Source organism: Panacibacter microcysteis, from assembly GCF_015831355.1.
Lineage (GTDB): Bacteria > Bacteroidota > Bacteroidia > Chitinophagales > Chitinophagaceae > Panacibacter > Panacibacter microcysteis.
The window spans coordinates 807,399-865,069 of sequence record NZ_JADWYR010000001.1 but is presented as its reverse complement, the minus strand read 5'-3'; the positions used below and the strand labels follow the sequence as shown (position 1 = coordinate 865,069).

Below are 57,671 nucleotides of genomic sequence, written 5' to 3'. Positions count from 1 at the left end.
AGCTACGCCTTTGCCGCCTTTAAAGCCGGCCCATATAGGAAATATGTGACCTATAACGGCAGCAAGACCCAAACCGATCATCAGGTTTGTTCTGTCCCACTCGTTATTAATATTTGCATAGTAAGGAAGTAAAAAACAAAGCAGGGCGGCAATAACGCCTTTGGTCATATCCACGATCATAACAATGGTTCCCCATCTGGGCCCAAGTACACGAAAAGTATTGGTAGCACCGGCATTACCACTGCCGTAATCGCGGATGTCTATTCCGAAGAATCTTTTGCTTACCCAAACAGATGTTGGGATTGAACCAATCAGATAAGCCAATATGATGAGTAAAATTTCATTCATTGGTTAAAGTCGGAAGAACAAATATAAGGGACTATTTTTTAAATAATAATCGCTTAACGCCTTCAATATTTGAAAATTAACTAAAAAACACTAAACACACCCAATTATTCTTGTGTGTGGTGCATATATATTTGATTTGTAGGTTATTAGCAGCTTGTTTAACGTCTTCTTCGTCTTCTTTCAACAAACCGCTAAGCAGGAGTTGCCCGTTCGTATTCAAACGTTCTGCCAGTACAGAAATGTATGTTAGAATAACATTTTTATTGATGTTGGCGAGGATGATATCAAACTTTTCTTCCCCCGCAGGATTGTCATTTAATAGTAAGGTTATGTTGCTGCAGTTGTTCCGCATCACGTTCTCCTGCGCGTTTTCGATACTCCATTCATCGTTGTCTATTGCAAGTACGGAACCTGCACCCAGTTGCGCTGCAAGTATTGCAAGAATGCCCGTACCGGTACCAAAATCAAAAACAGATTTGCCGGCAAAATCAATTGCACGCATTTGCTGCATCATCAGAAACGTGGTAGCATGATGACCGGTGCCAAAACTCATCTTTGGCGTTATTACAATTTCACGCTCAACACCGGCTGCAGGGGCATGAAAATCTGCCCTGATGGCCACAAAATCGTCCACAATTACCGGTTCAAAATTTTTCTCCCATTCCTCGTTCCAGTTTGTGTGTGCAACAGTATTTGTTATACAGGTTACGTTATTTGCCTGCATAAGCTCTTCAAGTGCTGCGGCGTCGAAGACTTGTTCGTCGGTGTATGCTTTCAGCGTCTGGTCTGCTTCTTCAAAGCCTTCAAAGCCAATTTCAGCAAGCTGTGCAATTAATATGGAAGACTGCTCTTCTGATATATTACTGATGGTAACCTGTATGTAATTGTTTGGCATAAAATATTTTGTACCTGTATGGGTATTTAGCGCAGCTAAATACGGTAATTGTTATTTGGTGGTCAACTGTAGTTTTTTATGGCATCGCCTGTTGCGTCGCACACTTCAACGGAAGAATATTTATCATCTGCCCCGGCAATGCCAGCATGTGCAGGTACGCAGCATCGTTGTCGACCAATGTTCAGAAAGTACAAGTGAGTGACACAACCAAAGCTCAATACTTGTACTGCAGCTAAGTTCCTGTAAAATAAAAAGTCTGCGGAACATCGTTCCACAGACTTTCATCTATATAAATATATTAACCGTTTTGCTCGCTGCCTTCTGCCTGTGGGCCTCTTTGCGGCTGCTGTTCAGGTTTTTGCATCAAAACTTTACGGCTCAGCTTAAATTTGCCGGTTTTGTGGTCTATACCAATGAGTTTTACTTTAACCACATCGCCTTCTTTCAAAATACCTTCCAGGCTGTCAAGGCGTTTCCATGAAACCTCGCTGATGTGTAAAAGCCCTTCTTTTTTCGGCAGGAATTCTACGAAAGCTCCATAAGGCTGGATGGTCTTCACTTTTGCTTCGTATGTTTCGCCTACAGAAGGCACGGCTGTAATACCTTTGATCCAGCTAACTGCACGGTCGAGCCCCTCTTTGGCCGGAGAAAAAATGCTCACTTCTCCGTAATTGCCCACTTCTTCGATATTGATTGTGGTACCGGTTTCTTTCTGTATTTCCTGTATAACCTTGCCTTGTGGCCCGATCACTGCACCAATAAATTCTTTGTCGATAAACAGTTTTTCCATGCGTGGGGCATGTGGTTTTACATCTGGTCTTGGTGCTTCAATACACTCATACATTGCATCAAGAATATGTAAACGACCTTTACGTGCCTGTTCAAGCGCTTCACGCATTACTTCCATGCTAAGGCCATCTACTTTAATATCCATCTGTACGCCGCAGATACCATCCCGGGTACCGGTAACCTTAAAGTCCATATCACCCAGGTGATCTTCATCGCCAAGAATATCAGTCAGAATGGCGTACTTACCATCGCCACGTGTTATTAAACCCATTGCCACACCACTTACGTGTTTGGGAACAGGAACCCCTGCATCCATCAACGCCAGTGAGCCGGCACATACGGTAGCCATAGAAGACGAACCGTTCGATTCAAGAATATCACTTACCACACGTACTGTATAAGGGTATTCATTACCCGGCATCATTTGTTTCAACGAGCGTTGCGCAAGGTTGCCATGGCCCACTTCGCGGCGGCTCTGGCCACGCATCATTTTTACTTCGCCCGTACTGAACGGAGGAAAGTTATAGTGTAAGTAAAATTTGGAATCAGTAGATTTTGCAGCGCTTTCAATCAATAATTCATCCAGTGGCGTACCAAATGTAACGGTACTCAAAGACTGCGTTTCGCCACGTGTAAACAAAGATGAGCCGTGTGGTGTTGGCAGCGGATCAACTTCCATTGCCAAAGGACGCACCTGGTCGAGCTGGCGGCCATCCAAACGAATGCGGTCGTCTAAAATCATATTCCGCACCACTTCCCACATAAGATCAGCGTAATACTTTTTTGCCAGTTTTTTGTCGGCGTCGGTAATTTCTTCACCAAGGCTTTCGATTAATTCTTCACGCAGTTTGCTGTACGCATCACTGCGGTCATGTTTTGCAGTACCACCGCGGGAAATCTGGTAGATCTTTTCCTGTGCAAAAGCAGCCACCTTATTTTTGATCTCTTCGTTTTCTTCAGGTTTTTTATACTCCCGTTTTGTGGTAACGCCTTTTTTCTCCCTAAGTTCCTGTTGTGCTTTTATCTGCAGGCGGATGGCGTTGTGCGCTATTTCAAGTGCTTTTACGAGGTCTTCTTCGCTGCATTCTTTTGCTTCACCTTCTACCATCATCAGGTTTTTCTCGGTAGCAGCAATGATAAACTCGAGATCAGCTTTTGCCAGTTCTGAGCGGGTAGGGTTTACAATGAATGTACCATTGATGCGGGCAATACGTACTTCAGAAATGATCTCTTTGATAGGTATATCGCTCACTGCGAGCGCTGCCGAAGCCGCAAGGCATGCAAGAGAATCCGGCATTACCTCTTCTTCGCTTGATACAAGGCTTACCAGAACCTGCACATCGCAGAAATAATCTTCGGGGAAAAGCGGGCGCAATGCGCGGTCTATTAATCGGCTGGTTAAAATTTCATAATCATTTAAACGGGCCTCACGTTTAAAAAATGAACCCGGAATACGTCCGGCCGCGGCAAATTTTTCCTGGTAATCTACGCTTAACGGAAAAAAGTCCTGGCCTTCTTTTGGGTCTTTATTGGCACAAACGGTTGCCAGCAAAACGCAGTTTCCCTGGCGTACTGTTACAGCGCCATCGGCCTGGCGGGCAAGTTTGCCCGTTTCAATAATTACTTCAGCGCCATTGGGAAGCTTAAAGCTGGCCTGTATAGGTTGAGTTAACATAATAGTGTAGAATTTTAAAATAAATAATTACATGTGTGCGGGGAGCAGGCATAGCAATCTGGCACAGCATGAAGGAATAAATGAAATAGTGTGGCGAAAAACAGGAACTAACAGAAAAAACGAATCCCAACCGTTGTAGAAATCAGTTGGGAATCGTTCTTTGCATATATAGAAATTATTTTCTAAGACCTAGTTTTTCGATCAATGCGCGGTAACCCTGAAGGTTGTGTTTTTGCATGTAGCTCAGCAAACGTTTACGCTGGCCAACCATTTTCATTAGTCCACGGTGAGTAGAATAATCTTTTTTGTTTTGTTGCAGGTGACCTGAAATGCTGGCAATACGCTCAGTCAGTAATGCTATCTGACCTTCGATTGAACCTGTTTTTTCAGCTGATCCGCCGTAGTTTGCGAAAATTCCCGCTTTTTTTTCTGTTGTTAAGTAAGACATCTCAATAATTTTTAAAAGGCATCCAATTAGTACATCTTTTTTAAGTGGCGGCAAAAGTATGTAAATATTTTGGAATTGCAGAAACTTAGCGCAATTTTTTTAGCCCGGCAAAGGTACATGAATGATGCTTTTGTTGCGTCGCACACTTCAGCAGGGAAATACGCTTTTGGGCAACAGCGGGTACCGGGCGGCCCGGAAAACATTTTATTGTAAGCTATATTCTACAGAGCGTGTACATTTATTCCAGACCAAATTGTCTTCATATGAAAAGCTTTTTCCGTTTTGTATTTTTTACCGGCGGGGTATCCTTGCTGGCAGCGTGTTCTGGCATGCAAAAAAACGACAATAACCCTCCATCGCACGCAGGAGCAGTGGTGCAATCCTGGCTTACAGGCAACGGGCATTTACTGGAAAAACAAAAGGATATTTTTTTAAGTACAGAAAGCAAAAGCGATGTTGCAGTAATAGACATTGACTCATCTAAAAAATTCCAGGTTATAGACGGGTTTGGTTATACACTTACGGGCGGCAGCGCCGTGCTTATAAACAAACTACCGGCTGCAGAAAAAAAAGCATTGCTGAGAGAGCTTTTTTCACCGGCAGAAGAAAACGGTATCAAAATAAGTTACCTGCGGCTGTCAATAGGTGCTTCAGACCTTGATGCTGAAGTTTTTTCTTACGATGACCTTCCCGCAGGCAAAACAGACGTGCAGTTAGAATATTTCAATCTTGAACATGAGAAGAAGGATCTTATTCCGTTGATAAAGGAAATAGTTACCATAAACCCTTCCATGCAATTTATCGCCACGCCATGGTCAGCACCGGTATGGATGAAGGATAACAATAACTCAAAAGGTGGCAGTCTGAAGCCCGCATATTATAGTGTTTACGCAAATTATTTTGTCAAATACATACAGGCCATGCAGGCAGAAGGTATTAATATAAATGCCATAACACCGCAAAACGAACCACTACATCCCGGCAATAACCCAAGCATGTATATGCCCGCAACAGATCAGGCAAAGTTTATCAGCAATAATCTGGGGCCTGCTTTTAAGAGGGCAGGTATCCGTACAAAAATCGTTGTGTACGATCATAACTGCAATAAACCGGAATACCCTCTTACTATCTTTGATGATACCACTGCCAGTTCTTATGTGGATGGTGCAGCCTTTCATTTATATGAAGGAGATATTAGCGCCTTATCACAGGTACATGACAAATACCCGCAAAAGAACCTTTATTTTACCGAACAGTACACTGCATCAGACGGGCAGTTTGACGGCGATCTTAAGTGGCACGTAAAAAATGTAATAATTGGTTCCATGCGCAATTGGAGCCGTACTGCACTTGAGTGGAACCTGGCAAACGATCCCAACTTCGAACCGCATACACCCGGTGGCTGTAATACCTGCAAAGGAGCACTTACGATTGGAGACAGCATCATCCGAAATGTTGCTTATTATATTGTAGCACACGCATCGGCCTTTGTGCCGCCAGGCTCTGTACGCATCGGGAGTAATTCATCCGCTGATTTGCAACATGTCGCCTTTTTAACACCCAACGGCAGCAAAGTGCTTATTGCACAAAATGAAACAGATGCGCCACTTACTTTTAATATTCGTTTCAACAATAAGTCAGCAAGCGCTACATTGAATGCAGGAGAAGTGAAGACATTTGTGTGGTAGTGCCTCTCGATTGCCATGTATTGACTTCATTTTTGCCTTTACATGCCGGCCCAAATAATTTCCTTATTTTACGTGATCACCTTTAATCGTCCACACGCATGGCAAACAAGCAATATAACTCCAGGAGATCGTTTATAAAGAATACTGCCGGGGCATTCGCTGCCTTTTATATCGTGCCAAGACATGTTTTGGGAAGAGGATTTATTCCTCCCAGCGATCAGCTTACCAAAGCAGTCATCGGTGTTGGCGGTATGGGCCGCGGCCATTTTGGCTATGCCGGTACGAGAGTAGTGGCTATTTGTGATGTGGATAGCAAGCATCTAGCTGAAGCTGCAGCCATGCTTGATAAAGGCGTAAAAACTTTCTCAGACCACCGGGAGGTAGTAAAACTGCCTGAAGTAGATATTGTGCATATTGCCACACCCCCGCACTGGCACGGCATAATTGCTGCAGACGCGGCACGCGCCGGTAAAGACATATGGTGCGAAAAACCCATGACCAGGACCATTGGTGAAGGGAAAAGACTTATTGAAGTGGTGCAGCAGCATCAGCGCATTTTTCGCTTGAACACATGGTTCAGGTTTGAGGATAATTTCTACGGTATGAAAACAAAAGCGACAGCTATCAAAAAGCTGGTGCAAAGCGGTTTGTTGGGCTGGCCGTTGAAAGTTACCGTTAATAAAACAACCGGCTTCGACTGGAAATTTTACTGGGTAGGCAAAACCAACCTGGAAACTTTGCCTGTACCGCCCGAGCTGGATTATGAACGCTGGCTTGGTCCTGCGCCGTTAAAGCCTTACAACCCTCACAGGGTACACCAGACATTCAGGGGTTACTGGGATTACGATGGCGGTGGCTTGGGAGATATGGGCCAACATTATATAGACCCTATACAGTACATTCTCGGTAAAGATGATACCAGCCCGGTAAGCGTGGCGGTAGATGCGCCGGTTCAGGATAAAGATGCAGTAGGTATTTTCAACAGGATTGAATATACCTATGCAGATGGTTGCAGGATTATACTCGACGGCGAAAATAAAGATGTGAACGCCGCTTACATAGAAGGGCCAAAAGGAAAATTATATCCTGAGTTCAGATCAGATATTCCTGATCTTGAAAAGAAACTCGCATCTTTCCCCGAACCGGAACCGCAGGTTACAGATTTTGTAGAAGCAGTAAAGCAGCGCAAAAAGTTTACCCTGAACGAGATGAACGGCCACCGGTCATGCACCATTGTAAATATGGGCAAAATAGCCATGCAGCTAAACAGGGCGTTGAAATTCGATCCGGAAAAACAGCTATTCATTGATGATGCCGAAGCCAACACTTATATAGAACAACCTATGCGTGGCGACTGGATGATCTAGTTTTTATTATTGTTGTAGTAAGCGCAAACGGTATTCATTACGCAAACCTCGCATTTGGGGTTTGTTGGCCTGCAAATTTCCCTGCCAAGAAAAGACATGGCCATGCCGGCGTCCCATAATTTTTGCGGTAGTATTTCCATCATTTGCTTTTCAATCTTTTTAGGGTCGGTGCCGCTGGCAATACTTAAGCGTGGGGCCACACGCACCACATGCAGGTCAACAATTATTCCTTCAGCCTCAGCGCCTGATTCGCGCTTGATAACGTTGGCAGATTTTCGCCCGATGCCGGGCATTTCGGTTAGTTCATCCAGCGTTAGCGGTATGTTTTTATCCTGTTTAATTTTCCTGGAGAGTTCACTCAGCCACTTCGATTTGTTACCAAAATTCCTTACATCATTTATCTGTTCGGCAATTGCCTCCGGTGTAGCCTGGGATAATGCCTGCATGTTGGGGAAAGCAGCAAAAAATTTGGGCGCTATTTGGTTGATGTGTTTATCCGAATCCTGCGCAGAAAGTACCACCATTACAAGCAACTGGTAAGTATTACCATATTCCAGCGGGTGTTTTTTTCCCTTGTATTTTTTGATCAGGGGCTTTACAGCTTCGGGCCAGTTAACGTTTGCCATAGCAATGTATTTATGCCATAAATCTAACAGAAAAATAAACGTGCTTTGGAAGAAAGTGAGGAGAGAATAATGAGCCCGGCTGCATTGCTGCTATTGCGCATCGTTGCGTCGCACTCTTGTACTGTTGAAGCTTTATTGAGCCTGTGCGAAGATCAACATCAATATCGATCTTAATATTTGGGAAGCAGCATAAACTGATCGCTGCAGCCGCCATAAAAGAGGAACCCTGAACCGAGCGTGGCAACAGGCGATGCCATATGTTCAACTGCCGGCTACCAGATAACTATTCTTTCATATAAGAGCGCAATACTTTGAAAGAAAGGCCGCCATTCTCACCATTTGCCAGCCTGTACTGCACTACACGCTTACCGCCGGTTGGTGTATCTGTGTCACCTGGTTTATATACGGGAAATGTTTGCAAAAGTGTGCCCACCATTACGGTAAAATCGTCGTACCCTTTATAGCCTTCACTTATTTTCGCATCGCTGTAAATATCTGCAAAGCGCACAGGTTGCAGCTCTGTATTACCTTTCGAAGCAACACAAATAATATTGCCCATATTGCCGTTTGCGCCACCGTAAACACAAAGCATAAGATCAGGGTAGCCGTCGGCATTAATATCTTCTACCAGCATTTTGCGCAGGCGACCTTTCACAGGAAATGAAAAGTCCCGCATGTCTTTAAAACCTTTGGGAGAAATGTTTACCTGGTTTTCTGCGTCGTCTTTATTGCTGCAGGTAACACGAAAGCCAAGATTGCTGATCATGGAACTGGAATCAAATTTTTTCGACTGTGCCATAGAAGGCTGGCTGGCCACTATAAATACCAGCAGTATAAAACAGGAAGAAATAATTGTACGCATGAGAGCAAATTAAATGGATTTTTTTCAAACTTGGTTCTTCCTGTGTTGGGTTATAAACAACGCTACGGCTCATTTGTTATGTAGCCATATCTTTGCAATCCTTTTAAAAAGCAAGTATGAGTCAACATTTATCTGAACAGGAAATCATCCGCAGGGATAAATTGAAAGAATTGGCAGCGGCCGGTATAGATGCATACCCGGCCCCATTGTATCCTGTTTCGCATTATTCGAAAGATATAAAAGAAGCGTTTTCAGAAGATACAAAAGATGAATATACAAATGTGTGCCTCGCAGGCCGTATCATGAGTATAAATGATAAAGGAAAGGTATTTTTTATAAAGATCCAGGATAGCAAAGGCCTTATACAATTATATGTTAAGCGTGACGAGATCTGCCCGGGCGAAGACAAGACTTATTTTGATAATCTTGTAAAGCGTGGGCTTGATCTTGGTGATATTATAGGCGCCACAGGCTATGTATTTATTACCAAAACAGGCGAGACCAGTTTGCATACCCAAACCATCACGTTGCTCGCCAAGTCACTGAAGCCTTTGCCCGTTGTAAAACGCGATGAATCAGGCCATGTATACGATGCTGTAACTGATCCTGAATTTAGGTACAGGCAACGTTATGCAGACCTTATCATTAACCCAGACGTAAGGGAAACTTTTTTAAAGCGTACCAGGCTCATTAATACCATACGTGCATTTCTAAACGAAAGGGGCGCACTCGAAGTTGACACCCCGGTATTGCAGGCTATACCTGGTGGTGCTGCGGCCAGGCCATTTGTTACACATCATAACGCTTTAGACATTCCGTTTTATTTACGCATCGCAAATGAGTTATACCTAAAACGCCTGATCGTTGGCGGGTTCGACTGGGTTTATGAATTCAGCCGCAACTTCCGCAACGAGGGTATGGACAGAACGCATAACCCGGAGTTTACAGTACTGGAATGGTACACTGCCTATAAAGACTATTACTGGATGATGGAAATTACAGAGCAGTTGTTTGAAAAGTTAGCGCTTGCATTACATGGTACAACAGAAGTGCAGGTAGGAGATAAGATTATCAACTTTAAAGCACCATACCAGCGTGTATCCATTTACGATGCCATCAAAGAGCATACCGGCATCGATGTAAGCGGAATGGATGAAGACGGGTTGCGTGGCGTTTGTAAACAGCTACACCTGCAGCACGATGCCAGTATGGGAAAAGGCAAACTGATAGACGAGCTTTTCGGTGAAAAAGCAGAAGGTAATTACATTCAGCCAACCTTTATCATCGATTACCCTGTAGAGATGAGCCCGCTTACTAAAAAACATCGCAGCAAGGAAGGACTTGTAGAACGTTTTGAATTAATGATCAATGGAAAAGAACTTGCCAATGCATACAGCGAGTTAAACGATCCCGTAGATCAGCGCGCCAGGTTTGAAGAGCAGGTTCGTTTAATGGAGCGCGGAGACGATGAAGCCATGTTTATTGATTATGATTTTCTGCGTGCGCTCGAATACGGTATGCCACCTACGAGCGGAATTGGCATAGGTATAGACAGGCTTTGCATGTTACTTACCAACCAACCTTCTATACAGGATGTGTTGTTCTTCCCGCAAATGCGGCCCGAAAGAACAGAAGAGTAAAATATTTGTATAAAGAAAACGGCCGCACAAGCGGCCGTTTTCTTTATCTTATGTTGCTACACTTCTTCAGCCACGTCCAGTTTGTGCTTTTTAGCAAACTCATCGCGGTGTTCCTGTAAACTGGTCAATAATGTGGCTACACGTTCAATAGTAGCATCTGCCTGCTCATGAATGTCGGGCAATTCTTTATCCAGCAAGCTTATACCAACATTAATGTTTTCTGCTTCTATCTGTGCCACTTTTTTCAGCAAAGATTCCTGGCTGTTTTTTACATCCTCCAGTTCGCGAAGCATTTTCTCAATAGCTTCCAATTGTTGTCTTTTCTCCATAGGTTTAATTTTGCATTAGTAAGGCAAACACCGTACTCAAATAAGCTATAAGAGGCAGCCTTTTGTCTTTTTTAACAACTGTGTAATCATCCCCTGATAAACGCCATTTTTTTGGTACAAACACCTGTTTTTTATGGCATCGCCTGTTGCGTCGCAATCCTTTCAGCTGCAGAACAGGTAGCATCAACAGTCGCACCTGCGCAAAAATTACCACACATCATCATAAACCAGGGAAGTATTTGAATTAACTTGTTTAATTATGGAACATGTTGCACACTTACAAAAAGATAAAAAACTCGCCTTGCTCATATCGGCGCCCTATCATCAGCTAAAGCTTCGTAAAAACATTGCCCTGCACCTTATGGCAGGTATTATGAGTCAACAATTAAATACAAAGGTGGCAGATGTAATATATCGGCGCTTTCTCGACATATATAAGGGCAAAGAGCCTACAGCAAAACAGGTAATGAATACACCGGCAGAAACGCTGAGGGCAGTAGGATTATCCAACGCTAAAGTTTCTTATGTGCACAACGTTGCAAGATTTTGCATTGAGCATAAAATAACCGATAAGAAGCTGGCGGCAATGACCAATGAAGAGATCATTGCATCACTTACACAAATAAAAGGAGTTGGTAGGTGGACGGTTGAAATGCTATTGATGTTTACACTTGGCCGGGAAGATGTTTACGCAGTTGATGACCTGGGTTTACAAAATGCAATGGTAAAGTTGTACAAACTAAGAACTGTCGATAAAAAAGCCCTGCGTGAAAAGATATTGAAGATATCGGCCAAGTGGAGCCCTTACAGAACATATGCATGCCTTTACCTGTGGAAGTGGAAAGACAAAAAACCTGTTACATAAAAATAAACACAACATGTTACTTACAACAACAAACAACATTGAAGGCAGACCTGTACAACAATACGTTGGTATTGTAACTGCAGAAACAATTATTGGCGCCAATATTTTCAAAGATCTTTTTGCAGGCATAAGAGATATCGTTGGTGGCCGTAGCGGTACTTACGAAAGGGTAATCGAAGAAGCGAGGGCAAGCGCATTGAAAGAACTGGAGCAGAAAGCCATGCAAATGGGCGCCAACGCTGTTATTGGCATAGACCTCGATTTTGAAACAGTGGGCAGCAATGGCAGTATGTTAATGGTTATAGCCACCGGTACCGCGGTCAAAATTTAGTGCTGAAAGGGTTCATCTAAAGCCGGCAAAAATTGCCGGCTTTTTTTTGTAAAGGCTGCTCATATAAATTGATTGGCTGTACAATTTATTGTAGTGAAAATTCTACACTGTAACCTGCGGTGGGTCACTGGTCTGCTCATTTGTTTAATGGATGAACGAAATGAGTTTAACGAAACTCGTAATATAGAAGAAATTAAGGTTTTATGCAGTTTTATATAGTTCGCTTCTGTATACTTTTGTCGCTATAAACATCACGGTAGCGTTATCAAAACTTCAATACATGAAAAAACCGGATTTGCCTTCTGACGAAAACGCAAGATTGCAGGCAATCAAAGAGTATTCAATACTGGATACTATTCCCGAAAAGGATTTTGATGACATTACAGCACTTGCAGCTTACATCTGCAATACATCGGTCTCAACGATCACTTTCATCGATGCAGACAGGCAGTGGTTTAAATCTCACTATGGCCTGGAGAATAATCAGACAGTTCGTGACATTTCATTTTGTGCCCATGCAATTAACTATCCCACTGAGATTTTTGAAATAGAAGATTCGAGACAAGACGAAAGATTTGCAGACAACCCACTTGTAACAGGTGACCCCCATGTAATTTTTTATGCCGGGGTTCCGCTGGTAAATCGTGAAGGCCATGCACTGGGTACTATCTGTATCATAGATCATAAGCCAAAAAAACTTTCAGATGAACAGCGAAAAGTTTTGCGTGTTCTTTCAAACCAGGTGATGCGGCTGTTGGAATTGCGGAAGAAAAATATAGAGTTGGATGAACGCAAGATCGTGCTGCAGCAAACGTTGAATTTTTTTGCACAAACAAGCGAAGTAGCCAAAGTGGGTGGATGGGAAGTTGATTTTGAAAAAAACAAGCTCGATTGGACGTATGTAACAAAAGAAATTCATGAAGTATCATTTGATTTCGTTCCCGATCTGCGCTCTGCAATCGAATTTTACGAAGCCGGTGAAAGCAGGGAAAAAATTAAGGAAGTTGTAGACAATGCAATCGAATTCGGGAAACCTTTTGATGAAGTATTAAAAATTATAACAGCCAGAGGCAATGAACGCTGGGTACGAACAAGAGGCAAAGTTGAGTTCGTTAATAACAAACCGTTTAGAATGTATGGCGTTTTCCAGGACATACACAGCGAAAAAGTAAAAGAAATTCAACTGGCCCGAAGCGAAGAAAGGTTCAGGAAAACTTTCGACCATGCAACCAACGGTATGGCACTGCTTGCTCCGGACGGCAAATGGCTCAAAGTAAATAAAAGCTTTTGCGAAATGCTTGGTTACTCCGTGAACGAGATGCTGCAGATGAGCATGTCTGACATAACCCACCCGGACGACCTTGAAACTGATTTGCGTTATTTAAGGGAGTTGTCTGAAAACAATAAAGATCATTACCAGTTTGAAAAACGGTATGTTCATAAGAACGGGCACATCGTATGGGCTATCATGTCACGGTCTGTTGTAAAAGACCAGTATAATCATCCCCTGCATTTTATTACACAGGTAACTGATATTACCGCAAGGAAGGAAGCAGAACAAATTATTGCCGAAGAAAGAACATTGCTGGCAGCAATCATCGATAATATTCCTGTAAACATTTTTATCAAAGATCGTCAATCAAGGAAGATATTGGTAAACAGGCAGGAGATGCGTTATATGGGCGTACAGAATGAAATGGATGTAATTGGCAAAACCGATTATGAACTATATCCGGCAGAATCTGCCGCTGTTTCAATCGCGGAAGATAAAGCTGTATTCGAAACCGGGGAAGCAATGCTTGACAAAGAAACCTTTAGCAGGAAGTATGATGGTACTGAACATTGCTTTCTTACATCTAAAATTCCGCTCAAAAACAGCGATGGTGAAATAACAGGCTTGTTGGGTATAAGCTATGATATTACTGAGCGCAAGAACAACGAGAAAAAGCTGAAAGATCTTTTAGACGTTACCAGCGAACAGAACATCAGGCTTACAAATTTTGCACATATTGTCTCGCACAACCTGCGGTCTCATGCAACCAATTTTTCCATGCTGCTTTCTTTTCTTGAGACAGAGAAAGATCAGACCGCAAGAAATGAATTATTTGGCCTGCTGAAAAAAGCATCTGATAATCTTACCGAAACAGTGGCGCATCTGAATGAAGTGGTTGCTGTAAATACAAATATTAACCAGGAGATACAGCGGATCAATCTTTACGAGGCTATACAAAAAGTACAAAGCAACGTGCAGGCACAGCTGATACGCGAAGAAGTACATTGTTTAAACGAGGTTGACAGAAATCTTGCTGTTTTTGCAGTGCCTGCATACCTGGATAGTATATTGCTAAATTTTCTAACCAATGCTATCAAATACCGGGACAACAATAAAGAATCTTATGTAAAACTTTCCGCAAAGAGAGAAAATGATTATATTATATTAACGATTGAAGACAATGGTATTGGTATAGATATGAAACGCAACGGCGAAAAGCTTTTTGGTATGTATAAGACATTCCATGGCAACAAAGATGCACGGGGGGTGGGTTTGTTTATTACCAAAAACCAGGTAGAGGCGATGGGTGGAAAAATTGAAGCTGGAAGTGCCCTGGGTGAAGGCACAACCTTTAAAATACACTTTCATGAAAAAAATTGATGTAGCCTGCATTATTGATGATGATCCCATTTTTGTTTTTGCCACAAAGAAACTCATGCAGCTCACAGAATTTTGTAACAGCTTTATGGTTTTCCATAACGGGGAAGAGGCAATTAACCACCTGAGGCCAATATTAATGTCAGGGGAGGCCATACCGGATATCATCCTGCTCGACCTGAATATGCCTGTTATGGATGGCTGGCAGTTCCTGGATGCTTTCATTGAAATACCGTCTTCTAAAACGATAACGATCTATATTGTTTCATCTTCCAAGAACCCGTCAGATTTTGAACGTGCAAAACAGTATGGGCAGGTTAATAATTACATTATAAAACCTGTTACACCTGAGATGCTGCATTCAATTATTGAATCTTATTAACTTTACTATTACGCTGGCTCAATACATTTGCTGTATCAGTCTTGTCAATGCAGATAATTATAGCGCGATGCAAATAAAAGATAGTTTACTTAGCTTTTTAACCTGCCTGTTTCTGGCATCATGTACAACGCAGCCGCATTCAAATGAAGATGTTGCAACCGCAGATATGAAAGACACGCTTGTTAAAACAGCCGGTAAAGATTCCATGCTGTTGCTTACAGACAGACCACCGAATCTTGAAACGCCACTAAAATATTTCCTGCTTGATTATACGCCCAACAATGTTTTTTTTGTACGCTGGCACCTTGCCGGTCTGCCTGCAACAATAGATAAGGATACTTTCCGTCTGCGTATAGGCGGTAACGTTATGCAGCAACTTGCTTTATCAGTTGAAGACCTTAAAACGAAATTTACACCTTATACAATCAACGCTTTATGCCAGTGTGCCGGTAATTCACGGAGTTTTTTCGATCCCCGTGTGCCCGGTGGCCAGTGGAAAAACGGTGCGATGGGTAATGCAAAATGGACAGGTGTAAAATTGAGCGACATTCTTGCGATGGCAAAAGTAAAATCAGGCGCAAAAGAAATTTCCTTCAATGGCCTTGACAGGCCGCCGATGGATTCTACGCCTGATTTTGTAAAATCTCTTCCGTTTGATCTTGCAAATAATGGTGAAGTAATGGTAGCCTATGAAATGAATGGCGAAGCATTGCCTTTGCTGAACGGTTACCCGCTTAAACTGGTGGTGCCCGGCTGGTACGCAACGTACTGGGTTGGTATGTTAAGCGATATTAATGTACTAACCGATACATTCAATGGATTTTGGATGAAGAAAGCATACCTTATACCAAAAGATCGTGCGAATGGAAATGAAAGCCCCGATTCACTGGCGAAAAATATGCAGCCTATCAACAAAATGGACGTACGTTCCATTTTTGTAAGCCCGGAACCCAACGATGTTATTGCTGCCAGCAAAACAACCGACATCAGGGGTGTGGCTTTTGATGGCGGAGATGGTATTCAAAAGGTAGAAATTTCAACAGATGGTGGCAAAACGTGGAATGTAGCCACGCTGGAAAAAAATCTTGGCAAATATGCATGGAGGCACTGGCGTTATGCCTTTACGCCATTGCAGAAAGGCAACTACACGTTAAAGGTTAAAGCTACCAACATTAATGGTGAAACGCAGCCGGAGCACCAGTGGAACCGCAGCGGTTATATGCGCAACGAAATTGAAACCTTAATCATTCAAGTACAGTAGCCATGCAAAAAACCAGCTTTGTTTTTTTTGTATTAGCATCAGTAATATGGTTTGCCTGTAAAGGTAACAGTCAGCATGAAGCTGAAAAGCCTGCTGCTGCAGTTACAGATCTTAATGCATTTCAAACCGTCATGCCGCAGGCACCGGGTTATAATAGTTTCCAGGCTAATTGCATGAGTTGCCATTCTGGCCGTTATGTACAAATGCAGCCAGCTTTACCTGAAAAAACATGGGCAGCTATAGTAACCAAAATGCAAAAGACTTTTGGCGCACCCATAAGCGATTCTGCTGCCAAAGAAATTGTGCAATACCTGGTGGCTGTAAAAGGAAAGTAAGGTTGTGCAATGCTGCATAAAGAACCGGACGTACAAGTGAGTGACACAACTTCAGCCAAATACTTAGGCGAAAGCCTGCTTCAAAATAAAATAAAAGACCAAAAATTCTACTAATGAATGTTATTTTTGCTGCATGGCAAGAATACAAACTGAAAAAGACGTATCCCGCAAGGAAGTAATTCTAAAAGCATCTGCAAAACTCTTTCGCGAAAAAGGTTACAAGGCAGCCAGCATGCGAGACCTCGCCGTAAAAGTTGGTGTTGAAGCTGCCAGCCTCTACAACCACATTCGCTCTAAAGCCGAACTGCTGCACGACATTTGTTTTAATGTTGCCAACATTTTTTTCGATCACATTTCTACCGTAGAAGCATCGAACGAACCGGCAATACAAAAACTCGAAGCGCTTATTCGCTTTCACATAAAGCAGATGATCGAAAACTTCGAAGAAGTGTATGTAAACGACCGCGAATGGCGTTATCTTTCTGAGCCATATTTCTCCAATTACCAGAACCAGCGCCGCAGTTACCGCAAACGTTTTGCTTCAATTATTCAACAGGGTATAGAGCAGGGGCAGATCAATAAGATTGACGCCTCAACTGCTGTACTTATTATTTTGCATGCAATCGGTGGCATAGAATCCTGGCACCGCAGTACACACAAAATAAGTGGTGAAGAGCTGGAAGAAAATATGGTTACCATACTTATAGATGGTTTAAAGAAGTAATTTTTTTGTACCGGGCTGCAGCAAAAGCATTAAGCTTCCGTTGCGTCGCACTCTTGTACTATATATCTACGGGCAGCACCCCGGGCAAAGTCATTGCTCATCAAACAGCAACAGTACTTTATTTTTCCTGTCATTCCCTAAATAATACAAACTGCAATAACATATGTCTGTTCATTTTGAGAAGGTACGTGTAAAGAAAATAAACCGGGAAACAGAAGATTGTGTATCTATTACATTTGATATACCCCAGCCACTGGCTGAAAAATTCGCATACAAACATGGCCAGCATATAGCCATGCGTACTTTTATAAACGGAGAGGAAGTTAGACGCTCTTATTCATTGTGCAGTTCACCACTGGATAATGAATGGAAGGTTGCCGTAAAGAAAGTTGATAATGGTATATTTTCTTCTTTTGCCAACGGAACTTTACAGCCTGGCGATGAGCTGGAACTGATGCCACCCATGGGTCATTTTTTTACAGAGCTGGATGCTGCACATAAAAAATCTTATATCTTTTTTGCCGCAGGCAGCGGCATAACGCCGGTGCTTTCGATTGTAAGAAGCGTATTATTGCTGGAGCCACACAGTAATGTAACACTTGTATATGGCAACAGGAACAGGTCTTCCATTATTTTTAAAGAAGAACTGGAGGCCTTAAAAAACAGGTACATCAACAGGTTTAGGATGATACATAACCTAAGCCGGGAAAAAACAGATGCAGAAATCAATTACGGACGTATAGATGCAGCAAAATGTGCCATGCTTTTTAGCAAACTGCTTAATATTAAAGCAGATGAGTTTTTTATCTGTGGCCCGGAAGAAATGATATTTAGTGTGAGGGATTACCTTCGGGAGCAGGGTGTAGACCAAAAGAAAATACATTTCGAATTGTTTACAACTGCTGGCAGTAACAAGCCTAAAAAAGTTCAGCATTCCAATACAGATAATAGTGCTAAAAGCCATGTAACAGTAAAACTGGATGGTATTGCATTTAACTTTGATATTCCTTTTAACAGCGATGATACAGTATTGGACGCAGCTGCAAAACAAGGTGCAGACCTTCCGTACAGTTGCAAAGGCGGCGTTTGCTGTACATGTAAAGCAAGGTTGCTTGAAGGGGAGGTAACGATGGATGTACATTGGGGGCTGGAGCCGGAAGAAGTGGAAGAAGGGTATATTCTTACCTGCCAGGCACACCCGGTATCAGAGAAAGTTGTTATAGACTTTGATATTAAATAAGCCAGTTTGCCAATAGGCTATTAGTTGGTTGAAGGTTGCAGGAGTTCAAAGCAATCTCTGATTACCTCGAACGTTATTTTTTCTGCCGTTTCTTTTGGCTCTCCGTCAATGTGCAGTGGCGCGTGTTTTATGTTGTTGATAGTTATTTTGTTTGTTTGAAAGTAAAGTATGTTTTTCTTGCTCATATCTTCCACCAATTGCTGCATTTTATTATTGCCCCTTAATTGCTTTAAAATGGCGAATGGCAATTTAGCCTTGTTCATTTTCTGTACAATAACCACATCGAGCATGCCATCGTTTAAACTGGCTTTTGGAGCAATGGTTACATTGTTGCCAAACTGGTTGGCGTTGGCAACGCTGATAAAAAACGCTTCTGTAAAAAATGAAAAGCCATCTACTGCCACCTCAAACTGGTAAGGGTGTGCTTTAAAAAAATTGATAATGCTTTGTTGTGTATAGGTAATTAAACCCCGGCTGCTTTTAGTGGCAAAGTCGTGGGCCACTTTAGCGTCGAAGCCAACACCGCTGAGCATACAGGAGAACTGGTCGTTTACCATGAAAGCATCTACGACCGACGCGTTCCCTTCCAGTATGATATTGATAGCACGGGTAATATTTTTTGGAATACCTGCAGCTAAGGCAAAACCATTTCCACTGCCAAAAGGTATAATACCAAACTTAACCTTTTCCTGGTGTAAGGATTGAACTACCTGGTTCACCGAGCCATCGCCGCCAATGATAACAATATCAGTAACTTTTTCGTCGTGAATTTTTGTTCTTAGAAAATCGTAGTTGCCCGAAGCCACAGTTGGCAGGATCTCAAACTGTATCGCCTGTTGTTTGCAGGTTTCTTCAATTTGTTTGAGGGCATTATCTTTTTTGGCACCGCCAGAAATAGGGTTAGAGAGAAAGACTATGTTTCTTTTCATAAAAGTATACAAAATGGCGGCCTTCGTTTAGAAAGACGCAAATGTAAAGCTATTCGGGTTCATCATGATCATAAGACAGAATATATGTTCTAACAATGGTTGCCAAATAATACCTTTTCTTTATTTCTTGCTTCCACCATAATTTTTCAAGGGCCGGTTATCACTGCTGAAAAAAGTTATACAGTACAAGTGAGTGACACAACAGGCGATGCCATACTAACCAAATGCCGGCAACTCAATAAAAAAAAGCTGCCCGAAGGGGCAGCCTTTGATTTCAGAGGTCAGGTTTTTTATAATTTTTCATCATGTTGTGAAACGTCGAGGCCAATTTCTTCTTCCTGGTCAGTTACGCGAAGTGGGTGAATGATATCTACCACTTTGAACAGAATTAAACCCATTACAAAAGCGAACACTACCACAATAACGCAGCCGAGCAACTGGTGAAAGAAAAATTCTGTACCACCATACAGCAACCCGTCGTTGCCTGCAGCATTGATGCTTTTATTTGCAAAGACGCCCGTAAGAATCATTCCAACAATACCACCAATGCCATGACAGGGGAACACATCCAGCGTATCATCGATTGTGGTTTTGCCTTTCCAGTAAACTGCGATATTGGAACAAATAGCACCAATAAAGCCAATAAAAATACTTTGTGGTAATCCGACAAAACCGGCCGCCGGCGTAATAGCAACGAGGCCTACAACAGCACCTATGCAAAAGCCCAGTGCAGAAGGTTTTCTGCCTTTAAGTGCGTCAAAGAATATCCAGGCAAGTCCTGCTGCTGCAGATGCGGTATTTGTATTGGCAAAGGCTGTAACTGCAAGGCTATTGGCAGCGAGTGCAGAACCAGCGTTAAAGCCGAACCAGCCAAACCAAAGCAGGCCTGTTCCTAATAACACATAAGGTATTCTTGCAGGTTTAACCTCTTCTTTCAGCATATGCGCTTTTCTTCTTTTCAATACCAGCGCTCCGGCAAGTGCGGCACAACCGGCGGAGATGTGCACCACTGTTCCGCCTGCAAAATCCAGTACCCCCATTTTGAACAAAATCCCGTCGGGATGCCATGTCCAGTGTGCCAGAGGGGAATAAATAAACAGGCTAAACAGTATCATAAAAAGAACATACGAGGTAAATCTTATTCTTTCTGCCGTAGCACCAACCACAAGTGCTGGTGTGATAATGGCAAACTTCATTTGAAACAGGGCAAATAAAAGGATGGGGATGCTTGGGGCAAGGCTCCAGGCTTCGTGACCATTAAGCCCTTTCATCATAAAAAATTCAGAGGGACTTCCGATAAAGCCACCGATAGAGGACCCGAATGCAAGGCTAAAACCTATTACAACCCATAATACACTGATGAGACCTGTTGCAATAAAGCTTTGCAACATCGTAGAGATCACATTTTTCTTGCTTACCATGCCGCCATAGAAGAAAGACAAACCTGGCGTCATTAATAAAACCAGCGCTGATGAAATGAGCATCCATGATATGTCTGCCATGTTATACACTTTAGACCCATCAAAATCCGCAGTAAGCGGTATGAATATTCCTGCAATAGAAATTACAGTCAGAAGAATAAACGGGACCGGACTTGTACTTTTCATAAAAGGTGTGATTTAATTACGAAAAAAGGTGGTCTTGAGTAGTCATAGGAATGCAACAGGCGGGTTAGAATGTAAATACAGCTGCAAGTATTCCTGTAGCAGTTGTTTTAGAGCTTCCACCGTCTCCTTTTTCAAATATTTCTTTGGAAGCGTTATCGATCCTTATTTCGGGAATGATAAGAAGATTGCCGATTTTAAAATTGGCAGACAGGGTACTTTGGAAAATATCGGCGCCTGTTTTTAAGGCATATTTTTCATCGCCAAAGTATTCAGTGCGTAAGCATAGGCCAAATTTATCTGTAGGCATGAAATTGAAATAAAGTGCGGAGCCCCACCAGCTTTGTGTTTCATCTGCTTCCTCATTTTTTACAGATTGTATAGTGCCATCATACCCAATGCTGAATTTGTCGCTCAATGTTCCAATCAGTGTTAACCCCAACTGGTTAAGGTTGGATGCAGACGGTAAGCTTGCTTTCGCACCAAAATAGCCCTGGTAGTTAAGATAAGCAGAGAATTTGTCTCCTACATGGCTAAACTGCCCGAGCAATGTTTTTGTGGGGGCGGACGAAGGTGCGGTTACATCTGTAGGGTTTGCGATACCGATCATTAACCCGTTACCCTTGCCCAGCGTGAAATCAGCTTTGATACCTGTATGTGTAAATGGTCCGTAAGAAAACATATAAGACATGCTGTAATTTTTGTTCAATGCGGGATCTACCAGTTCGTACCCAATATGCGTAGACCATTTACCAATTGTGAACTTCACAGCCTCTGAGGGAGCATAAGATACAAACGCCTGTTTCACGGGTACCAGGTAATCAGGGTCAGCATAAGAAAATTCTTTTGCTCTCGGTCCGAAACCGAGATCGGCAACAACACTTACTTTTCCCGTGCTGTATTCGGCTTTTAAAGAAGCCATGCCCAACTGGAAAGAGTTTTGCGAATTAGTAAAGCTGGTACCACCGGTGTTGAAACTTTCTTTAGGATCGCTAAAATTGTAGCGGTAATAAGCATCCACATAACCAGAAATTTTTAAAGGCGGCTCGGCAGTACTTGTAGAATCCTGTGAAAAAAGGGGTACAGCAGTTGACATCAAAAAAGCAATGGAGAGAGTTTTCCTTAGCATGTAACTTGATTTAAACGTTAAACAAAATAGAGCCATAAGAATTTTCATATGGTTAAATGCTTACACATCTATCTCAAGCAATCGTCAGGTGGTTTGGTGTCAGTTTCGGTCTTTGATAATTTCCAACCAATTGGCAAATTATGTTGAAAATCTATAATGTTAATTTTTATTATTCAAATATATCTAAAAGAACTGATTTTTATTCGAGAAGTATATATAAATTATTTTATAATGTGTACATTTCTGCGCCTTTGTCGGATTATATCATTAATTATTAAGGCATAAGGTTATTACTTTTAATATTAGTATATATTATATATAAGAAAAGGTATGCTTTGCATACCTTTTCTTAGAAAAATTAAAAAATATTTTAGCCTTCTACAGTTTTTTCTGTTATAGTGCCGTTTGTATTTACGAGCAGTGTGCCTTGCAAATATTTCTCATTATGCTGGCTCGCATCAAGGCCTGCTTCTTCTTCTTCCTCACTTACCCGGAGTGGTAAAATGAAGTTGATAAATTTAAATATCAGGTAAGAAACAACAAAGCTGTAAGAAACCGCAATAAGCATTGCTTTTAATTGCGTAAAAAAGAAAGCGGGATTTCCATAGAATAATCCGTCATTGCCCGCAGGGTTTACGCTTTTAGTAGCAAACAATCCTGTCATTAACATACCTACAATGCCGCCAATACCGTGGCATGGGAACACATCCAATGTATCATCAAGCTTGGATTTAGATTTAACGTACACAGCAACGTTTGAAATGATGGCTGCAACCACACCAATAAAGATGCTTTGCGGAATTGCTACAAAACCAGCAGCGGGAGTAATAGCAACCAGGCCTACAACTGCCCCAATACAAAAACCCAACACAGAAGGTTTTTTACCTTTCATTACATCAAAAAACATCCAGGATAAACCTGCAGCAGCGGCAGCGGTATTAGTAGTGGCAAAAGCCGAAACCGAAAGGGCATTTGCCGCAACGGCAGATCCTGCATTAAAACCAAACCAGCCAAACCAAAGAAGACCTGTTCCTATAAGTACGTAAGGTATATTGGCAGGTGGTATCTCTTCCTGTGCCATGTGAACCTTTCTGCGTTTTAAAACCATTGCACCGGCAAGTGCTGCGCAGCCGGCAGAAATATGCACAACTGTTCCGCCTGCAAAGTCAAGAGCGCCCATCTTTGCCAGAAAACCTTCCGGGTGCCATGACCAATGCGCTAACGGCGCGTATACAAGAATACAAAACAAAACACTGAATAACACGTAAGCTGTAAAGCGTATTCTTTCTGCAACTGCACCAACTACCAGTCCCGGTGTAATGATTGCGAACATTAACTGGAACAATGCAAAAAGAGTTAGCGGGATTGTTGGCGCAAAAGTCCATGGGGCGCCCGATGCAATTCCTTTAAAGAAAAAGTGATCAGCTGGGTTGCCAATGAAGCCGCCTATGTCTGAACCAAAGCATAAACTGTAACCTACCACTACCCATATAACACTCACGATACCAGCGGCAATCAGGCTTTTGATCATAGTCGAGAGCACATTTTTTCTGTGCACCATGCCTCCGTAAAAGAATGCAAGACCGGGAGTCATTAAGAACACAAGCGCGGTGGCTACTATTAGCCAGGCCGTATCTGCTGCACTATAGGTGCCTTTGTCGTCATAAGCTGAAAACGAGGGAACAAAAATGCTTCCGATTGCCACTACAACAAGTACGAGGAATGGCGCAATTTGTTTAAAGCTGATTTTTTTCATTTAGAGGGAATTTCAAATTAAGAAAATTATAATATAACAAATAGTGGTATAAAAATACATTTTTATTCAATAGATGGCGAAAATCACTCAAATATTTTTATATAATATGGTATTTGTGTGGATAAATTCTAAAGACAATTAGATTAGAGAGGGGAAAGGGAAACAAAACAACATATATCTAAATTAATAATATATTATTAAAATTAATGTAAAACCATTGGTTATGGTTTTCCGTATATAAGGCAGCATTAACGTACTTCAAAATAGCGGGGTTTTTTAAGATGAATAAAGGGCTGCTTTTTAGTGGCCCTTTCTTTAGTTTTGCCTATATGAAAGTTGCCGTAACAAAATTTTTACCGGGAATAATGTGGGTATTTGTAATATTTATTTTGCTTATAATGCCCGGGTCTGATATTCCTGCCAATGAATGGTTCGAGATACTATTTTTTGATAAATGGATTCATACAGGTCTTTTTGCAATATTGGTTTTTTTATGGGCACTGCCGCTGAACACGCAGGTGAACAGAAATGTGTTTTTGACCGTGATTATTATTTTGTCAGTTTTATATGGTGTTGCCATGGAGTACGTACAAAAACACATCGCTCCCACAAGAAGTTTTGATATTACTGATATGATTGCAGATACGGCTGGTGCATTAACGGGTGCGGTGGTTACAACGATTTTTTATAAGAGGGATAAAAAATAAATAGGCCCCTGTGGAAACAGGGGCCGCAACCAAAACTAACTGCTTATGAGAAAATTGACTAAGTTTCTATTGTTACATTTTACAAACCGGATGCCAGAAATAAAATCTATTTGTTAAGTATCTCCTAATCGCCCCGTTTTTATTTCCTGTCCCGTGTTATTTATAGATGCAAATTTCAGTCAAAGTTTAATAAGAAAATGTTAAGTAAAAGTCGAATTCTTGTTAATCGTTTTTACTTCAAAAACCAAGCATATAACCAAGGATTACCGTTGCTGCACCGGTATTGCTTTGCCCATTGGCTTCATCTTTCTGAATTGGTCTAAAGCCATAATTCCCACCTGCTGTCAAAAAAAACTTGCTATCATTTTTCAGTTTCAGGCTTACACCCAAACCTCCCTGCACGCCAACATTAAACCTGTTGATATCGTTGATCACATTTGTGGTTGCGGCAAAATCTGCAGGTGCCGGCAATGCCGGCTGTGTAAGTTGTTCATCAAAATACACATTGCTTTTGCCTGATGAGAGATTTTTTGCACTCAGCAGGTATCCAACATATGGCCCGCCGTTTACAAACAGTCCGAATTGATTGTTTAAAGCGTATTCCAGTTTAATAAGTACAGGTAACTCCAGGTAATTGAGGTGTACTTCATTACTGAACACCGCATAAAAATATTTAGGCACATCAGTACCAGGTGGGAAGAATGATGTATAAGGTTTGCTCGAAATAGCCTGTAAACCACTTTTTTTGCCGCCCTGAGATGCATAATTCAATTCCGTTTGCAGGTAGAAAAAGTTGGATAGCTTATACGCCGCAACAACGCCAAAATACGGACCCTGTATAGAAGACCAGCCCCTGCTAACCGGGTTAGAAGACGATGATTTTAAATTTGGTATGCTTACACCTCCTTTAACACCCACCCATACAGATTGTGCGCACGCAACAGAACAAAAGAAAAGACATGCAAGCAAACCAGTTAAAAAGTGTTTCATTAACTGTTCAGTTTTGTTACTAAAGTTAATCAAACACCCTGTTGAATGTAGAAAGATATTTATGTAGCCGGCGGTACAACCTGTGGCATCACCTGTTGCCACGCTCGGTTCAACGTTCCACTTTTATGGCATCTGTCCCGGTTCGGGCAGGTTTACAAAAGCGTGTTTCTAGGATTTGAGTTGAAAGTGGAAAATTGTACCGGCCATGTAAAAAATGCCACACAAAAAAGCCGGAATTTTCCGGCGTTGTTTACGTAGAAATAATGAGCTTAATTAAAGAAGCCTTTTACTGTATCCATAATTCCGCCGTCTTTTCCATTGTTGAATTTTGATAAGACGTCCTGTATATTTAAACCACCGGCCGAACCACCGGAAACTTTTTGTAAAATATCCTGCAGGTCAAAACTATTATCATTCGGGTCATTTGTTTTATGTACAAATTTGCCCAGTATGTTGGGAATAAGATTGTTGGCAATGTTGGCAGCCTGCGCACTGTCAAGACCAAACTTTTCCATCAGGTTTTGTACAAAGCCACCCTTCATGTTTTCAGCAAGAGGCGATGAGCCGGCATTGTTTCCATTGGTAAACATTCCAACTACATCATTAATATTACCACCGGCTATTGCTCCTTTTAAAGTATCGAGAATAGAAGAGGAGGCCAGCCCTACCGCTTCATCATTTCTTTCATTTGGAATGGCGGGGTTATTAATAATACTGTCACCGGCGTTTTCTTTTACAAGATTGATTAAATTTTCCAGCATAGCAATTCATTTTTGTGGTTAGGTAATTATAACTGGTAAGATACTTATAGCAGCGGACATTATAACAAATATTGATCATCTGCAGCGCCAGGTTGTTACCAGCCGCATTTTTAACGCTTAGCCTGCGCACAGGTCTTCGCGTTTGCCCAATAATGCTTAACAGTTGAAGAGTGCGACGCAACAGGCGATGCCATCATAAACAACAGCCTGGTAACAAAAAGATTTATTGCAGTTTTGCGAGTGCGGCATCCAGCTTTTCGAAAACAGGTTCTATTTCTTCCAGGCGGCATGTGCCCACACTTAACCTGTACCATGGAGAATTGTTTTCTGCACCGAAGGCGTAGAAGGGCACCACAGCAAGTTTTGCCTCATTCAAAATATAATCTGTTACATCATGCTGTGTTTGTAATACATGGGTGCCATGCTTTTTGCCGGTGAGGTCAATTTTTATGGTTAGGTATATGGCTGCCTGTGGTGCAATTGCATCTACAGCATATCCTTTTTCCCTCAGGGTTATAAAGCCTTCGTAGATTTTTATAAGGCGCTCTTCCAGGGCGGCCCTGAACTGCGTAAGATAAGCGTCTACGGCTGTAGTTTGTAAAAGGTAAGCGGCTACCGCTTTTTGCTCTGCCATTGGCGCCCACGCACCTACGTGGCTTAGCAATGCTTTCATTTTGGCAATAACATGCGACGGCCCCAGTGCCCAGCCCACACGTACGCCTGTAGCTGCAAAAACCTTTGAAATGCCATCGATAAAAATGGTATAAGGTTTTATGGCAGGCCTTAATTCGAGCGGGTTGTAGTGTACCGTTTTACCATAAGTAAGCATACAATACATCTGGTCAAACATAAGGTAAAGCTTTTTCTCCCCCGGCCCGCGACTGGCGTTTTCTGCTATAATAAGGTCACAGATTTTTTCGAGTTCTTCTTTTTGAAGTGTTGTGCCTGTTGGGTTTTGCGGTGTGCATAAACAGATCAGCGCAGCACCTTTTATGTGTTTTGCAATATCTTCTGCACGGGGCATGAAGTTGTTTTCTGGCGTAGCATCTATCAGGCAATGCTCTGCACCATTCATACTGGTGTAGTGGTTATTATTCCAGGATGGAACGGCATAAATAACCTTATCGCCCGGGTCTGCCACTGTTTTAAACAGCGTGTAAATAAGTGGTCTGCCACCGGAAGCAATGAGTATTTCATTAAGCTCAAAATCCTGGTGCTGATACCTGTTGATGAATTGCTTTACGGCATTCCTTAATTCAAATACGCCATCTGCAGGCGGGTAATTGGTATAATGACTTCTGTAAGCATCCACTATAAGGTTTTCCAGTTCCTGCGGAATAGGAAAGACGTTTGGATCAAAATCTCCGATAGTAAAGTTGTAAATCTTTTCGCCCTGTCTTTTTCTTTCGTTGATCGCATTTCCAAGTTTCACAATTTCAGAACCTATAAGGGTTTCGGCTAGCCGGCTTAATTTAGTCATAGCGTCGAAGGAATTATTGCCGTGCAAAAGTACGGTAGCATGTGTTTAAATGAAAGATAAAATGATAATATCAGTAAAATGGTGTAATGCTGTTTGCCCCTGGTGTGAAAAATCACATACGCATATGTGATTTTTCACGTTTATGGATGTTTGTATACCACTTTATTTTGCATAATACCATTATCTATTATTTATTAACCCCTCAAATGTTATTTTATGGCAACCTGGCAAGAAGTAAAAAACAAGGTACAGGCATTCAGAAGTTATGTGCAAGGTTTAACACCTAATGCAAAATCTGCTGCTAAGTATTCTTTCATGATCAGTAAAGACGACATTAAAGAACTGATCGACCAGGCAGGCGGTGTAACACAACTGGATGGTTTACGTGCCTACATTGGTGCCGACACCATTGAAGGCCAGATGGTACCCACCGTTTATTTTGTAGCCGTTCAAAAAGCGGGTACTGACCAGTACAACGATTATGATCTGACGATGACGGTGCCGACAGGCAGCACACCGTTGATTGGCAAAACAAGACCATGCCCTACGATGTGCAGTAGTGCGAACTTTCTTAATTCTTAGCATTATGGCAGACATGTTCTGCCATAATTTTTTCAATGTGCAATAAATGAACATGGCTGATTGGTTTCTAAATTATTCTGATACATATATGCCGCTGTTAGCATTGCTGGCATCACTTTTTTTTATATCCTTCATGGACAAAAAAGAGTACCTGCTGGTAGCCTATTTATCTGTCTGTTTTGTTGTGTTCCTTGTTACCAACCTGCTTGCAGATAAGGGTATAAACAACATGTATTTTTATCATTTCTTTTCCCTTTTCGAGATTGCTTTGCTCGGGTATTATTTTATCAGATGCTTACTGAAGAAGTCAATTGTTTTGTATTGGCTTATACTCGGTGGGTACACGATTTTCTGGTACATCAATATTGTAATCTTTGAACCGCTGGCTGTTTTCAACAGCAATTCATCAGTAGTAGCCAATCTTATAATATTGCTGTTGTCCATGTACAGTCTTTTCGAGATATCAAAAAGCGAAGATGTATTATACTTTCAGCGCCTGCCAAATTTCTGGATTAGCAGTGCATTTCTTGTATCTTGTGCCTTAAGTATTTTTGGCTTTGTTGCCTATAAATACCTGCAGGTAAACAATTACCGTGATGATGCAAACAGAATATGGCTTGTTCCGTTATCTTCAAGTATTATTCGTTTTGTTTTTATTACAATAGGCCTTTTATGTTACAAACGCCGCCGTTCTATATCATCAACCTGATCATTGCTGGCTGCGCCATCATTCTGTTTTTCCTGTTTTTTTTCTACCTCTTCTTTATACAATCGCAGCGTAGAAAAATCCTGCACCAAAAGCAAATGCTCGATCTTAAAGTACAGTTTGAACAAACGATTTTACAATCGCAAATAGAAATACAGGAGCAAACGTTTCGCAACATCAGCCAGGAAATACACGACAATATTGGCCAGGTATTGAGCCTTGCAAAGCTCAATCTCAATACCATTCCACACGATAATGCAACAGACAAGATTTTGCTCACAGAAGAGCTGTTGGGAAAAGCCATTAACGACCTGCGCGATCTTAGTAAAAGCCTGCACCCGGAGAAAATATCAGACATTGGCCTGGTAAATGCAACGCGCCACGAACTATTCATCCTGCAACGTGTGTCAAAGCTCAAAACCGAACTGATAGCAGATGAGTCTGAGATCAACGTAGAACCTAACAAGTCTGTCATTGTTTTTCGTATGATACAGGAAATGCTGCACAATGCATTGAAGCATGCAAAGGCTTCTAAAATTGTAGTTACCATGCGCCAGCATACAGGGCAAACATTTATTGAAATAAAAGATGATGGTATTGGATTCGATGTTGCAACTTTGCAGGGAACCAAAACCGGCATCGGGCTGAAAAGTATGGAGCAACGATGTAAGCTTATGCATGCAACGCTCGATATACAATCAGCAACCGGTAAAGGAACTGCTATACAACTGCATATTAATAACAGTTAATCCTCATTATGAAAAAAGTTGCACTTGTTGATGACCATGCCCTCCTCAGAAGCGGTCTTGCCAGTGTTATCAACAGTTTTGGTGAATACCAGGTAATTTTTGAAGCAGACAATGGCAAGCAATTTATAGAAAGCATTAAAACCAAAGGCAAACCCGAAGTTGTGCTGCTCGATATAAATATGCCCGAAATGGATGGTTTTGCTACCGCCAACTGGTTAAAAAATAACGCACCTGATATTCGTGTGCTGGTACTTTCTATGCTTGATAATGACACCGCCATCATCAAAATGCTGCAGAGTGGTGCAAAAGGCTATATTTTAAAAGACAGCAAGCCAGATATTTTACGCAATGCATTAAGAGATGTTACAGAGAAAGGTTTTTTCTTCAATGACCTGGTAAGTAACAAGCTTATGCATATGATGAGCAAAGGCCCCAACGACAGCAATGAAATGATCTTCCTGAGCGATAAAGAACTTGAGTTTTTAAAGTGGTGCTGCACCGAAAAGTCGTACAAAGAAATTGCAGATGTAATGAATATTACCACCAGGGCAGTAGAATCTTTGCGAAGCAACCTGTTTGATAAACTCGGAACATTATCGAGAGTGGGGTTGGTAATGTATGCAATACGCAACGGCATAATTACGCTGTAATTTTTTTTGAGCCGGCAGTACATCTTTATTCACCGCCTGTTGTGTCACTCACTTGTACTGTATAACTATATGCAGCAAGGGCCACCTTGCTGCCGTTGTACAACCATCCGGCAGCTAAAGTGTTGAATTGCTATCAGCGTTCTTTCAAAACATGCAGGCTACGCTTCGGTCTTCGCGTTTGTTCAATATTGAGCTGAACGTTGAAGCGTGCCACGCAACAAAAGTTCAATGCTTATTCAACAGCCGGGTACATAAATCTTTTACATATTTCTCCTGTATTGACCACCCACTTCATACAGTGCATTGGTAACCTGGCCAAGACTGCAATACTTTACTGTTTCCATCAGTTCTTCAAACATATTTCCGTTATTAACGGCCACTTCTTTCAACCTTTTCAGCGCATCTGCACTTTTGTCTTCATTGCGTTTCCAGAATGCCTGCAAATTTTGTATCTGCTGTTCTTTTTCTTCTCTTGTACTGCGTATTACCTCAGAAGGAATAATGGTAGGAGAGCCTTTTTTGTTGAGGAAAGTATTTACACCTACCAGCGGTAGTTCTCCTGTATGTTTCATGTGTTCATAGTGCAGGCTTTCTTCCTGTATTTTATTACGCTGGTACATACGCTCCATGGCACCCAGTACACCACCACGTTCGGTAATGCGGTCAAATTCTTTCATTACGGCTTCTTCAACAAGGTCTGTAAGTTCTTCTATAAGGAAAGCGCCCTGGTTAGGGTTTTCATTTTTTGCTGTACCCAGCTCGCGGTTTATGATTAATTGTATTGCCATTGCACGGCGTACACTTTCTTCTGTTGGTGTTGTAATGGCCTCGTCGTAAGCATTTGTGTGCAGGGAATTGCAGTTGTCATAAATAGCATACAGGGCCTGTAAAGTAGTGCGTATATCGTTAAAATCTATTTCCTGTGCATGCAAGCTTCTGCCGCTTGTTTGAATGTGGTATTTCAACATCTGGCTACGCTTATTAGCCTTGTATTTGTACTTCATTGCTTTTGCCCATATACGCCTTGCTACACGCCCTATAACACTGTATTCGGGGTCCATGCCATTGCTGAAAAAGAAAGACAGGTTTGGCGCAAAATCATCAATATGCATTCCGCGGCTGAGGTAATACTCTACGTAGGTAAATCCGTTTGCCAGCGTAAAGGCGAGCTGCGTTACAGGATTGGCACCGGCTTCTGCAATGTGGTAACCACTGATACTAACACTGTAAAAATTGCGCACATTTTTTTCGATGAAGTATTGTTGCACATCGCCCATTAGTTTAAGGGCAAATTCGGTAGAGAATATGCAGGTATTTTGCGCCTGGTCTTCTTTTAAAATGTCTGCCTGTACGGTGCCGCGTACCTGTGCAAGTGCATTTGCTTTAATAGTATTGTAAACATCCTGCGGTAAAACTTCATCGCCACTAAGGCCAAGCAGTTTTAAGCCAAGGCCGTTATTGCCTTCGGGCAATCTTTCCGGCGAGGATGGGTTGTAATAAACCGGCCTGGGCAAATGCCTGTATTTCTTTTCAAATGCCTCATCAACCATAGACCATTTATCATTTGCTTCTATCCATTTCTCGCACTGCTGGTCAATGGCCGCATTCATAAAGAATGCCAGCAACATAGGCGCCGGCCCGTTAATGGTCATGCTTACAGAAGTCCTGGGGTCGCAAAGATCGAAACCACTGTATAGTTTTTTTGCATCGTCAACATTTGCAATACTTACACCACTGTTACCAACTTTGCCATAAATATCGGGGCGGTATGCGGGGTCTTCGCCATATAACGTAACGCTGTCGAACGCCGTAGATAAACGTTTTGCAGGCTGCCCCTGCGATACGTAATGAAAACGTTTATTGGTTCGCTCCGGGCCGCCTTCTCCGGCAAACATACGGGTGGGGTCTTCGCCTTCGCGCTTCAGCGGAAACACACCGGCTGTGTAAGGAAATTCTCCGGGAATATTTTCCTGTAGCTGCCATGTAAGTATGTCGCCCCAGTCTTTATATTTTGGTAATATCACTTTCCGGATTTTCAGTCCGCTTAATGATGTGCCGGTCAGCGGCTGTTGAATTATTTTATCACGAACCTTGTATTCAAAATTGTCTTTGCTGTATATTTCCTGCAGGCTGCTCCAGTTGTCTACCAGTTTTTTATTTTCCGGTAATAACTTTACAGCATAGCTGTTATACAACTCGTCTAATGCGGATCTGGCGGCAGCCATATTAGCCTCATCTGCGGCAGTAATGGTACCGTCTATTTTGTACAATGCAGAAGCAATTGCTGATTGCTCTTTTACAGAGTCGTTGTAGCTTTTTACCGCAGCGGTTATTTCACTCAGGTAGCGCACCCTTGCAGGCGGAATAATCAATGATTTACTTACCGTGTCTTTGTGTGTAAAATGCGTAACGTCTCCGAAGGTTGTTTTGGTTTTGGCCGCAACTGCATGAATAATTTTTTCAAATAGTTCGTTAATGCCGGCATCATTAAATTGCGATGCAATGGTTCCTATTACCGGTAAAGCTTCGTCTTTCGCGCTCCATAAACCATGATTGCGTTTGTATTGTTTTCTAACGTCTGCCAACGCATCCAATGCACCTGCTTTATCAAATTTATTAATGGCAATCACATCAGCATAATCCAGCATGTTAATCTTTTCCAACTGAGATGCAGCGCCATATTCAGGGGTCATTACATATAGGCTTACATCACAGTAATCCAGTATCGATGCATCGCTTTGGCCAACACCAGCACTCTCAAGTATAATAAAATCAAATCCGGCCTCTTTGCATACATCAATAGCTTCCTGTACATGCCCGCTCAATGCGCGGTCGCTTTCCCTTGTAGCAAGGCTGCGCATATATGCACGTGGGTGATGGATAGCGTTCATTCTTATCCTGTCTCCCAATAATGCACCGCCCGTTTTTTTCTTTGATGGATCAACCGAAATTACCGCAATTGTTTTATCCGGAAACGTATGGAGAAACCGGCGCACAATTTCATCGGTCACGCTGCTTTTTCCTGCACCACCGGTACCGGTAATGCCCAAAACAGGCGTTATGTGTGTAACAATAATGGAATCGTTTGCCTTGTTGTTTTCAGCGTTCGATATCTTTCGTGCAATCTTTCTTACATCTTTCCATTCTCCTAAATTCATGGCAGTGTTAAAATTGTTGGGATTGCCGTTTACCTCAAAATCACAGGAAGAAAGTAGGTGTTCTATCATTCCCTCCAAACCCATTTGCCTGCCATCATCCGGAGAATAGATTTTGGTGATTCCATATTTATGCAACTCCTGTATTTCATTTGGTAAAATTGTACCGCCGCCACCACCAAATATTTTTATATGCCCGCAACCATTTTCATCCAGCAGGTCTTTCATATACTTAAAAAATTCCACATGCCCGCCCTGGTAGCTGGTAATGGCTATGCCTTGCGCATCTTCTTCTATAGCACATTCCACAATTTCCGCAACAGACCTGTTATGCCCGAGGTGAATGATCTCGGCGCCTTTGCTTTGCATAATGCGGCGCATAATATTAATGGCAGCATCATGCCCGTCAAACAAAGAAGCGGCTGTAACAATCCTGATTTTATGCTGAGGTGTATAAGACATAGCTGCAATATTTAAAGCGCCAAAACTACGTAATTACTTACGCTATTAACAGGCGTTAGTATTGTTTTTTAAAAGAAGGTATGGGCCAGGCTGCAGAATAAGCATTAAACTTTCGTTGCGTCGCACTCTTGTGCGTTTAGTTCTTTACTGAACAACACGAAGATTGAAGCGAATTGGCTGAATAAATGAGTGTGCTGAACAGAACGCGCAAGTGAGTGATACAATTTTTTTCTGCTGACATAAGGCTGTCATATGCCTGTGGTTGCTTTGTATAAAATAACCACTATGCAGGTAAAAACATTTCCACCAATGAAAGTAATGTTCTTCACCACAAAAACCACGCTGGAAGAACTGGAACAGTATGTTTATCAGGTTGCCGAAAAGTTATATGCAGATATATGCAGGCTGCAACTTATACCAGCCGGGCCACAGTTCTGGACGTATATTGGAATGGATGGCAACCCGGCTACAACGTTTACACTCGAAATTGCGGTGCCTGTAAGTAAAAAACCACGGCTGCAACCTGTATTTCAGTTTAAAGAAGTGCCTGCTTTTACATGCGCCACTGCTGTGCATTATGGCTCGTGGGATGAATTGGGTAAAACCTATGCAGCTATAATGCCTTCATTATTGCAGCAACAACAGCTAACCGGCTTTACAAGAGAAATTTATTTGAATATAGATTTTGATAATCCCGCAAATAATATTACAGAAATCCAAATAGGCATTAATTAAAACAAAAAAAATGAAAAAGATGTTGATGTGTACTTCACTGATGCTATTAAATCTTTGTGTAAAATCACAAACACCACAGGTAAAAATGAACGCAGGAATAGTAACGGCCAAACTTGCTGAAACAAAAAAATTTTACCAGTCGGTACTTGGTTTTGGCGTAACATTCGAAAATGACTTTTACCTGCTTATGCATACGCCGGGGCATACGGCCGAGATCAGTTTTTTATTACCCGATCATCCGTCTCAGCAACCCATTTTTAAAAAACCTTTTGATGGAAAAGGTTTATACCTTACCATTGAAACCCCTGATGCAGATGCTGAGTTTGAGCGCATTAAAAAACTTGGCGTAAAGGTAGAAGTGCCCATAAGAGATGAGCCCTGGGGCGACAGGCATTTTGCTTTTTATGATCCTAATGGTATTGGTATAGATGTGGTACAATACAAAAGACCTCAATAATCAGCGCTGTTTAATGACTGGTATGTTAATCACGCTGCTTATATCTCTCGGGTCTATTGATTGCAGATCGCCGGGTCTGTTAAACCTGTATCTTCTGCCGGTGAAACCGCCTGTAACTGTAAGTGCGGTTTTGCCAATATACTCAAACACAGTATTTGAGGATGGTGCACCAGGGGATAAATGATTAGCAGTGTTTGTATTTGCCAACTGGCTTCTTTTGCTTCCACAGTTACACATAGTTTTGCAATTTTAGTGTGATGGTTTATCGGATGAATGTTTAGTTATTATAATGACTGCATATGCAGTATCGAAGATGCATCCTGCAATACAGTACAAGTGTGCGACGCAACAGCAGCTTAATGTTTGTTCAACAGCCGGGTTCAACATTTTTTCTTTCTATTCTTCAAAGTAATCTGCCCTGGGCGGCTCATTGCTTTTAGTGGTTGCCTGCTCCAGTAAGCATGCAGCGCCCGAAAGAGCAAGCCAGCACAGTATTTTTTCCTGCCAGGATAAACCGAGCCATATACCAAAAGGCAAAGCGATCCATATGCTTAAACAATAAAAGCAGTCGAGCAGGCTTCCGAAGAAGCCTGCTCCTGCTTTTTTACGCATGAGAAAAATGATATCAAACGGACCATCTTCTTTGCCGAGCATATGCGTGATACGCCAGACTGCAAAAACGGAAAGTATAAGATATGCAATGTTCATATTAGCTGTTTGCATGTTCCAGTGCGAAGGCTGCAGTCCACGAACTGTCGTATTCATGCAGCCTGCGTGTGCCATCTGTTGCCAATGCTGTAACATAAAGGTTCTCTGCAAATGCTGCATGCCTGCAGGTGCCCAGTAAATCTGCAACATCTACCTGTTTGGTGAATTTACCGGCTGCCAGTGTGTAGCCTTGTGCGGTACTGCCAATGACCATACCACCTGTATTAGCATCGGGGCATGGATTGTTATTGCCGCGCACTACAGTAAAGCTGAGTGTTGCAAAGTTATTTGGGTGTGTTGCCGCAAAAGAAAATTTCACTTTAGAGCTGTTCTTATGCTTGTATTCGGCAAACCCGCATTCCGTGTCTGATGTTGCAGTAGTGCCATCGTTATTGATAACGGTTACATTGTCAATGGATGCATCAGTAGGATTGTTATCAACCCTGAAGGTCATTTTGAAGCCAAATGCATTTGCGGCGATACCTGTATCCTGTATAATATAATCCGCGGTATTAAAATCAGGATACGCTGCGCTCGTAAATCCTGTATTTGAGAGCGGTAAAGAGAGTGTTGTATCGTCCGGGTTTGGCACCTGGAAGGTAGACTTGGGTACACTTACTCTTTCAGGAAGGCCAGCTGTAATCCTGTATAATTCAAATTTAAAATCATACATATCATCCTGCAGGTTGGTGGAATCTATAGAAGCAATTGCGAATGCTTCTGTAAGCCAGCCACGGAAAATGAGCGTGCCGGAAGGTGCAGGAAGACCCGGCTGTGTAGCAGCATCGTGGTGAGGAATGACATAAAGACCGGAGTAGGATGCATCTTTAAGATCGAAGCTCTTACGCTGCTGGAATGGCGGATTGATGCCATCATCAATTTCATCTTCATAATAACGCGGCAGCGGGTTGTCCAGGATGGTCCAGTTTGCGGGAACATCTGCATCGCTGTTTTTCTTATAAGAACAACGGAAGTGCGTAACGCCGCTCGTATGCAGTGTAGTGCCAAAATCTGCAATAACATTCAGCCCGCCACCAAAAGGATTGAGGTACCGAACGCCGGGAACATCAAGGTAAACGTTAGTAAGTCCTTTGGCGTCGAATGATACACCCTGCACAGTTTGGGTGGCACTTCTCTGCAATATATGGCTGGTATAGGCATTGTTACCAATGCTTAGAATTTCAGCAATCTCACCGCGTACATCGGCCCTGCCGCAATGTGGTACGCGGCTGTCGGTAACAGTAATGTTTATTGGAGTACCACAGGTGTAATCCCAGTGTGTATGGCAGGCGCGGCCTGGATTATACACAGTGACCCATTGGCCATCGATAAAATATTCCACCCAAACATACACGTCGGGTTTATCTCCAAAGCAATAGTAATACACATCTGTATCGAAGCGGCCATCACTATCTGTTTCAATCATGGCAAGCTCATCGCAGCTATAGAAGTATGGCCATAGCCATTGCCAATAACAGATGTAAGGATAGATGAGCTGGAAATTGTCAGCCAGTTCAAGACGAAGGTGATAGGCAGAATTGCCTGAGGCGAGTTGTGCTTTAAAATTGTTTTGTGCAAGTGATGCAGCGGAAGCAGTATTGATGCTTTGCGCTTGTGTGTTGCTTTGCATTGCGCTGCGCGATGCAAGCGCATTGATGCGTTCTGCCGGGAAACGAATGTCAGCACCTTTTAGCGGACCGGGATCGGGGATGGGCGGCACAGGCCATTTAATGGCTACGATCTCATCTCTAATCCTGTAAATAATATCATCTGGTAATTGCCAGATAATGATCGGCCACCTGTCAACTTCGCAAATATGTACCCTGGCTTTGCAAACCGGCAATACCTGCAATGCACCACCAATAAATACCTGTTTGGTTACACGACCTGTAACCCTGCATGTGCACCACCACCAGAATTTGTAATTAAGTTCCGGGATGGGCAGCAGTTCAACTTTTTCTTTGAACAGGTTACGGGTGTTGATGTAGGGTTGATAGGCATTTATTTTCTCCAGGTCTTTGAGTGAAGGAACGCCTTGTTTGTTTGCAGGCGCTATATACACCCGTGAATTTTGGAGATCATCACCGGCGGATGACAGGACAAAGTTGCCTTCTTTATCTACTTCTGCAGACTCCAGGTGATTACCTGATTTGTCGTACACGTGCGCGGCAAGCGGAATGTAGCCTTTTGGCTGGCCTTCAAATTTTACAGAAAACTGAAGGCGGTTTTCGTTTTGTTTTTTCATTGTTAGCGGTTAATTAGAATAGTGAATAAAAGTGTAGCGGTATTTTAGCGGGCAGTTGTATTATAAGCAGCAGGTTAAGGGTTGCGTCACTGCACAGGGTGCAGTGACGCAGGTGTTGGTTGTTTTCATTGGTTAGAAGGAAGCGGTGTTTTTCATACGTTAGTTTTTCTTGAAATTATCTTGGATAAAAACGGGCAATTATCATTCGGTTGCGGATACAAAGTAAATGCAAGCAATTGCTGTTTGCAAGGTGATTATACACAAAACTGAGGGTGATTTTTCACCGCGTTGAAGAGTAGTTTTACGATGCTGCACCGGAGTGCCCAATAGAGTGAAAGGCGTTGAAGTGAGTGACACAACCACAGCTTAATAGCAGTACTGACGCTGGTAACCAAAAAAAACCGCCGCCTCAGACGAAGGCAGCGGGGGTGTTTGATTTTTCTAAAAAGCCTAAAGTCAAACTAATTGAATGTTGTTGGAAAAGTATAATTCATTACATGTTGAATTTTTTGCTGCCAATACTGAGCATGTGAAGGTTTATTGTTGATGTGCCGGGTACGGCCTGTTTGTTTCACGGATTGTTGGTTAACAACTTAAAGTGGTGTAAATATATAGTTTTTTTATAATGAAACGTAGATAACGAACATTTATTTCCAATAAGGTTAGCGGGGCTTTAACCATCTTTCAGGATCCATGTTAACGCCTTTTTCATTGGTAACCATAAAGATGATCTGCCCATCTCCACTCATGCCTGCAACTGCCTTTCCCAGTACCTTGCCCGGTTTAACTGCCTGCCCTTTGGCTACGGTAACACCGGCAATATTTGTGTAGGTAGTAAAATATTTTCCATGTCTTATTACAACGGCCTGCCCGTTACCGATATCAAAAACGGCTGATACCTCACCATCTGCCACGTTTTTGATGTTTGAGCCTACGGGCAGCGTTATTTCTACACCTGGCATATCTCCTTTAAGCTTGGTACCGGGAACAATGTAAGGCCCAAAATGTGTTGATACAAAACCCTGGTCGGCGGGCCAGGGCAAACGACCCCTGTTGTTTTCGAAATTGATTGATATGTTTGCTTCTTCTGTAGTTGACTCGAACGGGCTATAGGTACGATCAGATTTTGTGGTGGTCATTCCTGCAACAGGATCTCCGCTTTTGATGCTGGATTTTACTTCAGCATCTTTATTGCCATTTTCTTTAGCAGTACCGTTGTTTGCGGCATTGTTTGCTGCCTGCTGCTGGGCAAGCCTTTTCTTTCGTTCTTCTTCTTCTTTCTTTTTTGCAAGGGCAATTTCACGCTTAATGATGGTTTGCAGGGCCCTGTTTAATTCCTGTCTTGTTTTTTCTTTTGTCTTTAGCTGTGCGGCTATATCTTTTTCCTGCCCTTTTAAATTTTTCAATACTTCATCTTTCTCTTTTTTATCAGACTCGAGCACTGTTAATTGTTTGCCCTGTTCTTTTAAAGTATTGTTTTTCTCCAGCCTGTTACTGGTAAGTACTTTTGTTTGCCTGTCCAGCACCGACTGTGTTTGTTTGATGGCATCTACCTGTGTTTCTCTATATTGGCGGTAGCTTTTGAGATAGGTAACTCTTTTGATGGCGTCGTTGAAGGAAGCTGCCGAAAAAAGGAAATTCAGGTATTCGTAGCTGCTCCTGTTTTTATAAGCAAATACCAGGCTTTTTGCATACTGACCTTTAAGTGTATCCAGTTCTTTATTGAGGCGGTAAATCTCTACCTGGTTTAAGTATATATTGTCTGTTAAACGCTTCAGATCTTTGTTGATGTTATTGATAAGCTCCTGGCGTGCCTGGATTTTTCTTTGTACTGCATTGTATTGTGCCAGCGATTGCTTTTTATTCTTTTTAATGTCTCCAAGCGTTTTGTTCAGGGAAGCAATCTCCTGCATTAACTGTTGCTGTTTTTTCTGTATGTCTTCTTTCGATTCCTGGGCTACGGCAGCAAAAGCGAGTAGTGATGATAAAAGGGCTATGCAAAGTTTTCTTATCATAACAGATGAAGTTAATGTGGGCTAATAGCTAAGTTAACGCATTGGTTGAGCGATTATTACCCGCGTTTATAATTTTTAGGAATATTGAAAGGATAATCCTGTGGTTTGTTAAAACTGTATTGCTTAAACTCTATGTTTATATCAAGCTTCGATTTTTCTGCAACGCTTATTCGTCTTTTGGTAGAAAAGTAAAAGTCACCGGCATTTTCATAATCATCGTATGTAATATCGCAGGTGCGGTTGCGGATGGGGTTAACGTCATCGAGTTTACTGTGCTTTATTCTAAAGTCTCCGTTTTCCAGCGTTAGCAGGTGTTTAAACACGTTCCCGATCATTAATACCAGCAGTTCATCCTGCTTGTTTTTGTAGGAGACAATGTTGCTGTCTATAAAAACCGGGTTGCCAACAATTACATCCTGCAAAGAATAAAAGTCGAATGGTATCTCCGTAATTTCTTTCAGGTATGCCACACTTCTGTATTGCACATTTTTCTGTAGTTTGTTCATCAGTTTCAGGCTGTCTTTGGTTACCAGCAGCCGGTAACCTTCTATACCTAGTGCGCCTGTAAGAGACAACCAGATAACGCTGTCTTTCTGAATACGTACATAAGCAGTCGCCTGGTCGCCGCCGTCTTTTCCCTGGTAGTCTACTTTTATTTTAGCCGAGAAGGTATTGAAATCAATGCGGCGCTGGTTAAGACTGTCAACAATATGCTTTACTATTGAAAAAGAATCTACCGACGGTTTTACAATAACGGTAGCAACCGTATCTTTTTTTGATATTGACTGTTCTATGCGCTGTACTTTCTTCGCCGGGCGACAAGCAAATAACACTGCAAACAAAACACTCCCTAACAATATTTTTTTCATGCCTCTTTTTTAAGATTTACCGGTGTGTCCAAAACCACCACTTCCCCTGGCTGTTTCGTTGATGGTGGTTGTTTCGATCCAGTCTGCTGCAATAATTTTTTGAATGACCATTTGTGCAATCCTGTCTCCATGCTGTATCATTTGTTCTTCGCTAGACAGGTTGATCAGGATCACTTTTATCTCTCCCCTGTAGTCAGCGTCTATTGTACCTGGTGTATTTAAGCAGGTAATGCCTTGCTTTAGTGCCATACCACTCCGGGGTCTTACCTGCGCTTCGTAGCCATGTGGCAACTCAATAAATATACCAGTTGGTATAGCTATTCTTTCCAGTGACTGCAATGTTACGGGCTCAGAAAGATCAGCGCGCAGATCCATACCTGAAGAACCGCCTGTAGCGTATGCAGGCAGTGGATTAGACGATTGGTTAATGATTCTTACATTAATTTTTTCCACGGCAGCAAATGTAGATAAATGATCTCCTTATTGGTGATGCTTCAACCACCTCCTGTGTTAAAGTTACACCGATTGCAACAATACGGTAGCATAAGCCATCAAACCTTCTTCCCGGCCCACAAAACCCATGCGCTCGGTAGTGGTAGCCTTTATAGATACATCTTTAACGGTTAAACCCAATATGCCTGCTATTGTTTGCTGCATGTGCGGTATATACGGCTTTATCTTTGGGGCCTGCAGGCACAGAGCCGTGTCTATGTTTACAATGCTGTATCCTTCTGCATGTATAAGCGCTGCAGATTTGGCAAGCAAAATTTTACTGTCAATGTTTTTAAAGCTGTTGTCTGTATCGGGAAAATGTACACCAATATCCCCAAGGCATGCAGCGCCAAGCAAAGCATCGCAAATGGCATGCAGCAATACATCGGCATCACTATGCCCCAATGCCCCTTTTACGTGGGGTATTTTTACGCCACCCAGCCAAAGGTCCCGGCCTTCTACCAACTGGTGAAAATCTACACCCATTCCGATTCTTAAACCCATATTTTTTATGTTTGAATTATTATGAGCCCGGCTTTTTTGATAACTATTGAGCTTTTGTTGCGTCGCACTCTTGTACTGCAGTAGTCCTTTCAGCACCCATAACGCTACCGGCGTGCACAAAAAAAACAGGTTCAATAAAAGGGTAGCGCATGCAGTGCTGTTATCAACCCGGGCGAAGGAAAGAAAAAATAGGCAAAAAAAGAGCGGCATCTTTAAAGATGCCGCTCTTTTATACTAATATGTTTAAATCTGTGTATGCTGACTGTAACCGCTTCGCCTGCTGAATAGTATTGTTTCAGTACAAGTGAGTGACACAACAGGCGGTGAACAATGCGGTGCAGCCGGTTGCCAACCCTTATTCTGCGGGTTCGCCAAGGTTGAATAACACGCTGAAGCGGATGGTATTTGACAATGCATTTCTTGTAACACCCTGCCCTGAAGGCGCGAGGTAAGAAAAGTTAAAGCCAAAAATATTGTACTTTAAACCTACGCCGGCTGTAAAATAACTTTGACCACCCTGGCTCTTAGGCTGCAGGTAATATCCTGCTCTTAATGAGAACTGGTCATTGTAAGTATATTCTGCGCCAACTGCAGCGGTGTTTGCTTTATTGTCAAATGACTGGAACCAGCTTGCGGCAACACTGGAATTGCGGTATTTATCCAGCTCTAAAGAATCCTGAACCGGATCTTCTGTATTGCCCGGAGGCGCGGGCACCAGCAGGTGATTAACATCTAACCCGAGCGTAAATTTGTGCAGGTCTTCCATGGCCCAGGTATATGCAATACCAATACCCAGGTTGGCCGGAATAAAGTCTTTGCCCCTTGCATCATCTGTATAGCCTATTTTGGTACCGAGGTTACTGATAGCTAAGCCATAAGTAAAACCTTGGCCGTTTTCATCAAGACCATTTCCATATAAAGAAAGATCAGCAGCCATTGCATTACCTGCTTTGTACGTAACACCGGTAGATGATACGGCGCCTCTTGCCAATGCAGAATTGATATACCGTAATGCTACACCTACGCCCAACTGGTCAGAAATCTTCCTGGAATAGCCGAGATCAAAAGAGAATTCCCTTGGTCTGCCGGTAGAAGTTAGGTTGCCATAATAATCTGTAAACTGAATATTGCCAAGGCTGAAATAACGCAAACCAGCAGAAAGTGAAGACTCTTCATCAAGGTTGTAATAACCACCCAGCGTTGTAAGGTAAACATCCTGTGCGATGTCTTTTAACCAGGGAGTATAGGTAGCCGATATTCCTGCAGGATTGTTTGCAAAAGGTAGTTTTGCCCTGTTCCAGAACACCGCATTTGCATCGGGGGCAGTAGCAATACCTACATCGCCCATACCGCCGGCTCTGGCATCTGGTGAAATTCTTAGAAAGGGCACTGCAGTAGTAGTTACGTTAATGGTAGACTGGGCTGATAGTATTTGAGCTAAACCAAAACTTAATACGACAGATAAAGCAGTTGATTTTAGTTGAATCCGCTTCATTTATATTTTTTTTACAATTGTTAAATAGCTGAATATTCAATAGGCTATCTTAAAACCGGTGTTTAAAATTTTCAGCAAAAATAAAAAGTAGAGTTTTGGTCTATATAAGAACTGGTTTTGAAAATTTAGAACAATAAGGGCATCTCTTTATCAGACAAATATGTAACTTTTTTGCTTCTTACCAAACAATGAATTGGTGGTAAATAAAAATCAGCCATGCTGTAAACGACAGAATGTGTTTGTTGTTGTAATAAATATCGATTTAAGCACGTAAAACTTTTATATTCGCACATTCCAAAAAAAAGATACAATATTCCACTTTCGTTATCGTTCTATAACTTGTAAAAACGGCATCTCTCATGTATAAAATAGTTAGAAACAGCTTATTTATTGCCGCAGTTCTGGGATTTACCTCCTGTAAGAACGGAAGCATTTTTAAAAAGAAACCCGAAAAATCAGACGTAACCGGCTGGAATTACAATGATAAGAACCAGGGAGGGTATTACGTTTTTAAAGCAAAAGACGTAAAAACCGGACCCGGTCTTGTGTTTGTACAGGGTGGTACATTTACAATGGGTGCCAGCCAGGAAGACGTGATGGGCGATTGGAACAATGTTCCCCGTCGTGTAACAGTTAACTCCTTTTTTATAGATAAAACTGAAGTTGCCAATGTTCACTACCGTGAATACCTGCATTGGCTAAACAATGTATTTTCTGATCCGCAATATGAAGGTGTATTGAGAGCAGCTTACCCGGATACATTGGTGTGGCGCAGTGAGCTGGCATATAACGAGCCTTATGTAGAGTTTTATTTTCGTCACCCATCGTACAACTATTACCCTGTAGTAGGTGTAACCTGGAAACAGGCACATGATTTTTGTATCTGGCGTACAGATAGGGTGAATGAGAATGAATTGGTAAATTCTGGCTACCAGAATAAAAATGTGATTAAACAGGAAATGAACGGTGGTGGCCAGGATAACTTTAACACCAAGTCTTACTTATTGGGTGAATATGAAGGTATACCGGGTAAGCCAAAGAAAAACCCTTTGTTGGATGCACAGGGAAGGCCTCGTACCAAGGTGCAGTTTGAAGATGGGATCATGTTTCCTGACTACAGGCTTCCCACAGAAGCAGAATGGGAATACGCTGCTCTCGGTATAATAAATGAAAATCCCAAACCACGCAAATCTGAAAAGAAAAGAGGCGAGGAGTTGGTTGCCAACAGGCAGATCTATGCATGGAAGAATGAAGGTTATGATAACCTGCGCTATACCAAACGTGGGTCCTGGCAGGGTGCTTTCCTTGCAAACTTTAAGAGAGGAAATGGTGACTACATGGGTACGCCGGGTGGTTTGAACGACCGTTCCGCAATCCCAGCCCCTGTATCGTCTTTCTTCCCGAACGGTTTTGGATTGTATAATATGAGTGGTAACGTAAGCGAGTGGGTGGCGGATGTATACAGACCTCAAACCGGCCAGGAAGCCGACGACATGAACCCATTTCGTGGTAACGTATTTACAAAAGTTGATATGAGTGGTGGTGAGGGTAACCTGAGAGATAGTCTTGGCCGTATAAAATATGTTGCTGAAGATGATTCTACACTTGCACAGCGCCGCAATTATCAACATTCCTACGCAGTTAACTACCTCGATGGTGATTCTTTGAGCAAAGTTTACTATGGCTATGGTGTAACTACATTGGTAAGTGATAAATCAAGGGTAATAAAGGGAGGCAGCTGGTTAGACATGCCTTATTGGCTAAGCCCTGGCACAAGACGCTTTGTTGAAGAAGATCAAAGCAGCAGTGGTTTAGGTTTCCGTTGTGCGATGAGCCATTTCGGACCAACTGAAGGTACTTCTTCCAAGTTGGAGAATGGAAACTTCTTCCCCAAGAAAAGACAAAAACGATAATTCAGAGTTAGGTAATAAAAACGGACGATCCCGGCATTCCTGCCGGGATTTTTTTTGCCTGCTATAATCAATGAAGCAGTATTTGCATACAGTTTCCTATTGTGTTTTACATATGCAACCTCCCTGTACCATAGTTTAACTGATGAAGATCATACAAATGGCTGATTGAAATTATCATAACTGCTATGCCATACCGGTAAATTGCATGAGGAAAAAAACATTCAACATAGTCTTAACGCGCTGGTAGTTGTTCCTTTAGCCGTATTGGTTGGCGAAAGCTTCACCTTTACGGCTCTTTTTTTGTAACCGGTTTAGCCATCATTGAGCGAATAAAAAAGCCCGTCCTGATGCTGAGACGGGCTTTCTGGTTCGTTTATCACTGCTATTACTATTGTCCAACCAGGAAAACGGCGTTGCTAAACATCATTTTTCCATTTTCCCAAAATAACCTGAAAAGCACATCATCGGTTAAAACAACAATGTTTCCATTGCCATATTTAACATCGCCAAAAAGCAATCCGTCCTGCAGCTGACTTTTTACTTTGCTTCCTGCAAACCCTGAGATATAGCCCGATCTTTTTATAACCCCAACATTCCAGTCTTCTTTTAAAAATTCGAACATTCGCGTGTCTTGTTTAAGGGTATAATAATAATCAGGATACCCAAATGCAAGCGGGTGCGTATTGTCAAGCTGCACTTTATAGATCGCACCAGGAATGCTTTGCGGTAAAAAATCTCTTTCACGGTCGCCGTATTTCTTCAGATCGGCATAATCATCCTTATTTTTTGCAGTGTCGCCGTTCTGTTTCTCTTTTAAACCCATATCCATGCCCGCTATCTTTGCAGCGCCATTCTCCAGTGCTATAACTTTTCCTCCGCTTCTGATAAAAGCTTTGATTTTTTCCTGCGCTTCATTATTACCAAGTGATCCATAATTACCATTTGGCATTATAAGTACATCAAAATCTTTCAATGTATTGCCTATATTATCAGCATTTATCTGCGTAACAGGATAATTAATTGTATTGTCAAAAAAGCTCCATACCTCTCCTGCAGCATCGCTATAAACTTCCTTACCTGTAAGCAGCGCAACCCGGGGCGCTTTAATAAAATGAATGTATGAAGAACCAAAATCTGCACCTTTGTCTACAAAACCACTCTCTACATCGTCAGGCTGCACATTAAACTGTTTACAGGCTGCGTTTGCGAGTTGTTGCCAGTTGTTGACGTTATTACCCTTAAGAATGATCAAAGTGCCCTGCGCATAATTCTTGCCATGATAAATAAAGGCTTTCTCTGAATAGCGGACTTTCACACCCTGGGAAAGAAGCTGTGCCAGTACTTTAACTGAACTCATAGATGTGTATGGTACAAGCAAACCATAATTAGCAGTAATGTTTTTAGTTGTCTCTGCCTTCTTATAAGGAGTAATGCCCACCTTTTCCCTCAGCGCATAAGCCTTTACGCCATATACAAAAGGAACAGACCATGCTGTAATATCGTAAGTTGCCGAATCGCTTATAAAGCTTCTTGGTTCAAACAATACCTTCACCATGCGACTCTTTGGCTGAAAAGCAGATACGGCCAATTGGTAACCTTCATCGCTAAAAGCTTCATCTTTTCCGGAAACATAATTATAACCTTTCACGTTAGTGGCATTTACGGAACCATACTCTATACCATTATTGTCCAGTAATGTTGCAACAGCATTTAGCTGGTTTGCGTCTTTTGCAGTAAGTATATATGTTTTATAATCACTGCCTGATGCCTTACGGTTATCGTCGAAGTATTTTTTAAATTCTGTCACAAGCCTGGCGGCGTTTTTCGCACTTGTTTCAATGGTTGCAAGACTGGTAGTGTAATGGTGTGTTGAGCGGTCAACCAGTGTAAGGGTATCTCCATCTTTTGTTCTAACACCAAGACCTGCACCTATACCACCCTGTTCGTAAGTCATGCCAATGCTGCCGTTGTATGAAGGATAAGTGTCACCATAAGAAGGATAAAGCAGGTCAAATATTTCTTTGGTAAAGTACAGCCAGCCATTCGCATCAAAATACTTTGCATTGTTTTTACCAATCTGTACCTGGAACTCACGTTGCCACCCGGTAATTACTTCATGATATGGTTCTGCAGCAGGTGCAAAATAATACGGTGCATTGTAGCCTTGCTCGTGGTAATCTACATGGACCTGCGGTAACCATTGATTATAAACTTTTATACGTTGCTGACTTTCTATTTGCGTTTGCCACGCCCAATCACGGTTAAGGTCAAAATTGTAGTGGTTGGTTCTGCCCTGGGGCCATGGCTCCTGGTGCTCCCTTGCAAAGGGATATGCGTTAAAATTTTTACCTGCCGCATTGTTGTACCAGTTTACGTACCGGTCTCGCCCATCAGGATTAATACACGGGTCAATTATAATAACAAGATTTTTTAGCCACTCTTTTGTTTCCTTGTTGGCCGGGTCTGCCAATGCATACAATACCCTCATTGCAGCCTCAGAAGAAGACGGTTCATTGCCGTGCACGTTATAGCTCAGCCAAACGATTGCAGGCATGCCTTCTGTTTGTGGCGCCATTTTATCTTTAGCAATTCCTGCAAGACGCAGGTTATTGGCACGAATCGCGTCGAGTCTTTGCAGGTTTTCGGGTAAAGCAATGAAAGCAAGCATAAGATCCCGCCCCTCATATGTTTCGCCATATTTTTCAAGCTTTACCATATCAGGCCTGGCTTGCGCAACAGATTTAAAATAATCCACAATTTTAAAATGCCGGGTAAATTTTGTTCCAACTTTATAACCAAGAAAATCATCAGGAGATTGTACTGTTTGTGCCTGTACATGTAATGCTCCCAAGAACACAAACGCCAGCAAAATTTTTCTCATAAAAAATAGTTAGTAGTGAAAATATACAAACAAATCATTGCAGCCAAATGACGTTGAATAGTGAATACTTCTTTTTATGGCATACCGGGCTTATATTTGGAAGGATACTTGTTTAAACCGGTTTGCTTACCAAAATACGTTCAACGTGTCACCACTACAACAAATCCTACAGTACAAAGTCGTAGCCATCCTGCGCGGTATGCCACCCGCCGAAATAATACATATCGCAAATGCATTGCACAATGGAGGAATAAGATTGCTGGAGGTAACTTTAAATTCTGAGAATGCGCTTGCCGTTATTGAAAAGCTTGCTCATTTGTTTAAAGGCAAATTGCTCATAGGGGCAGGCACCGTATTGAATGCTGCTGATGCCAATAATGCAATTGATGCGGGTGCTGAATTTCTCATATCACCAAATCTGGATGTTAATGTTATAGCTGCAGCCAAAAGAGTTAACATTGTGAGTATCCCCGGCGCATTCACACCTACAGAAATTCTTTCAGCGCATAACAGTGGTGCAGACATCGTTAAGATATTTCCATGCCTGAATGCATCTTATGTAAAAAATATTCTGGCACCATTAAATCATGTAAGGGTTATGCCTACCGGTGGTATAGACGCCAGCAATATTCACACATTCGCCGCAACAGGCGCCGTTGCTTTTGGTATTGGCAGTGCCCTTGTAGATAATAGTGCAAAAGTTACGCAGCATTACCTGCATCAGCTTACTATAAAAGCACAACAGTTAACAATGGCGCTGCACAACGCAGCGCATGAATAATTTTTTGTAACAGGCTACAGAATATGATTCAGCTTTTGTTGTGTCACTCACTTGTACGCTTTTACCGCTATTGAACATATGACCCATTTTATAAGCTGCGATTGGGGAACAAGTTCCTTTAGATTGAGATTGGTGGAAACAACCTCGCTTTCCGTCATTGCCAGCATTACCTCTTCTCAGGGTATTGCCATAACCCATGGTAACTGGCAATTGCAACAAGATATATCGCGCATTGATTACTTCAATAATTACATCCTTTTTCAGTTGCAGCTTTTGCAGGAGCAAAGCACTGTCTTATTGCAAAATCTCACCATTGTAATTTCAGGAATGATATCTTCGGCATTGGGTATGATGGAACTTCCTTACAAACGAATACCATTCCTCATTACTGCGGCAGAACTGCCCGTTCATTCAGTAGAAGCAACGGAGAAAATGCCGCACAGGCTAATGATCATTTCCGGTATCTGTTCAGCAGATGATGTAATGCGGGGAGAAGAAACAATCGTAGCCGGATGTATGGAAGATGCTTGTATTGATCGGCTTTTTATTTTACCTGGTACTCATTCCAAACATGTAACTGTAAAGGGCGCAAGCATTGTTGACATAGCAACCTATATGACAGGAGAACTGTTTTCACTGCTGGTTTCAAAGAGTGTACTGGCCGGGTCAGTTGAAGTGAATGAAGATATTATTGCAGGCAACTTCTTCCATATGGGCCTGCATAATGCAGGCAACACTTCATTGTTGCATACTATTTTCCAGGTAAGAACAAACACGCTGCTAAAAGGTATAAGTAAGCAGGACAACTATGCGTTTCTCAGCGGTCTGTTAATCGGCGAAGAACTGGTACAACTTGCCGGTGAAACCAGGCAAATTGCCCTTGTTTCATCCGGCCGGCTAATGGAACTTTATAAGAAAGCTTTGTCGGTACTTTTGCCGGGCCGGGCTGTGCATGATATCGATGCAAGCAATGCATTGGTAAAAGCACATGCAGCTATATTCCTGCACTATCAATAAATTCACATCAAATAACACCATATGAAAAAAGTTTGTACATACACCGCCGGCATCCTGCTGTTTACAGCCTGCGCAGAAAATAAAGCAGGTGCTGATGCAGACACTTCTTCAACCATGCATGACAGCGCTGTTGGTAAAATAGAGTTATTCGACCCGGCAGCAAACAGCCTGGTAGACAGCAATGCTGTTATTGATGTAATAGCAAAAGGATTTACCTGGAGCGAAGGACCTGTATGGCTGGCCGGCAAAAAGATGCTGCTGTTTTCTGATGTGCCGGAAAACAAAATATACCAGTGGCAAGAAGGAGACACGGCAAAACTGTATTTAACACCTTCCGGTTATACAGGTACTACAAAACGCATTGGTGGCGAAGACGGCTCCAATGGTCTGGCGTTAGACAAGCAGGGCAGGCTTTTACTATGCCAGTCCGGTAACAGGCATGTGTCAAGACTAAATAGCCCGCTCGACGATCCTAAACCAGCTTTCACTATACTGGCAGCTAACTACAATGGCAGGAAGTTCAATAGCCCGAACGACCTGGTGCAGGACTCCAAGGGCAATATTTATTTTACTGACCCTATTTATGGTCTGCCGCAAAAGGAAAACGATTCTACAAGAGAATTATCTTTTGAAGGAGTGTATAAAACAGACCCGCAGGGCATTACTACATTATTGGTAGATTCCATACAAAACCCTAATGGCATAGCACTAACCAGCGATGAAAAGATACTCTATGTTGCAAGCAGCTCTGCTACAAAGCCTGGTTGGTTTGCTTATAAACTTGATGCAAACGGTAATGTTGTAAGCGGTGGTCTTTTCCTCGATGCTGCACCCATGCGTGCAGCAGCCACAGTAAAGCAAGGTGCAGACGGGTTTAAGCTGGATAATAACGGCAACATTTTTAGTTCAGGCCCTGATGGTATTAACATTATTTCACCGGCAGGGAAAAGGCTTGCGCTGATAAAGATATTTAACAGGCCAACTTCCAATTGTGCTTTTAATGATGCCAAAGATGAACTCTTTATTACTGCAGATGATTATGTGCTAAGGGTGAAACTGCATAAATAGTTGCAGTTGCACCGCGACAGGCATGGACAAAACAAAAGCTGTACCCAAAGCTGAAGCATGCAATAATGTACAAGAGTGCGACGCAAGTAAAGCTCAATAGTAGCAATGCAGCAGGGTACAAAAATCCCTTCCCGTTATCTAATACGATTATGCTTAATTTTACCGACTAAAATAGTTTTGGATGAATCATGAACAGCAAAAGCCTGTGGTTGGGTTTACCTGTGGCGATTTAAATGGCATTGGATTAGAGTTGATTTTAAAAAGTCTTGCAGACAGCAGGATTACAGAAACCTGTGTGCCTGTAATTTTTGCCAGCAATAAAAGTGTGAATTTTTATAGAAAGGTGGTGCCCGACGCCAACTTCAGTTACCAGTCTGTAAAAGATTTTACAAGACTAAACCCTAAACAAATCAATGTGTTTAACTGTTGGGAGGAGGAAGTGCAGATAACACCCGGTCAGTTAAACGAGGTAGGCGGTAAATACGCATGGCAATCTCTGCAGCAAGGGGTGCAATCTTTGAAAGAGGGTCATATACATGCATTGGTAACGGCGCCCATTCATAAAAAGAATATACAATCAGAAGCCTTTAATTACAGTGGGCATACGCCATACCTTAAAGCAGTTTTTGAAGTGGAAGATGTGGCAATGATCATGACTGCCGAAAACATGCGCGTGGCCTTGCTTACAGAACACGTGCCTGTTAATGATATTGCAAAGTTTGTAACAAAAGAAAACATTGTTGCCAAACTAAAAATTGTACATGCAAGCCTGCAAAGAGATTTTGGTATTGATAAACCTAAGATTGCGGTATTGGGTTTAAACCCACATGCCGGCGATGAAGGTCTTATTGGAAACGAAGAAGAAACAATCATAAAACCTGCCATACGCGAGGCAAAGCAACACAACATGCTTGTGTTTGGACCGTATAGCGCAGATGCATTTTTTGCACGCGGCCACTATGAAAAGTTTGATGCAGTATTGGCCATGTACCACGACCAGGGCCTTATACCGTTTAAATCGCTTGCTGTGGGTGAGGGTGTAAATTATACAGCCGGTTTGCCTGTAGTAAGAACAAGCCCGGATCATGGCACGGCATTCGATATTGCAGGTAAAGGAAAGGCCGATCACCTGTCTTTTTTGGAAGCTACCTATAAAGCCATCGACATTCTGCATAAACGTCTTGCTTACGATGATATGCGCAGTAATCCCCTTCGCAAAATGAGTAACATGATTGTTGCAAATGCACAGGATGAAGTAATAAGGGAAGATGCGGAGTAGTTTTATGGGCCAGGCAGTTGAGCAGGTGGCGTCTTCGTTGCGTCGCACTCTTGTACTGTAGAAGCTTTATGCAGCAAAGCGCGAAGACGATCACATACTTTGTACTATCAATCAAATTTTAAACATCAGCTTTAGGACTTAACATATATCATTTTCCCAACTCCGATTATGCAATACACAATAGAGAATAACCTGGTTAAAGTAATTATAGAATCAAAAGGTGCAGAACTGCAGAGCCTTACCCACAAAAATTTTGAAATGGAATATATGTGGAGTGGCGACCCAGCTTTCTGGGGCAAGAAAAGCCCGGTATTATTCCCCATTGTAGGCGGTTTAAAAAATGGTAGTTATACATACAAAGGGCAGACTTACCAAATGAGTCGCCATGGCTTTGCAAGAGACATGGAATTTGAAGTAACCTGGCAAAAGCCTGATGCCATAATGTTTACATTGCAAAGTAATGAGCAAACATTACAGGTATATCCATTCCACTTTTCTTTTTCTATGCGGTACACGCTGGATCAAAATGATCTCAACGTGTCTTACATTGTTGAGAATAAAGGCAGGGAAGAAATGTATTTTTCCGTAGGTGGTCATCCCGCATTTAAATTGCCGCTTATACCCGGCACATCGTATGATGACTATTTCCTGCAGTTTAGCCGTTCAGAAGCATTGAGCAGGTGGCCGCTATCAGCAGATGGATTGATTGAGCAACACACCAAACCATTATTGAAAATATCTGATAAATTGCCGCTCGTTAAAGAGCTGTTTCATGATGATGCACTGGTATTTAAACATCTTTTATCAAAACACATTTACATACGTGGCAATAACACAACGCACGGCATAAAAGTGCATATAGCAGGGTTTCCATTTTTAGGCATATGGGCTACGAAAAATGCAGACTTCATCTGTATAGAACCATGGTGTGGTATTGCAGACAGTGTAAACGCATCTGGTAACCTCAATGAAAAAGAAGGCATGAATAAATTAAACCCCGGCCAGGTATTTGAAAAAACATGGAGTGTGGAGGTGTATTAACGGTGTTTTTGCTTTAACTTATTCGTGATAAAGCTATCGCATGAACTTCATCAAACGGGTACTCAAGCATTTACTTACAAAACCTGTTCTTTATATCGTTGACCGCTTTGCTGCTGCCCCGAAAAGAGACAATGTCTTCGCATCATTAAGCAAACTGTATGAGCAGTCGCTCGACCAACCCGGTAAAAAGAGCGGCAGCATGTTTAGCTTCGATCCTATGAAGCAATCTGTAATCATTTTCTCTGATCAACACAAAGGCGCAAGGAACGGTTCTGATGACTTTCGTCTTGCAGAAGGTAACTACCTTGGCGCACTGGAGCATTATAATAACAACAACTTTTACTTTGTAAATCTTGGCGACAGTGAAGAACTGTGGGAGAACAATATATTCTCCGTGATGAAGCATAATAAAGCAACATTTGAAAAAGAAAAGCTTTTTATCGATAGAAACGCTTACTGCAAAATAATTGGCAACCACGATCTGTTCTGGAAAAACGATCCCTTTGCACAACAATATATTAAAAACATTTATGGCAGAGAGCTAAAGATTTTTGAGGGTATTGTACTCCGCGTGCAGTTAAAAACCAAATATGTGGATGTATTTTGTACGCACGGCCACCAGGGAGACGCACAAAGTGATGGAAATGCATTTAGTAAATGGTTTGTTAGTTATATTTGGGGGCCTTTACAAGCCTTTTTAGAGATTAATACTAATTCTCCATCAGGCAATAACCAGTTGAAAACACTCCACAATCAAATGATGTATGATTGGGTTTATGAACAACCTTATTGTTTATTAATAACCGGTCATACGCATCAACCCGTATTTGAATCCTTAACGCACCTGGAAAGATTATATTTGAAATTGGAACAGGCAAGAGAAAACAAAGACCAGCAAACGATTGACAGAATAGCTGCCGAGATTCCACGACGAAGACGAGAATACAACTTTGTGAACAACGCTTTCAAGAATATGAACCCGTCCTACTTTAACACAGGCTGCTGTTGTTATGATGACGGAACCATCACCGGAATTGAACTGGACAAAGGCTTTATAAGACTGGTAAAATGGAGTTACAGGAATAGCATACCAACCCGGATTGTTGCAGAAGAAAAATCGTTGTACGAACTATTGCCATTTATGGAGTAAAAATCTGTGTCAGCTTACTATTTGGCATATAACGTTACGGCTACCCCCTAATATCTCAAACCAATGAAGCAACCAGCAATGTTCTGTTTGTTTATTATATGCCTCTATGCATGTAATGGCCTTACAGATACGCAACAGGAAAACCGAAACCAGTACGAACTGGTCAATAACTGGCCTCAACTGCCCGACAGCTTTCCACTGGGAGATGTTACCGGCATAGATGTAGATACGTCCGGCAACGTGTTTGTTTTTCACCGGGCCTCTAGAGAATGGAAAGCCGATGTACCAAAAGATCCCATTACTGAAAAAACAGTACTTGAGCTGGATAAACAAACCGGCAAAATCATCAATAGCTGGGGCGATAGTATTTTCTTAATGCCACATGGCCTCACCGTCGATTTTAACGATAACGTTTGGGTTACAGACCTCGGGTTGCACCAGGTTTTTAAGTTTACACACAACGGACAGTTATTAATGACACTCGGGCAGGCAGGTGTAAGTGGCAGCGACCGCCTGCATTTTAATAAACCCACCAGCGTGGCGGTAACCCCAGGTGGCTCTTTTTATGTGGCCGATGGTTATGGCAACAGCCGTATCATCAAATTTTCACCAAAGGGCAAGTTCCTTTTTCAATGGGGTACGCAGGGTAAGAATGAAGGGCAATTCCAGATTCCGCACGATATATCGCTTGATAAAAAAGGTAACGTATACGTGGCTGACCGGGAGAATAAGCGGGTACAGGTCTTCGATTCAACAGGCAAATTTCTGCTCAATATATCAGACACATCTTTCGGTAAAATTTACTCCGTGGAAACAGATACCATACACAATACACTGCTTGCTTCCGATTATGTTTCTACAATTACTGAAACAAAAGGATCAAACATTATCGTGCTCGATTCTGCAGACGTTATACAAAAAAAATATGGCAGAAGCGGCAGTTACAAAGGTCCTGTTTGCCGGTACCACAATATTACGGTAGACAAAGAAGGCAATGTTTATGTAGGCGACATTCTTGATAACCGTATTCAAAAATTCCGCTACAAAAAGAAAGGTTAAGCAATAGGGCAATTATTGTATGCCATTGTCATTTGCAACCGGTTAGGTGCAACTATTATTCGCTTTGCAAAGCATTAGCGTAAATACAAAATAGCATTGTTGCATCAGCAATTGTTTTTCATGGCATCGCCTGTTGTGTCACTCACTTGTACGTTCCGTTTATATGGCAACTACAACGATCTGCTTTATCTAAGCCGTTACAGTATACTACCTGTTTTTTTTGTGGTGCACAAAAATGTGATGACCGCGGTTACCACATCATTGGTCATCAATAATTAATTTTGCGGTGGCTTGTTGGCAGCCACACTATACGCCGGTAGAGCCGGAGAAGCTCCATAAAGCTTTGCAGTACAAGAGTGCGACGCAACGATGCCCGGGAGGATTGTTACAGCCCGGTACAAAAAAATACATACTATGAGAAAAGACGTGGCCGATATAAGAAAGAATTACAGCCTGCAAACGCTAAACGAAAATGATGCCGCCGCAGATGCTATAAGCCAGTTTACAAAATGGTGGAATGAAGCGGTAAACAGTGAAATAGACGAAGTAAATGCTATGACGCTTGCAACAGCATCTCCTGCAGGTAAGCCTTCTGCACGAATTGTGTTGCTTAAAGATTATGATGAAAATGGGTTTGTATTTTTTACAAATTACAACAGCCATAAGGGGCATACGTTAGATGTAAACCCTAATGCTGCGCTTACGTTTTTTTGGAAAGAACTGGAGCGGCAGGTGCGTATAGAAGGCGTTGCGCAAAAAGTTACGGCCGAAGAAAGTGATGAATATTTTTATTCAAGACCTGTTGGCAGCAGGGTGGGTGCCTGGGCTTCTCCGCAAAGCAGCGTTATAGATGGTAGAACATTGCTGGATGGTAATGTAGAGAAATATACAAAGCAGTTTGGAGAAGATGTGCCACGCCCAAATTTTTGGGGCGGCTATAGAATAAAACCATTTACAATTGAATTTTGGCAAGGTAGAAGCAGCCGGCTGCACGATAGATTGCTGTATAGCAAAACGGGTACGGGATGGAAAATCGAAAGGCTTGCGCCATAAGCTTTGCAAGCAGTTGAAAGGTTGATAAGCTTAAACACTTATCAACTCAATCAACAAATAAGTTATGCTTTTTGCTTGTCTTCTGCTTTTGTTGTTTTTACAACTTTTGCAGGACGGCTTTTACCGAAAGAGCCTTTGAAGATTTTACCTTTTTTTGATTTTTTATCACCTCTGCCCATAATTATTGTTTTATAAGTTTATAATAAGCTGCAAAAATGCAGAAAACTCTTTAATTACATAGCATAAAAAAGCAGAAGATGTTGTTTCTTCTGCTTTCTTTTTTGTAAGAACCGTAGATTACAATTTAGCACTCAGTTCTTTACCAGCTTTAAAGCGTGCTACTTTTTTAGCTTTTATTTTGATGGTAGCGCCTGTTTGTGGGTTACGACCTGTACGTGCAGCACGTTTAGAAACAGAGAAAGTACCAAAACCTACCAGGGTAACTTTTCCGCCGCCTTTTAAAGTTTTAGTAACAGCTTCTACAAAAGAATCAAGAGTAGCGTTTGCCTGTGTTTTTGTGATGCCTGCATCATCTGCAAGTTTGGCAACCAATTCAGCTTTGTTCATAATATTTTTTTTATTTGATTAGTACAAAACAAATTTATCTGCTTTTCCCAATCAATGAAATTTTTTTTAACTCTTAAGCAAATTTTATGATGCTGTTAAATGCAGGCGGGCAAAGGATTTCAGCAGAATAACCATGCCCATTTGCAGTGCCTGTTAAAATTGCAACCGGCTAAAACCCATACTGGCAAAGGGTTTTAGCGCTATTCCGCTACAATTCAATGCTGGTG

Annotated in this window: 53 protein-coding genes (1 of these 53 only partly in view); 27 read left to right on the top strand and 26 right to left on the bottom strand. The window is 42.0% G+C overall.

All coding sequences use genetic code 11. From position 1 onward, the window contains the following. The 4 genes from plsY to rpsO all read right to left on the bottom strand — a co-directional run. A protein-coding gene (plsY, locus tag I5907_RS03545) for a glycerol-3-phosphate 1-O-acyltransferase PlsY (RefSeq protein WP_196989347.1) crosses the window boundary here: on the bottom strand, nucleotides 1-348 show its 5' portion. Its footprint begins 312 nt before the window's first position; the window shows 348 of its 660 coding nt (coding positions 1-348); the start codon lies at nucleotides 346-348; its stop codon lies beyond the left edge, outside the window. A gap of 76 nt (nucleotides 349-424) precedes the next feature. Continuing rightward, entirely contained in the window at nucleotides 425-1,243 is an 819-nt protein-coding gene (gene prmA, locus I5907_RS03540; protein WP_196989346.1) for a 50S ribosomal protein L11 methyltransferase, read from the bottom strand. Nucleotides 1,244-1,541: 298 nt separating this feature from the next. Next, nucleotides 1,542-3,707 carry a polyribonucleotide nucleotidyltransferase gene (pnp, locus tag I5907_RS03535; protein ID WP_196989345.1) on the bottom strand — a complete coding sequence of 722 codons (2,166 nt, stop codon included), beginning with the start codon at nucleotides 3,705-3,707 and terminating at the stop codon, nucleotides 1,542-1,544. Between the two features lie 175 nt (nucleotides 3,708-3,882). Continuing rightward, entirely contained in the window at nucleotides 3,883-4,209 is a 327-nt protein-coding gene (rpsO, locus tag I5907_RS03530; RefSeq protein ID WP_231401954.1) for a 30S ribosomal protein S15, read from the bottom strand. A gap of 209 nt (nucleotides 4,210-4,418) precedes the next feature. Here rpsO and I5907_RS03525 point away from each other — a divergent pair, with 209 nt between their 5' ends. Both I5907_RS03525 and I5907_RS03520 read left to right on the top strand, forming a co-directional pair. Continuing rightward, the gene (locus I5907_RS03525; RefSeq protein ID WP_196989344.1) at nucleotides 4,419-5,843 is read left to right on the top strand and encodes a glycoside hydrolase family 30 protein; all 1,425 of its coding nucleotides are present in this window, start codon (nucleotides 4,419-4,421) and stop codon (nucleotides 5,841-5,843) included. A gap of 98 nt (nucleotides 5,844-5,941) precedes the next feature. Beyond that, complete coding sequence (locus tag I5907_RS03520) at nucleotides 5,942-7,210, top strand: Gfo/Idh/MocA family oxidoreductase (protein WP_196989343.1); 1,269 nt, start codon at nucleotides 5,942-5,944, stop codon at nucleotides 7,208-7,210. Here I5907_RS03520 and I5907_RS03515 read toward each other — a convergent pair. Next, nucleotides 7,207-7,836, bottom strand: a complete 630-nt coding sequence (locus tag I5907_RS03515; protein WP_196989342.1) for an endonuclease III domain-containing protein — start codon at nucleotides 7,834-7,836, stop codon at nucleotides 7,207-7,209. The genes I5907_RS03520 and I5907_RS03515 overlap by 4 nt on opposite strands. Before the next feature lie 283 nt (nucleotides 7,837-8,119). Beyond that, a complete protein-coding gene (locus I5907_RS03510; RefSeq protein ID WP_196989341.1) occupies nucleotides 8,120-8,698 on the bottom strand; it encodes a hypothetical protein in 579 nt (192 codons plus the stop codon). Nucleotides 8,699-8,814: 116 nt separating this feature from the next. Here I5907_RS03510 and lysS point away from each other — a divergent pair, with 116 nt between their 5' ends. Further along, nucleotides 8,815-10,338: a lysine--tRNA ligase gene (lysS, locus tag I5907_RS03505; protein ID WP_196989340.1), complete on the top strand. Its 1,524-nt coding sequence runs from the start codon at nucleotides 8,815-8,817 to the stop codon at nucleotides 10,336-10,338. 56 nt (nucleotides 10,339-10,394) lie between these two features. Here the strand turns inward: lysS and I5907_RS03500 are convergent, their stop codons facing one another. Further along, a complete protein-coding gene (locus I5907_RS03500; protein ID WP_196989339.1) occupies nucleotides 10,395-10,667 on the bottom strand; it encodes a hypothetical protein in 273 nt (90 codons plus the stop codon). A 259-nt stretch (nucleotides 10,668-10,926) separates the two neighbouring features. Here I5907_RS03500 and I5907_RS03495 point away from each other — a divergent pair, with 259 nt between their 5' ends. The 8 genes from I5907_RS03495 (at nucleotide 10,927) to paaE (ending at nucleotide 18,455) form a co-directional block, all read left to right on the top strand. Then, complete coding sequence (locus tag I5907_RS03495; protein ID WP_196989338.1) at nucleotides 10,927-11,532, top strand: DNA-3-methyladenine glycosylase family protein; 606 nt, start codon at nucleotides 10,927-10,929, stop codon at nucleotides 11,530-11,532. Nucleotides 11,533-11,545: 13 nt separating this feature from the next. Further along, a complete protein-coding gene (locus tag I5907_RS03490; protein WP_196989337.1) occupies nucleotides 11,546-11,863 on the top strand; it encodes a heavy metal-binding domain-containing protein in 318 nt (105 codons plus the stop codon). Nucleotides 11,864-12,143: 280 nt separating this feature from the next. Next, complete coding sequence (locus I5907_RS03485; RefSeq protein ID WP_196989336.1) at nucleotides 12,144-14,516, top strand: PAS domain S-box protein; 2,373 nt, start codon at nucleotides 12,144-12,146, stop codon at nucleotides 14,514-14,516. After that, a complete protein-coding gene (locus I5907_RS03480; RefSeq protein ID WP_196989335.1) occupies nucleotides 14,503-14,895 on the top strand; it encodes a response regulator in 393 nt (130 codons plus the stop codon). The genes I5907_RS03485 and I5907_RS03480 overlap by 14 nt, the downstream gene beginning before the upstream one ends. A gap of 166 nt (nucleotides 14,896-15,061) precedes the next feature. Beyond that, entirely contained in the window at nucleotides 15,062-16,156 is a 1,095-nt protein-coding gene (locus I5907_RS03475) for a molybdopterin-dependent oxidoreductase (RefSeq protein WP_196989334.1), read from the top strand. A gap of 2 nt (nucleotides 16,157-16,158) precedes the next feature. Then, nucleotides 16,159-16,491 (top strand): c-type cytochrome, encoded by a 333-nt coding sequence (locus I5907_RS03470; RefSeq protein WP_196989333.1) that lies wholly within the window; start codon nucleotides 16,159-16,161, stop codon nucleotides 16,489-16,491. A 133-nt stretch (nucleotides 16,492-16,624) separates the two neighbouring features. Next, nucleotides 16,625-17,215, top strand: a complete 591-nt coding sequence (locus tag I5907_RS03465) for a TetR/AcrR family transcriptional regulator (RefSeq protein ID WP_196989332.1) — start codon at nucleotides 16,625-16,627, stop codon at nucleotides 17,213-17,215. A 163-nt stretch (nucleotides 17,216-17,378) separates the two neighbouring features. Then, nucleotides 17,379-18,455, top strand: coding sequence for a 1,2-phenylacetyl-CoA epoxidase subunit PaaE (paaE, locus tag I5907_RS03460; RefSeq protein ID WP_196989331.1), 1,077 nt, complete (start codon nucleotides 17,379-17,381; stop codon nucleotides 18,453-18,455). A gap of 20 nt (nucleotides 18,456-18,475) precedes the next feature. Here the strand turns inward: paaE and I5907_RS03455 are convergent, their stop codons facing one another. The 4 genes from I5907_RS03455 to I5907_RS03440 all read right to left on the bottom strand — a co-directional run bounded on the left by I5907_RS03455 (nucleotide 18,476) and on the right by I5907_RS03440 (nucleotide 23,873). After that, entirely contained in the window at nucleotides 18,476-19,384 is a 909-nt protein-coding gene (locus tag I5907_RS03455) for a YegS/Rv2252/BmrU family lipid kinase (protein ID WP_196989330.1), read from the bottom strand. 290 nt (nucleotides 19,385-19,674) lie between these two features. Further along, the gene (locus I5907_RS03450; RefSeq protein WP_196989329.1) at nucleotides 19,675-20,991 is read right to left on the bottom strand and encodes an ammonium transporter; all 1,317 of its coding nucleotides are present in this window, start codon (nucleotides 20,989-20,991) and stop codon (nucleotides 19,675-19,677) included. A 64-nt stretch (nucleotides 20,992-21,055) separates the two neighbouring features. After that, nucleotides 21,056-22,117 carry an outer membrane beta-barrel protein gene (locus tag I5907_RS03445; protein WP_196989328.1) on the bottom strand — a complete coding sequence of 354 codons (1,062 nt, stop codon included), beginning with the start codon at nucleotides 22,115-22,117 and terminating at the stop codon, nucleotides 21,056-21,058. A 370-nt stretch (nucleotides 22,118-22,487) separates the two neighbouring features. Beyond that, nucleotides 22,488-23,873, bottom strand: coding sequence for an ammonium transporter (locus tag I5907_RS03440; RefSeq protein ID WP_196989327.1), 1,386 nt, complete (start codon nucleotides 23,871-23,873; stop codon nucleotides 22,488-22,490). A gap of 281 nt (nucleotides 23,874-24,154) precedes the next feature. Here I5907_RS03440 and I5907_RS03435 point away from each other — a divergent pair, with 281 nt between their 5' ends. After that, entirely contained in the window at nucleotides 24,155-24,580 is a 426-nt protein-coding gene (locus I5907_RS03435) for a VanZ family protein (protein ID WP_196989326.1), read from the top strand. Nucleotides 24,581-24,817: 237 nt separating this feature from the next. Here the strand turns inward: I5907_RS03435 and I5907_RS03430 are convergent, their stop codons facing one another. The 3 genes from I5907_RS03430 to I5907_RS03420 form a co-directional block, all read right to left on the bottom strand. Continuing rightward, nucleotides 24,818-25,570, bottom strand: a complete 753-nt coding sequence (locus I5907_RS03430; RefSeq protein WP_196989325.1) for a porin family protein — start codon at nucleotides 25,568-25,570, stop codon at nucleotides 24,818-24,820. Between the two features lie 269 nt (nucleotides 25,571-25,839). Further along, nucleotides 25,840-26,331, bottom strand: coding sequence for a DUF937 domain-containing protein (locus tag I5907_RS03425; RefSeq protein ID WP_196989324.1), 492 nt, complete (start codon nucleotides 26,329-26,331; stop codon nucleotides 25,840-25,842). A 223-nt stretch (nucleotides 26,332-26,554) separates the two neighbouring features. After that, nucleotides 26,555-27,811 (bottom strand): pyridoxal phosphate-dependent aminotransferase, encoded by a 1,257-nt coding sequence (locus tag I5907_RS03420; protein WP_196989323.1) that lies wholly within the window; start codon nucleotides 27,809-27,811, stop codon nucleotides 26,555-26,557. Between the two features lie 216 nt (nucleotides 27,812-28,027). On the opposite strand from I5907_RS03420, the gene I5907_RS03415 reads away from it, so the two are divergent. From I5907_RS03415 to I5907_RS03400, 4 genes are read left to right on the top strand one after another with little or no spacing between them, the layout of a single operon-like run. Next, complete coding sequence (locus I5907_RS03415) at nucleotides 28,028-28,393, top strand: hypothetical protein (RefSeq protein ID WP_196989322.1); 366 nt, start codon at nucleotides 28,028-28,030, stop codon at nucleotides 28,391-28,393. 52 nt (nucleotides 28,394-28,445) lie between these two features. After that, a complete protein-coding gene (locus I5907_RS03410) occupies nucleotides 28,446-29,102 on the top strand; it encodes a hypothetical protein (RefSeq protein ID WP_196989321.1) in 657 nt (218 codons plus the stop codon). Further along, the gene (locus I5907_RS03405; RefSeq protein ID WP_196989320.1) at nucleotides 29,066-29,848 is read left to right on the top strand and encodes a sensor histidine kinase; all 783 of its coding nucleotides are present in this window, start codon (nucleotides 29,066-29,068) and stop codon (nucleotides 29,846-29,848) included. The genes I5907_RS03410 and I5907_RS03405 overlap by 37 nt, the downstream gene beginning before the upstream one ends. 8 nt (nucleotides 29,849-29,856) lie before the next feature. Further along, nucleotides 29,857-30,498 (top strand): response regulator, encoded by a 642-nt coding sequence (locus I5907_RS03400; protein ID WP_196989319.1) that lies wholly within the window; start codon nucleotides 29,857-29,859, stop codon nucleotides 30,496-30,498. 260 nt (nucleotides 30,499-30,758) lie between these two features. Here I5907_RS03400 and I5907_RS03395 read toward each other — a convergent pair whose 3' ends face one another. Continuing rightward, a complete protein-coding gene (locus I5907_RS03395; protein WP_196989318.1) occupies nucleotides 30,759-34,115 on the bottom strand; it encodes a methylmalonyl-CoA mutase family protein in 3,357 nt (1,118 codons plus the stop codon). A gap of 285 nt (nucleotides 34,116-34,400) precedes the next feature. On the opposite strand from I5907_RS03395, the gene I5907_RS03390 reads away from it, so the two are divergent. Both I5907_RS03390 and I5907_RS03385 read left to right on the top strand, forming a co-directional pair. Next, nucleotides 34,401-34,850, top strand: coding sequence for a GyrI-like domain-containing protein (locus I5907_RS03390; RefSeq protein WP_196989317.1), 450 nt, complete (start codon nucleotides 34,401-34,403; stop codon nucleotides 34,848-34,850). 10 nt (nucleotides 34,851-34,860) lie between these two features. Further along, complete coding sequence (locus I5907_RS03385; protein ID WP_196989316.1) at nucleotides 34,861-35,307, top strand: VOC family protein; 447 nt, start codon at nucleotides 34,861-34,863, stop codon at nucleotides 35,305-35,307. On the opposite strand, the gene I5907_RS03380 is transcribed toward I5907_RS03385, so the two are convergent. The 8 genes from I5907_RS03380 to porV all read right to left on the bottom strand — a co-directional run bounded on the left by I5907_RS03380 (nucleotide 35,308) and on the right by porV (nucleotide 43,635). Continuing rightward, a complete protein-coding gene (locus I5907_RS03380) occupies nucleotides 35,308-35,514 on the bottom strand; it encodes a hypothetical protein (RefSeq protein WP_196989315.1) in 207 nt (68 codons plus the stop codon). Between the two features lie 189 nt (nucleotides 35,515-35,703). Beyond that, nucleotides 35,704-36,015 carry a DUF1360 domain-containing protein gene (locus I5907_RS03375; protein ID WP_196989314.1) on the bottom strand — a complete coding sequence of 104 codons (312 nt, stop codon included), beginning with the start codon at nucleotides 36,013-36,015 and terminating at the stop codon, nucleotides 35,704-35,706. A gap of 1 nt (nucleotide 36,016) precedes the next feature. After that, on the bottom strand, nucleotides 36,017-38,260 hold the full coding sequence (locus I5907_RS03370) for a hypothetical protein (protein WP_196989313.1): 2,244 nt from the start codon (nucleotides 38,258-38,260) through the stop codon (nucleotides 36,017-36,019). A gap of 662 nt (nucleotides 38,261-38,922) precedes the next feature. Next, a complete protein-coding gene (locus I5907_RS03365; RefSeq protein WP_196989312.1) occupies nucleotides 38,923-40,275 on the bottom strand; it encodes a murein hydrolase activator EnvC family protein in 1,353 nt (450 codons plus the stop codon). A 56-nt stretch (nucleotides 40,276-40,331) separates the two neighbouring features. Beyond that, nucleotides 40,332-41,144: a lipoprotein insertase outer membrane protein LolB1 gene (lolB1, locus tag I5907_RS03360; protein WP_196989311.1), complete on the bottom strand. Its 813-nt coding sequence runs from the start codon at nucleotides 41,142-41,144 to the stop codon at nucleotides 40,332-40,334. A gap of 9 nt (nucleotides 41,145-41,153) precedes the next feature. Continuing rightward, the gene (dut, locus tag I5907_RS03355; protein WP_196989310.1) at nucleotides 41,154-41,597 is read right to left on the bottom strand and encodes a dUTP diphosphatase; all 444 of its coding nucleotides are present in this window, start codon (nucleotides 41,595-41,597) and stop codon (nucleotides 41,154-41,156) included. 63 nt (nucleotides 41,598-41,660) lie between these two features. After that, the gene (ispF, locus tag I5907_RS03350) at nucleotides 41,661-42,140 is read right to left on the bottom strand and encodes a 2-C-methyl-D-erythritol 2,4-cyclodiphosphate synthase (RefSeq protein ID WP_196989309.1); all 480 of its coding nucleotides are present in this window, start codon (nucleotides 42,138-42,140) and stop codon (nucleotides 41,661-41,663) included. A gap of 355 nt (nucleotides 42,141-42,495) precedes the next feature. Beyond that, a complete protein-coding gene (porV, locus tag I5907_RS03345; protein ID WP_196989308.1) occupies nucleotides 42,496-43,635 on the bottom strand; it encodes a type IX secretion system outer membrane channel protein PorV in 1,140 nt (379 codons plus the stop codon). 359 nt (nucleotides 43,636-43,994) lie between these two features. Here porV and I5907_RS03340 point away from each other — a divergent pair, with 359 nt between their 5' ends. After that, nucleotides 43,995-45,548, top strand: coding sequence for an SUMF1/EgtB/PvdO family nonheme iron enzyme (locus tag I5907_RS03340; RefSeq protein WP_196989307.1), 1,554 nt, complete (start codon nucleotides 43,995-43,997; stop codon nucleotides 45,546-45,548). Between the two features lie 388 nt (nucleotides 45,549-45,936). Here I5907_RS03340 and I5907_RS03335 read toward each other — a convergent pair whose 3' ends face one another. Then, nucleotides 45,937-48,429, bottom strand: a complete 2,493-nt coding sequence (locus tag I5907_RS03335; RefSeq protein ID WP_196989306.1) for a M14 family metallopeptidase — start codon at nucleotides 48,427-48,429, stop codon at nucleotides 45,937-45,939. A gap of 145 nt (nucleotides 48,430-48,574) precedes the next feature. Between I5907_RS03335 and I5907_RS03330 the strand changes: the two genes are divergently transcribed. From I5907_RS03330 to pdxH, 8 genes are all read left to right on the top strand, one after another. Beyond that, the gene (locus I5907_RS03330) at nucleotides 48,575-49,210 is read left to right on the top strand and encodes a bifunctional 4-hydroxy-2-oxoglutarate aldolase/2-dehydro-3-deoxy-phosphogluconate aldolase (protein WP_196989305.1); all 636 of its coding nucleotides are present in this window, start codon (nucleotides 48,575-48,577) and stop codon (nucleotides 49,208-49,210) included. A gap of 78 nt (nucleotides 49,211-49,288) precedes the next feature. Beyond that, nucleotides 49,289-50,227 (top strand): 2-dehydro-3-deoxygalactonokinase, encoded by a 939-nt coding sequence (locus I5907_RS03325; protein ID WP_196989304.1) that lies wholly within the window; start codon nucleotides 49,289-49,291, stop codon nucleotides 50,225-50,227. Between the two features lie 21 nt (nucleotides 50,228-50,248). Then, a complete protein-coding gene (locus I5907_RS03320; RefSeq protein ID WP_196989303.1) occupies nucleotides 50,249-51,295 on the top strand; it encodes an SMP-30/gluconolactonase/LRE family protein in 1,047 nt (348 codons plus the stop codon). Between the two features lie 181 nt (nucleotides 51,296-51,476). Then, nucleotides 51,477-52,574, top strand: coding sequence for a 4-hydroxythreonine-4-phosphate dehydrogenase PdxA (gene pdxA, locus I5907_RS03315; protein ID WP_196989302.1), 1,098 nt, complete (start codon nucleotides 51,477-51,479; stop codon nucleotides 52,572-52,574). A 168-nt stretch (nucleotides 52,575-52,742) separates the two neighbouring features. After that, complete coding sequence (locus I5907_RS03310) at nucleotides 52,743-53,615, top strand: aldose 1-epimerase family protein (protein WP_196989301.1); 873 nt, start codon at nucleotides 52,743-52,745, stop codon at nucleotides 53,613-53,615. Nucleotides 53,616-53,655: 40 nt separating this feature from the next. Next, a complete protein-coding gene (locus tag I5907_RS03305) occupies nucleotides 53,656-54,765 on the top strand; it encodes a metallophosphoesterase (RefSeq protein ID WP_231401953.1) in 1,110 nt (369 codons plus the stop codon). Between the two features lie 63 nt (nucleotides 54,766-54,828). After that, nucleotides 54,829-55,824 carry a peptidyl-alpha-hydroxyglycine alpha-amidating lyase family protein gene (locus tag I5907_RS03300; protein WP_196989300.1) on the top strand — a complete coding sequence of 332 codons (996 nt, stop codon included), beginning with the start codon at nucleotides 54,829-54,831 and terminating at the stop codon, nucleotides 55,822-55,824. A 414-nt stretch (nucleotides 55,825-56,238) separates the two neighbouring features. Beyond that, entirely contained in the window at nucleotides 56,239-56,877 is a 639-nt protein-coding gene (pdxH, locus tag I5907_RS03295; protein ID WP_196989299.1) for a pyridoxamine 5'-phosphate oxidase, read from the top strand. A gap of 62 nt (nucleotides 56,878-56,939) precedes the next feature. On the opposite strand, the gene I5907_RS03290 is transcribed toward pdxH, so the two are convergent. Beyond that, nucleotides 56,940-57,056: a 30S ribosomal protein THX gene (locus I5907_RS03290; RefSeq protein ID WP_196989298.1), complete on the bottom strand. Its 117-nt coding sequence runs from the start codon at nucleotides 57,054-57,056 to the stop codon at nucleotides 56,940-56,942. A 118-nt stretch (nucleotides 57,057-57,174) separates the two neighbouring features. After that, nucleotides 57,175-57,444, bottom strand: a complete 270-nt coding sequence (locus I5907_RS03285) for an HU family DNA-binding protein (RefSeq protein ID WP_196989297.1) — start codon at nucleotides 57,442-57,444, stop codon at nucleotides 57,175-57,177. Between the last annotated feature and the right edge of the window lie 227 nt (nucleotides 57,445-57,671).

Coding starts and splice junctions, on each gene's coding strand:
- I5907_RS03455 (WP_196989330.1), bottom strand. CDS start 19,384: ATGAAAAGAAACATAGTCTTTCTCTCTAACCCTATTTCTGGCGGTGCC.
- I5907_RS03510 (WP_196989341.1), bottom strand. CDS start 8,698: ATGCGTACAATTATTTCTTCCTGTTTTATACTGCTGGTATTTATAGTG.
- I5907_RS03450 (WP_196989329.1), bottom strand. CDS start 20,991: ATGAAAAGTACAAGTCCGGTCCCGTTTATTCTTCTGACTGTAATTTCT.
- I5907_RS03365 (WP_196989312.1), bottom strand. CDS start 40,275: ATGATAAGAAAACTTTGCATAGCCCTTTTATCATCACTACTCGCTTTT.
- I5907_RS03420 (WP_196989323.1), bottom strand. CDS start 27,811: ATGACTAAATTAAGCCGGCTAGCCGAAACCCTTATAGGTTCTGAAATT.
- I5907_RS03515 (WP_196989342.1), bottom strand. CDS start 7,836: ATGGCAAACGTTAACTGGCCCGAAGCTGTAAAGCCCCTGATCAAAAAA.
- I5907_RS03410 (WP_196989321.1), top strand. CDS start 28,446: ATGGCTGATTGGTTTCTAAATTATTCTGATACATATATGCCGCTGTTA.
- I5907_RS03370 (WP_196989313.1), bottom strand. CDS start 38,260: ATGAAAAAACAAAACGAAAACCGCCTTCAGTTTTCTGTAAAATTTGAA.
- pnp (WP_196989345.1), bottom strand. CDS start 3,707: ATGTTAACTCAACCTATACAGGCCAGCTTTAAGCTTCCCAATGGCGCT.
- I5907_RS03415 (WP_196989322.1), top strand. CDS start 28,028: ATGGCAACCTGGCAAGAAGTAAAAAACAAGGTACAGGCATTCAGAAGT.
- lysS (WP_196989340.1), top strand. CDS start 8,815: ATGAGTCAACATTTATCTGAACAGGAAATCATCCGCAGGGATAAATTG.
- I5907_RS03500 (WP_196989339.1), bottom strand. CDS start 10,667: ATGGAGAAAAGACAACAATTGGAAGCTATTGAGAAAATGCTTCGCGAA.
- I5907_RS03490 (WP_196989337.1), top strand. CDS start 11,546: ATGTTACTTACAACAACAAACAACATTGAAGGCAGACCTGTACAACAA.
- I5907_RS03525 (WP_196989344.1), top strand. CDS start 4,419: ATGAAAAGCTTTTTCCGTTTTGTATTTTTTACCGGCGGGGTATCCTTG.
- I5907_RS03445 (WP_196989328.1), bottom strand. CDS start 22,117: ATGCTAAGGAAAACTCTCTCCATTGCTTTTTTGATGTCAACTGCTGTA.
- I5907_RS03375 (WP_196989314.1), bottom strand. CDS start 36,015: ATGAACATTGCATATCTTATACTTTCCGTTTTTGCAGTCTGGCGTATC.
- paaE (WP_196989331.1), top strand. CDS start 17,379: ATGTCTGTTCATTTTGAGAAGGTACGTGTAAAGAAAATAAACCGGGAA.
- I5907_RS03425 (WP_196989324.1), bottom strand. CDS start 26,331: ATGCTGGAAAATTTAATCAATCTTGTAAAAGAAAACGCCGGTGACAGT.
- pdxA (WP_196989302.1), top strand. CDS start 51,477: ATGAATCATGAACAGCAAAAGCCTGTGGTTGGGTTTACCTGTGGCGAT.
- I5907_RS03320 (WP_196989303.1), top strand. CDS start 50,249: ATGAAAAAAGTTTGTACATACACCGCCGGCATCCTGCTGTTTACAGCC.
- I5907_RS03475 (WP_196989334.1), top strand. CDS start 15,062: ATGAAAGACACGCTTGTTAAAACAGCCGGTAAAGATTCCATGCTGTTG.
- prmA (WP_196989346.1), bottom strand. CDS start 1,243: ATGCCAAACAATTACATACAGGTTACCATCAGTAATATATCAGAAGAG.
- I5907_RS03335 (WP_196989306.1), bottom strand. CDS start 48,429: ATGAGAAAAATTTTGCTGGCGTTTGTGTTCTTGGGAGCATTACATGTA.
- I5907_RS03470 (WP_196989333.1), top strand. CDS start 16,159: ATGCAAAAAACCAGCTTTGTTTTTTTTGTATTAGCATCAGTAATATGG.
- lolB1 (WP_196989311.1), bottom strand. CDS start 41,144: ATGAAAAAAATATTGTTAGGGAGTGTTTTGTTTGCAGTGTTATTTGCT.
- I5907_RS03520 (WP_196989343.1), top strand. CDS start 5,942: ATGGCAAACAAGCAATATAACTCCAGGAGATCGTTTATAAAGAATACT.
- I5907_RS03300 (WP_196989300.1), top strand. CDS start 54,829: ATGAAGCAACCAGCAATGTTCTGTTTGTTTATTATATGCCTCTATGCA.
- I5907_RS03400 (WP_196989319.1), top strand. CDS start 29,857: ATGAAAAAAGTTGCACTTGTTGATGACCATGCCCTCCTCAGAAGCGGT.
- I5907_RS03290 (WP_196989298.1), bottom strand. CDS start 57,056: ATGGGCAGAGGTGATAAAAAATCAAAAAAAGGTAAAATCTTCAAAGGC.
- I5907_RS03340 (WP_196989307.1), top strand. CDS start 43,995: ATGTATAAAATAGTTAGAAACAGCTTATTTATTGCCGCAGTTCTGGGA.
- I5907_RS03385 (WP_196989316.1), top strand. CDS start 34,861: ATGAAAAAGATGTTGATGTGTACTTCACTGATGCTATTAAATCTTTGT.
- I5907_RS03395 (WP_196989318.1), bottom strand. CDS start 34,115: ATGTCTTATACACCTCAGCATAAAATCAGGATTGTTACAGCCGCTTCT.
- I5907_RS03305 (WP_231401953.1), top strand. CDS start 53,656: ATGAACTTCATCAAACGGGTACTCAAGCATTTACTTACAAAACCTGTT.
- I5907_RS03390 (WP_196989317.1), top strand. CDS start 34,401: ATGCAGGTAAAAACATTTCCACCAATGAAAGTAATGTTCTTCACCACA.
- pdxH (WP_196989299.1), top strand. CDS start 56,239: ATGAGAAAAGACGTGGCCGATATAAGAAAGAATTACAGCCTGCAAACG.
- I5907_RS03480 (WP_196989335.1), top strand. CDS start 14,503: ATGAAAAAAATTGATGTAGCCTGCATTATTGATGATGATCCCATTTTT.
- I5907_RS03485 (WP_196989336.1), top strand. CDS start 12,144: ATGAAAAAACCGGATTTGCCTTCTGACGAAAACGCAAGATTGCAGGCA.
- ispF (WP_196989309.1), bottom strand. CDS start 42,140: ATGGGTTTAAGAATCGGAATGGGTGTAGATTTTCACCAGTTGGTAGAA.
- I5907_RS03285 (WP_196989297.1), bottom strand. CDS start 57,444: ATGAACAAAGCTGAATTGGTTGCCAAACTTGCAGATGATGCAGGCATC.
- I5907_RS03430 (WP_196989325.1), bottom strand. CDS start 25,570: ATGAAACACTTTTTAACTGGTTTGCTTGCATGTCTTTTCTTTTGTTCT.
- I5907_RS03325 (WP_196989304.1), top strand. CDS start 49,289: ATGACCCATTTTATAAGCTGCGATTGGGGAACAAGTTCCTTTAGATTG.
- I5907_RS03310 (WP_196989301.1), top strand. CDS start 52,743: ATGCAATACACAATAGAGAATAACCTGGTTAAAGTAATTATAGAATCA.
- I5907_RS03440 (WP_196989327.1), bottom strand. CDS start 23,873: ATGAAAAAAATCAGCTTTAAACAAATTGCGCCATTCCTCGTACTTGTT.
- I5907_RS03465 (WP_196989332.1), top strand. CDS start 16,625: ATGGCAAGAATACAAACTGAAAAAGACGTATCCCGCAAGGAAGTAATT.
- I5907_RS03495 (WP_196989338.1), top strand. CDS start 10,927: ATGGAACATGTTGCACACTTACAAAAAGATAAAAAACTCGCCTTGCTC.
- I5907_RS03435 (WP_196989326.1), top strand. CDS start 24,155: ATGAATAAAGGGCTGCTTTTTAGTGGCCCTTTCTTTAGTTTTGCCTAT.
- porV (WP_196989308.1), bottom strand. CDS start 43,635: ATGAAGCGGATTCAACTAAAATCAACTGCTTTATCTGTCGTATTAAGT.
- I5907_RS03405 (WP_196989320.1), top strand. CDS start 29,066: ATGTTACAAACGCCGCCGTTCTATATCATCAACCTGATCATTGCTGGC.